This is a genomic window from Schleiferilactobacillus harbinensis DSM 16991, from assembly GCF_000425885.1.
GTDB classification, from domain to species: Bacteria; Bacillota; Bacilli; order Lactobacillales; family Lactobacillaceae; genus Schleiferilactobacillus; species Schleiferilactobacillus harbinensis.
Genome location: NZ_AUEH01000022.1, coordinates 1 through 45,254 on the forward strand (window position 1 = coordinate 1; position 45,254 = coordinate 45,254).

At 53.9% G+C, this 45,254-nt stretch carries 34 protein-coding genes and 2 pseudogenes; 11 read left to right on the forward strand and 25 right to left on the reverse strand.

Annotated elements, in window-relative coordinates; translation table 11 throughout:
- Positions 1 to 98: 98 nt before the first annotated feature.
- From H627_RS0108035 to H627_RS0108045, 3 genes are all read right to left on the reverse strand, one after another.
- A complete protein-coding gene (locus H627_RS0108035) occupies positions 99 to 476 on the reverse strand; it encodes a hypothetical protein (RefSeq protein ID WP_027828542.1) in 378 nt (125 codons plus the stop codon).
- Position 477: 1 nt separating this feature from the next.
- The gene (locus H627_RS17530; RefSeq protein WP_152319348.1) at positions 478 to 939 is read right to left on the reverse strand and encodes a hypothetical protein; all 462 of its coding nucleotides are present in this window, start codon (positions 937 to 939) and stop codon (positions 478 to 480) included.
- Between the two features lie 235 nt (positions 940 to 1,174).
- Positions 1,175 to 3,112, reverse strand: coding sequence for a M13 family metallopeptidase (locus tag H627_RS0108045; RefSeq protein ID WP_027828543.1), 1,938 nt, complete (start codon positions 3,110 to 3,112; stop codon positions 1,175 to 1,177).
- Between the two features lie 419 nt (positions 3,113 to 3,531).
- Between H627_RS0108045 and H627_RS17535 the strand changes: the two are divergent.
- Positions 3,532 to 4,785 (forward strand): annotated as a pseudogene (locus tag H627_RS17535) (PTS sugar transporter subunit IIC); the annotation flags it as partial.
- A gap of 300 nt (positions 4,786 to 5,085) precedes the next feature.
- On the opposite strand, the gene H627_RS0108055 reads toward H627_RS17535, so the two are convergent.
- The 17 genes from H627_RS0108055 to H627_RS0108135 all read right to left on the reverse strand — a co-directional run bounded on the left by H627_RS0108055 (position 5,086) and on the right by H627_RS0108135 (position 29,614).
- Complete coding sequence (locus H627_RS0108055) at positions 5,086 to 9,639, reverse strand: MucBP domain-containing protein (protein ID WP_027828544.1); 4,554 nt, start codon at positions 9,637 to 9,639, stop codon at positions 5,086 to 5,088.
- 165 nt (positions 9,640 to 9,804) lie between these two features.
- Entirely contained in the window at positions 9,805 to 10,866 is a 1,062-nt protein-coding gene (locus H627_RS0108060) for an SLAP domain-containing protein (protein WP_027828545.1), read from the reverse strand.
- A gap of 111 nt (positions 10,867 to 10,977) precedes the next feature.
- Positions 10,978 to 12,054 (reverse strand): hypothetical protein, encoded by a 1,077-nt coding sequence (locus H627_RS0108065; RefSeq protein ID WP_027828546.1) that lies wholly within the window; start codon positions 12,052 to 12,054, stop codon positions 10,978 to 10,980.
- Positions 12,055 to 12,150: 96 nt separating this feature from the next.
- Complete coding sequence (locus H627_RS17540; protein WP_051225289.1) at positions 12,151 to 12,678, reverse strand: universal stress protein; 528 nt, start codon at positions 12,676 to 12,678, stop codon at positions 12,151 to 12,153.
- Between the two features lie 164 nt (positions 12,679 to 12,842).
- A complete protein-coding gene (locus tag H627_RS0108075) occupies positions 12,843 to 14,105 on the reverse strand; it encodes a carboxylate--amine ligase (RefSeq protein WP_027828547.1) in 1,263 nt (420 codons plus the stop codon).
- Positions 14,106 to 14,281: 176 nt separating this feature from the next.
- Positions 14,282 to 14,980 (reverse strand): glycosyltransferase family 32 protein, encoded by a 699-nt coding sequence (locus H627_RS0108080; protein WP_027828548.1) that lies wholly within the window; start codon positions 14,978 to 14,980, stop codon positions 14,282 to 14,284.
- The gene (locus tag H627_RS0108085; protein ID WP_027828549.1) at positions 14,977 to 16,152 is read right to left on the reverse strand and encodes a glycosyltransferase family 2 protein; all 1,176 of its coding nucleotides are present in this window, start codon (positions 16,150 to 16,152) and stop codon (positions 14,977 to 14,979) included. The genes H627_RS0108080 and H627_RS0108085 overlap by 4 nt, the downstream gene beginning before the upstream one ends.
- Positions 16,145 to 17,248 carry a glycosyltransferase family 4 protein gene (locus tag H627_RS0108090; protein ID WP_027828550.1) on the reverse strand — a complete coding sequence of 368 codons (1,104 nt, stop codon included), beginning with the start codon at positions 17,246 to 17,248 and terminating at the stop codon, positions 16,145 to 16,147. Before H627_RS0108090 ends, H627_RS0108085 begins: the two co-directional genes overlap by 8 nt.
- Positions 17,245 to 17,970, reverse strand: coding sequence for a WecB/TagA/CpsF family glycosyltransferase (locus tag H627_RS0108095; protein ID WP_027828551.1), 726 nt, complete (start codon positions 17,968 to 17,970; stop codon positions 17,245 to 17,247). Before H627_RS0108095 ends, H627_RS0108090 begins: the two co-directional genes overlap by 4 nt.
- A complete protein-coding gene (locus H627_RS0108100; protein WP_027828552.1) occupies positions 17,967 to 19,406 on the reverse strand; it encodes an oligosaccharide flippase family protein in 1,440 nt (479 codons plus the stop codon). Before H627_RS0108100 ends, H627_RS0108095 begins: the two co-directional genes overlap by 4 nt.
- Complete coding sequence (locus tag H627_RS17545; RefSeq protein WP_051225290.1) at positions 19,406 to 20,578, reverse strand: CDP-glycerol glycerophosphotransferase family protein; 1,173 nt, start codon at positions 20,576 to 20,578, stop codon at positions 19,406 to 19,408. The genes H627_RS0108100 and H627_RS17545 overlap by 1 nt, the downstream gene beginning before the upstream one ends.
- Before the next feature lie 417 nt (positions 20,579 to 20,995).
- Complete coding sequence (locus H627_RS0108110) at positions 20,996 to 22,549, reverse strand: O-antigen ligase family protein (RefSeq protein ID WP_027828553.1); 1,554 nt, start codon at positions 22,547 to 22,549, stop codon at positions 20,996 to 20,998.
- 15 nt (positions 22,550 to 22,564) lie between these two features.
- Complete coding sequence (locus H627_RS0108115; RefSeq protein WP_027828554.1) at positions 22,565 to 23,539, reverse strand: hypothetical protein; 975 nt, start codon at positions 23,537 to 23,539, stop codon at positions 22,565 to 22,567.
- Between the two features lie 218 nt (positions 23,540 to 23,757).
- A complete protein-coding gene (gene asnB / locus H627_RS0108120) occupies positions 23,758 to 25,683 on the reverse strand; it encodes an asparagine synthase (glutamine-hydrolyzing) (RefSeq protein ID WP_027828555.1) in 1,926 nt (641 codons plus the stop codon).
- A 112-nt stretch (positions 25,684 to 25,795) separates the two neighbouring features.
- Positions 25,796 to 26,956, reverse strand: coding sequence for a metallophosphoesterase family protein (locus H627_RS17550; protein ID WP_051225291.1), 1,161 nt, complete (start codon positions 26,954 to 26,956; stop codon positions 25,796 to 25,798).
- 93 nt (positions 26,957 to 27,049) lie between these two features.
- Entirely contained in the window at positions 27,050 to 28,198 is a 1,149-nt protein-coding gene (locus tag H627_RS17555; protein WP_035440376.1) for a baeRF6 domain-containing protein, read from the reverse strand.
- A 117-nt stretch (positions 28,199 to 28,315) separates the two neighbouring features.
- Positions 28,316 to 29,614: a pyrimidine-nucleoside phosphorylase gene (locus H627_RS0108135; RefSeq protein WP_027828556.1), complete on the reverse strand. Its 1,299-nt coding sequence runs from the start codon at positions 29,612 to 29,614 to the stop codon at positions 28,316 to 28,318.
- A 238-nt stretch (positions 29,615 to 29,852) separates the two neighbouring features.
- Here H627_RS0108135 and H627_RS0108140 point away from each other — a divergent pair, with 238 nt between their 5' ends.
- Together H627_RS0108140 and add are read left to right on the forward strand one after the other, a co-directional pair.
- Positions 29,853 to 33,521, forward strand: a complete 3,669-nt coding sequence (locus H627_RS0108140) for a lectin-like domain-containing protein (protein ID WP_027828557.1) — start codon at positions 29,853 to 29,855, stop codon at positions 33,519 to 33,521.
- 61 nt (positions 33,522 to 33,582) lie between these two features.
- Positions 33,583 to 34,623, forward strand: a complete 1,041-nt coding sequence (add, locus tag H627_RS0108145; protein WP_027828558.1) for an adenosine deaminase — start codon at positions 33,583 to 33,585, stop codon at positions 34,621 to 34,623.
- Positions 34,624 to 34,700: 77 nt separating this feature from the next.
- On the opposite strand, the gene H627_RS0108150 is transcribed toward add, so the two are convergent.
- Positions 34,701 to 35,204, reverse strand: a complete 504-nt coding sequence (locus H627_RS0108150) for a hypothetical protein (protein WP_027828559.1) — start codon at positions 35,202 to 35,204, stop codon at positions 34,701 to 34,703.
- A gap of 309 nt (positions 35,205 to 35,513) precedes the next feature.
- Here H627_RS0108150 and H627_RS20420 point away from each other — a divergent pair, with 309 nt between their 5' ends.
- On the forward strand, positions 35,514 to 35,687 hold the full coding sequence (locus tag H627_RS20420; protein WP_169449871.1) for a hypothetical protein: 174 nt from the start codon (positions 35,514 to 35,516) through the stop codon (positions 35,685 to 35,687).
- A 68-nt stretch (positions 35,688 to 35,755) separates the two neighbouring features.
- Here the strand turns inward: H627_RS20420 and H627_RS17560 are convergent, their stop codons facing one another.
- From H627_RS17560 to H627_RS0108170, 3 genes are all read right to left on the reverse strand, one after another.
- The gene (locus H627_RS17560) at positions 35,756 to 36,748 is read right to left on the reverse strand and encodes an EamA family transporter (RefSeq protein WP_051225292.1); all 993 of its coding nucleotides are present in this window, start codon (positions 36,746 to 36,748) and stop codon (positions 35,756 to 35,758) included.
- A gap of 12 nt (positions 36,749 to 36,760) precedes the next feature.
- A complete protein-coding gene (locus H627_RS0108165) occupies positions 36,761 to 37,270 on the reverse strand; it encodes a universal stress protein (protein ID WP_027828560.1) in 510 nt (169 codons plus the stop codon).
- 63 nt (positions 37,271 to 37,333) lie between these two features.
- Positions 37,334 to 38,479: a glycerate kinase gene (locus H627_RS0108170; RefSeq protein WP_027828561.1), complete on the reverse strand. Its 1,146-nt coding sequence runs from the start codon at positions 38,477 to 38,479 to the stop codon at positions 37,334 to 37,336.
- Positions 38,480 to 38,620: 141 nt separating this feature from the next.
- Here H627_RS0108170 and H627_RS0108175 point away from each other — a divergent pair, with 141 nt between their 5' ends.
- From H627_RS0108175 to H627_RS0108185, 3 genes are read left to right on the forward strand one after another with little or no spacing between them, the layout of a single operon-like run.
- Positions 38,621 to 39,397 carry a tyrosine-protein phosphatase gene (locus tag H627_RS0108175; RefSeq protein ID WP_226999179.1) on the forward strand — a complete coding sequence of 259 codons (777 nt, stop codon included), beginning with the start codon at positions 38,621 to 38,623 and terminating at the stop codon, positions 39,395 to 39,397.
- Between the two features lie 21 nt (positions 39,398 to 39,418).
- On the forward strand, positions 39,419 to 40,573 hold the full coding sequence (gene queG, locus H627_RS0108180) for a tRNA epoxyqueuosine(34) reductase QueG (RefSeq protein WP_027828563.1): 1,155 nt from the start codon (positions 39,419 to 39,421) through the stop codon (positions 40,571 to 40,573).
- Between the two features lie 29 nt (positions 40,574 to 40,602).
- Complete coding sequence (locus tag H627_RS0108185) at positions 40,603 to 40,968, forward strand: hypothetical protein (protein WP_027828564.1); 366 nt, start codon at positions 40,603 to 40,605, stop codon at positions 40,966 to 40,968.
- Positions 40,969 to 41,030: 62 nt separating this feature from the next.
- On the opposite strand, the gene H627_RS0108190 is transcribed toward H627_RS0108185, so the two are convergent.
- Positions 41,031 to 42,221, reverse strand: coding sequence for an MFS transporter (locus tag H627_RS0108190; RefSeq protein WP_027828565.1), 1,191 nt, complete (start codon positions 42,219 to 42,221; stop codon positions 41,031 to 41,033).
- 144 nt (positions 42,222 to 42,365) lie between these two features.
- Between H627_RS0108190 and H627_RS0108195 the strand changes: the two genes are divergently transcribed.
- The 4 genes and pseudogenes from H627_RS0108195 to H627_RS0108210 all read left to right on the forward strand — a co-directional run.
- Positions 42,366 to 43,367, forward strand: coding sequence for a glycosyltransferase family 2 protein (locus H627_RS0108195; protein WP_258457338.1), 1,002 nt, complete (start codon positions 42,366 to 42,368; stop codon positions 43,365 to 43,367).
- 13 nt (positions 43,368 to 43,380) lie between these two features.
- On the forward strand, positions 43,381 to 44,496 hold the full coding sequence (gene glf / locus H627_RS0108200) for a UDP-galactopyranose mutase (protein WP_027828567.1): 1,116 nt from the start codon (positions 43,381 to 43,383) through the stop codon (positions 44,494 to 44,496).
- 229 nt (positions 44,497 to 44,725) lie between these two features.
- Entirely contained in the window at positions 44,726 to 44,926 is a 201-nt protein-coding gene (locus H627_RS0108205; RefSeq protein WP_027828568.1) for a hypothetical protein, read from the forward strand.
- Positions 44,927 to 45,050: 124 nt separating this feature from the next.
- Positions 45,051 to 45,254 (forward strand): annotated as a pseudogene (locus H627_RS0108210) (IS21 family transposase); the annotation flags it as partial.

A 45,254-nucleotide genomic window follows, 5' to 3' on the forward strand; every position in this document is an offset into this window, starting at 1 on the left:
CTTCAAGGATAGGTCTTCATGGCCTATTTTGTTAAATCAACCCGGTCGATTGGTCTAACTCAATCGGTGTTGCACTTCAATTTTAAATCCGGCAAAAGTTAAAACTCAGTTTCCCACGTATCCTGCAGCCCGTGCTTGGACAACAGGTACAAGACATTGTCTTCCGCGGAAATGATCACGTAGTCGCCTTGGGCGTCGTGGTCAATGAGCTCAAAGGGATAGTAGGAACCGAATACTGAAATCGACTTGGCATGGGCATCCGCGACGTGGACACTCTTACCAATCAAATCATCCCGGACCGCATTGTTGTTGCCGGACACGGTCCCGGCGGTCAGCAGCAGGATCGCCCGCTGCAACCCATCCGGCAGCTGGGTCAGTTCGGCTTTCTCGTTGTCTGGTAAAGAGAACAGCGTGAAGAGCGGATTCTGCTCAGTGGCTTGAATCTTATTGATGATGCGCTGCAATGACTCTTCCATTCTAGAGTGCCTCCTCGTCAAGACCGCCATCGGTCCGGAAAGTCAGGATCTGACCAGTGACGGTGGTGTCGTCTAAGGCGATCGTCAAGGCTAGATGCTCACCCACCAGTTCCAGGTTGCCCCGCAACTGGCGCCAGATGAATGCCTGATGAAAGGCATCCTGGGCTTGGGCCGCTAACTGTACCGTCAACCGTTCCGTTAACGGCTCTTCAGCGTGCTGCTGCAATGCCCGCCAGAACTTCTGGAAGGCCGCCGCCAGCTCGTCGTCCATGGTCTCCCCCAGCTGCAATTGCCGCTGGGTGGCCAGGAAGATCAGTTCCAAGGTATCCGCATAGTTTGCGTTATTCCGTAAGAACGAGCGGGCGCTGGAACGCAATGATACATACTGATTCAGGTTCGGGTTGCGCTGACGATAACGCGCCATCGCTTCCCGCCGTTTGGCCCGCAATTCTGCATCGTCCACGACGTTCACCATTTCCTTTCTATCACTCGTTGACGCTTTCATATTACCATGGTAAGGGTAGAAAGCAAGCAAAACGATACGGAAAGTAAAAAATCGGTCTCAGGACTGACCGCGGGTCCTGCCTCTATTCTACAGCTGTTGGTGGGAATTATCAGGGATGTGACAACCTTGTCACTTGATGAGAAAAAGGGCCTGACCGGGAATTGGCGCCCGGTCAGGCCCTTTGAGTTCAAAATTACCAGATGTGGACGCGCTGCTTGGGATCCATGTACATCCCGTCGCCTGGCTTGACGTCAAACGCATCGTAAAACTCTTGGAAGTTCCGGGGCTGCATGTTGGCCCGCAGGACATTGGGGGCATGGGGATCGGTCGCTAACCGCGCGGTCATATTGGCTTGGGTGTACTTGCCCCGCCATACCCGCGCCCAGTTAATGAAGAAAGCCCGCAGGTCGACACCCTTGGATTGCTTCGCGGCTTCCAATGCCGCGGACATCCCGCCGAGGTCGGCGACATTTTCACCCAAGATGAGCTTGCCGTTCACTTTGCCGCCGGCATACGGCAGGCCGTCGAATTCGGCGACCATGGCCTCTGTGCGCTTCATGAAGTTGGCCAAGTCTTCCTTAGTCCACCAATCCTTCAAGTTGCCGTAAGCATCGAACTTCGCCCCGTTGTTATCGAAGGCATGGGAAATTTCATGAGCAATCACGGCGCCGATACCGCCATAGTTCCGGGACGCGCTGTGCTTCAAGCTGTAAAACGGCGATTGCAGGATCGCAGCCGGGAAGGTGATATCGTTTCTGGATGGATCATATTGGGCATTGACCAGACTGCCCGGCATGCCCCACTCCGTCCGGTCCACCGGCTTCGCCAGTTTGGCGAACATATCCCGCAGAATCAGGGTATCAAATTCTTGGACATTATCAAACAGACTCGCTTGGCGATCCACTTTGAACTCGCTGTACAGCGGCCGCAGCTTGTCGGGATAGCCGACCTTGACGACAATTTTCTCCAGCTTGTCGATGGCGCTCTTACGGGTGGCTTCACTCAGCCAATCGTTATGAGCCAACCGATCTTCGTAAACCTTGATCATCGTGTCTATCATTTTGCGAACATCTTGGCGGGCGTCATCGCCGAAGTATTTCTCACCATAATATTGACCGATGACTTCATCGAAGTAATCATTGGTCGCATAGTAAGCACTCTTCGTCTTGTTCGGCGACTTCTGACTGCCAGTGATCGCCCGATGGAACGTATCGCCCACCTTGCGCAGATCATTGCTTAAGTACTTGGACGCATGGATCAAGAAACGGATGATCATCCAATCGTGGAGCAGCCGGAAGGTGCGGGCATTAACGACTTCGTTGAAGTGTTCAAAGAAGCGAGGCTCTGTGACGATGATCTGACCCGGCTCTTCCGGCAGCAGATCATCCAGAAACTTGCGGAAATTGAGCATTTCAGAATGGGTCAGAAACTTGTCCAGCGGCTCCGGATTGTACATCGCCGGATAATCTGCCCATTCTTCCCCGGACTTCGAAAACGGCACGAGGCTGCGGTCAAATTTCAACGCGCCATCGGCCATCCGCTCAGCATCTTTCTCGGAAAACTTAGCGGCTACTAGCAATTTCACTGCCATCTCCCGCCAGGTGGCCAACAACGTGTCCCGATTGGGATTATCGTCGGCGTAATAGGTCGTATCCGGCAGGATCAAGCCCGGGCCATAGGCGTACACCGCGTTGTGGGCCGTGTCCTTCATATCTGGTTCCACTGAGAATTGGAACGGCACCGGGAAGGTTTCATACCAGGAACCCGCTTGGGCGTTCAAATCAGCGAAATCTTTCAATTCAATGGTCCGCTTCAAAAGCGGCATCACCGGTGCCATCTTTTGCTTTTTCCGCCGGCCAAAATCCAATGCCAACTGGAAGAAGCGGACCGCCTCTTGCAGCTCCGGCTTATCCGTCGTCGATTCCAGCTCGCCCATCTTGTTCAAGTCGCTAATCAGCTTATTCTCAACGTCGATGCTTAAATCATTGAATCCACCGACGCCAGCTCGGTCAGCAGGAATCTTAGCCTTCTTCTCCCACTTGCCGTTGACTGCTTCGTATAGATCGTCTTTGTACGCAACGCCGCTTGAACCGTAGACACCTTTATCAGCAGCGTAGAATCGTTGTAACATTCGATCACTCCTCTTAGGAAGGTTGCCCACACTGGGCGTGGGTACACAGGTACATTATACATCGCTGGGTGCGCTTGAACACACAAGGAAGCATCCAAAATGGCAAGGTCATTTATCTGACCATAAAAATAAGTGATTCTGAATATTGTTGAGCACCCTCGTCAGCCGCGTCACATCAAGGTTTACCAGCCATATGACAAAACGCGAATAAATACCAACAAAATAAAATTTTCCACAGAAATCTGATATATCCCGGATGGTCTAGACCACATAAGCCAGTGCTACCAGACCTATAAGCTTTTCATTTTTTGTTCGGTCTGGTGTGCTTCGTTAGATTGATCTAGACCAATGAATGGTGGTATAACAAGAAAGTAAGCGAATACAGAAACTTGAAGATACATGGAGAGGAGAAATTTGTCATGCAATCATTCATCAAATGGATGGAGAAGCATTTCCTGCCGGTCGCGACCGTCATTGGCAATCAACGCCACTTAGTCGCTATCCGGGATGCCTTCGTCTACACGATGCCCCTGATGATTCTCGGGGCCTTCGCCGTTTTGCTCAACAACTTGCCGATTCCGGGATTCCAAGACTTTATGAACAAGATCTTCTCGGAACAAGTCGACAAAGCGTTCATTTGGACAAAACTCGGAGGTAACATCTGGAACGGGACCTTCGCGGTGCTGTCCGTCTTCATCGCCTTCCTGGTCGCCTATAACCTGGCCACCAGCTATAACTTATCCGGTCTGGCAGCCGGGGTCGTATCCGTCGGTTCGTTCTTCACCGTCGGCGGGATGGCCGGCATGGATTCCAGCGGTTTGTTCATTGCCTTAATCGTTGGTCTGCTGTCGACTGAAATCTTCCGGATTTTGACCGGTAACAAGCACTTGATCGTCAAGATGCCCGACGGTGTGCCGCCGGCTGTTGCGAAATCCTTCGAGGCCTTGTTCCCGGCGATGATCACGATCATCTTCTGGGGCTTCGTGACCACCCTGTTCAACGCAGCCCACATCGCTAACGTGGTGACTTGGTTCTACAAGATGGCGCAACAACCGTTCATGGGGATGGCTTCGTCCTACCCGATGGCCCTGTTGTTAGCCTTCATCACCCCGCTGCTGTGGTTCTTCGGACTGCATGGTGCGAACATGATCGAACCGCTGATGCAGACGATCAACGCCCCGTCCATCACCGCCAACTTGAAAGCCTTCAAGGCTGGTAAAGAACTGCCTTACATCGTTAACAAGCCCTTCTTCGATTCCTTTGTCAACATGGGCGGTACCGGTGTCACCATCGGCCTGCTCATCGCGATCCTGTTAGTGGGTCGGAAGAACAAGCAGTACATGACCGTCGGCGCCTTAGCCGGCGCGCCTGGGATCTTCAACATTAACGAGCCACTGACCTTCGGCTTGCCGATCGTCTTGAACCCGATTCTGTTCATCCCGTATATCTTAACCCCGATGATCTGTGTCACCACGGCCTACTTCGCCACTGCTGGCGGACTAGTGCCCGCAGCCATCGCGATGCCGCCTTGGGTAACGCCGCCGATTATCGGTGGGGTCATCGCCACCGCCAGCTGGCAAGGCGGCGTCCTCGCCGCAGTAAACATCGTCATCTCCGTGGCTATTTACTCCCCGTTCGTCTACATGGCTACGGTCATTGCTAACCGGGAAGAAAAAGAAAACCTGACCGATAGCAACAGCAAGACCATCGTTGACGGCAGCACCCCGGCCGGCGACACCGCTAAGGACAGCAGCGGTCACGCGACTGTCTAAGAATTAAGCAGCAAGAAACGTCCAGAACATTGTTTCCCACAATGTTTTACTGAAGCGAAACCAACCGCAGACACCCTCGACCACGTGGAAAATGGTCGGGGGTGTTTGTGTATGCGGCCTTTTTGAAATCAAAAACCCCGGTCGATCCTGAACGTGACCTTTCAGGGTTGACCGGGGTCTGTTTACTGAGTGGAAAAGTTGTTATCCCGCGAAGGAGAACGTCGTAAAGGTGGTTGAGATACTGCCGCCGGGGAGGCCAGCACCGTAGAAAGTGATCCGATATTGCTGCCTGTTGGCAAATACATATCCTGAAGCAGTCAATGTCGTCCTAGCAAATCCATATACAGGATTTTCCGTCCCTGTTCCGGCAAGAATTAATTGCTCACCAGTAATGTCTTGACTACTGTGCGCCGTCAGATTCTCAACCGTTACTTTGTTTACGGCAGTTAGGTCAATATTGCCGTATGATGCGGCTGAAATTGGCGTGCCCGACGGTAACAACTCAATCGGGAAGACGCTCGTACCAGGATAGAACATTACCCCATTGTCAGCTGTGTAAGTCGCTCCCGAAGAGGCTCCACTCCACATATCCAGCGTTAGATTCGGCGTGCCCTTTTGACCAGTTGCTGCAGCATTCGCGGAAAAACCTACACCAACGCCACTAGTAAGAAGACTTGGCCGTAGCATATTAAGCCGATGACCGGCATCATTCCCTTTAAGGTTATGATTATCTGCAAGGAACCCCATAATGAGCTCGTCTACTGTTGTTCCTGACCCATTTGCAGTTGCTAGATTGGAAGTCAGTCCTTTTTTAACCTTCGCCCAATCACTGTCGCTCATGTCGCTGGGCTTAGTATATACCGTGCCTCCATCAGATCCGTCAACAACGTGTTGCAACCCGGCCATGTAGCCGGCCATGAAACTGGACGCTACTTGATCAATGCCAGATACCGTCGGGTCAGCGGTCACCGCCGGCAATCCCCATAGGTTGCGGAAGAAATTGTATACCGCCATTGTCTGCTGCTGGAAACCAAGCGTCGTGCTACCCGCATCGAAGGGCTTATAGGATGGCAAAGCAGTGTAGACGTTATTATCCAATACCGGTTTCGCCAGTGCAGCGTAAGCATGCTGTAATTCAGTGATTCTAGCGAGTTCTTCAGGCGTGGGTTTGGCAACTGGGGCAGTATTTTTCTTGTATTGAAGAGTGAACGTGTAGGGTACATAACTAGCTGTGATACTGTCAGGAAGAATCCCCGTAAGAGTTCTTCCAGCGAAATCTGCACGTACCACGTCGTATTGGTTGCCTTGAGTATCGAATACCTGGGACGGAACAAGATAAGACAGGGTGTAACCTTTGTCACTGTGCAACATCGGTGCTAGGTCCTTTAGCACAGCAATTGTATTACCACTCTCGTCCACCGCAACGGCTTTTGCGGAAATCAGCCTGTATTTAATCGTCAACGACTGTTGTGTTGCGGGATCAACGCTCAGTTTTTGACCATCTAAAATGATATACAGGTTGCCGTCTTTTCCAGTCAATACCTTCTGAGCAGGATAATCCCCCTTTGCCGTGACGATTGCGGCGTCAGTAATTGCATTCCCCGATGCTTCGTCAACAAACTGAACGGTGGTCTGCACAACTTTCTTCGTGTAAGTGAAGGTCAGTGCAGTTGTATTCGCCTGCAGCACTTGTTTGGCTGTCGGCGCAGTGTACCCGGGAACATCCGGGGCGGTAATCTCGTCGCCCACTTTACCGGTGACGTCAGTCTGAGGATTTTGAATCTTTAGGCCACCCTGATCGATAAAGTTGATGGTGTACGTGATGGTGGCGGGTGCGTTCTGCGTGTATGTGAACTTGATGGCTGTCGTATCGGCCTTCAACTTCTGCGTGGCAGTCGCTTTATCGGCCGTGTAGCCGTCAATATCGGGTGCCGTAACGTCAGCGTTCACATTGCCAACGACGCCGGTCTGAGGATCTTTAATCTTTGCACCCAACTGATCAACATAGCTGATGCTGTACGTAACGGTTGTCGGAGCATTCTTGGTGTACGTGAACTTAATGGTTGTCGTATCAGCTTGCAACGTCTGCTTCGCCGAAGAAGGATCGGCGGTATAGCCGGGAATGTTTGGTGCGGTGACTGAGTCGCCGTCCTTACCTTCACCGCTAGTCGGTTCAGTGGTGGTAATGGCGTTTCCGCCTTCCAAATATTGAATCGTGTAATTCATAGTCGCGGGTGCGTCTTTCGAGTAAACGAAAGTCAGCTCTGTCGTATCAGCTTTCAATGTTTGCGCAGCGGTTGATGCTGTATAACCGGTAATGGTCGGCGCTGGGATGGTGTCACCCACTTTACCAATGACGCCAGTCTGAGGGTCTTGGACTTTTCCGTTTGATTGATCGACGAAGTTGATGGTGTACGTGACGGTGGCAGGTGCATTCTTCGTGTAAATGAACGTAATCTTCGCAGTATCCGCGGCCAGTGTTTGTTTGGCCGTTGCGGCGGTGACCGTGTACCCGTCAATGCTTGGCGCAGTAACAGAATCCCCGACCTTACCTTCACCACTAGCCGGTTCGCTCGTGGTAATGGCCCCACTAGCTTGGTCCAAGTACTCGATCGTGTACTTAACAGTAGCCGCCGGGTTCTTCGTGTAGATATACGTAATCTTTGTCGTCTCGGTCGCTAACGTTTGCTTGGCCGTCTCCGCAGTTGCGGTATAGCCATCAATATCGGGTGCAGAAATTGGATCGCCGACTGGGCCTGAGCCACTGGTCGGCTTGTTCGTGGTGATAGTGTTGCCATCTTTATCCACATAAGCAATTGTATAGTTCACAGTTGCTGGCGTAACTGCATCTTTCTTGTACACAAAAGTCACTGCGGTCGTGTCCGACTTCAGCGTTTGTGTTTCAGTGGGGGCAGTATAGCCCGGAATCGGCAGGGCAGAAATTGGATCACCGACTTTGCCTTCGCCACTGGCCGGATTAGTCGTGGTGATGGGCTGCTTGTCCTCATCGACATAGGCAATAGTGTACTTAACGGTCGTCACTGCCGGAGCATCTTGGGTATAAGTGAACGTGACCACCCCGCCGGCGGCCGGTACTGTGGCAGTAGTCGGGGTTTTGATTGTATACCCGGTGACCGGCGGCACAGGGATGGGCGTGCCGGGTGCACCTTGGCCAGTTTGGTCGGGGTATCCCGTGATGGGGTTGCCCTGCTCATCCACGATTTTAATCGTGTAACTTACGGGAGCTGGCGCATTCTTGGTATATTTGAACGTGATGGGGCCGCCGGTGGCTGGAATCTGGGCGGTGCTGCTGCCTTGAATCGTGTAGCCGGGAATCGTCGGGGCCGTGATGCTATCGCCGGGCTTGCCGGAGGTATCTTGGGCCGTATAAGCCGTGATCGGCTGCTCTTGCTCATCCACCGCTTTAATTTGATAAGTCACCGTCGCCGGTGTCGTCGGGGTATTTTTCGTATACTTAAAGGTAATCGGACCCCCGGCTATCGGAATCGGTGCAGTGCTGGCGCCGGTGGCGGTATACCCGGTAATCGAGGGCGCACTGATCGTCGCCCCCGGTTGGCCAGACTTGGTGTCAGAAGTGAAGCTAGCAATTGCGACGCCCTGGTCATCCACTGCCTTGATCGTATAGCTGACATCTTTTACGGCGTCTTTGGTATAAATAAACTTAACGTCACCGCCGTTGACGCCCACATTAATCGTCCGAGCACCACTGACAGTGTAGCCGGGAATGGTCGGGGCATTAATAGCTGCGCGCGGCAAACTGCTGCCCGTCGTCGGGATATACCCCTGGATTGGCTGACCTTGATCATCCACCGCCAGGATGCGGTAGTTAACATACTGCTGCGTCACTGCCGGCGGGACATAGCTGCCTTGATTTGGATTGCTCGGCGTATTGCGGGTGTACGTGAAATCAATATCGTTCTGCCCGCTGTCCGCACTCAGGCGAATTGTTTTGGTGCTGCCGTCGTTGAGGGTGTAGCCGTCAATCCCGGCGGCGCCGATGGTGATCGTATCGCCGATATGGCCTTCATAGATCCGGGTAGAAACGATCGTCCCATATTGATCCCGGGTGACGACGCGATAGCTCACTTTCTGGACAATCGGCGTGCTCGGCGCCGGTTTCGTCGGTTCGGTCGGCTTAATCACGGTGGGACCGCCGCTTTGATAGGTCTTCGGCCCGCGATATTGCTGAGCGGTCAACTTAGCAAAGCCGCCGTCGATCCACTGATTGCCGCCGAGGTTGTACCAGGTACGGCCGTTGACCACGGCGCGGCGATAAACTTGCCACTGTGTCCCGTGACGCAGCACCGCCCGCCGCACAATTTGGCGGTCGCCGCTGGCGCTATTCCATACGGCAATGCCATAGCCCGGGACATACTGAATCGTGACGACACCACGCAGCTCCTGACTGGAATTTTCACCCGCTAAATCGGCGTAATTGCTGTCGATCCACTGGTCGCCGCCCACGTTCAAGTAGAAACCGTTATCCCCTTGCTGGACTGCACCATAACTCGCCCACCGAGTGCCGGTGGGTAATTTCTTACTGGTGGCCTGCACGCCATTGGCACGCTGCCAAACGGCAACACTGTATCCGGAAACATAGTTGATACTGACGGTATCGGCCGCCTTGGCGGTGGTCAGCGTGGTGGTCAGACCTAGCGCCAGTGCCGTGATTCCCACTACCAGCCACCGTTTGTGCACCTTATGGAGCACGTGATGTACCTTATTCCCAAACATATTTTATCCTCCCGCAGATCCCTTGTGCAAAGCAAAACAACGTATCTTGAGCGTTATTATATGCCGGATTGGGTTGAAGACGGTAACAATATGCCTTGGCGGTATGAAAAAAGATGCCCTACCAAAATTGGTCGAGCATCTTTTGCAAATTGTGGTTTGACTGGATTATTTAGCTGTATGGGTGCCGTAATCCGTACGTACCCATTGGTCGCCGCCAATATTGTAGAAGCTTTGCGTGCGGCCATTCACTAGCCGTTCGATTTGACCGAACGTCCGCCAGCGGGAACCGGCAGGAATGGTCTTGGTCACTTTCAGCTGACCGTTATAGACCGCGATCCCCCAACTTGGAGCGGCCGGATAACGGACAGTGAACGTACCACTGGCAAATAAAATCATACTGGTGTCGGCATTATTAACATATTGATTGCCCCCCAGGCTGAAGCCAGTGATGGTGCCCGTTTTATCGTTGATAGTGGCGTACGCTTGCCAGCGAGAACCCACCGGCAGTGTCCGGCCGGTGGGATTGCTTTGCGCCATATCACTGTACAGCTTAACTCCCTTAGAATTCGTTACGATGATCGTGCCGCGGACCGGGTTTACCGTGAAATCAGCCGCGTCGGTATCCACACTGAAGTTAGCGCCGACCCATTGATTACCGCCCAAGTTGTAAGACAACGTACCGGCCACGCCAGTCTGGCCATTGATTGTGACCATGGCATTGTACCGGGAGAAATACTGCCAACGGCTGTTCACTGGCAGCGTCTTACCTGTCGGTTTCGTTAAACCAGGATCAGAGTATACGACCGCGGGACTCTTGGCATCCGCTTGCCCCACGCCGGACCATTGCTCCACCTGGTATACCGTAGGGTCTTTGACTGAGAAGTCCTTTGCCGACGCCCAGCCGTCCGCAAAATGGTAGGCCGTGATCGTTCCGGCAGCATCCGTGGCAATTTGGTCATAGGCATACTGGAACACCCACGCATATCCGTTCACATTGAAGCCTTGAACTGTCTTCCCGTTGCTCTTGGTCAGTTCGGCATCATCGAAAGCTGCAATCTTAGTGGTATCGGCAGTCCGATACACTTCACCTTGCTTGTTGGTGACAGTCGCCTTGGTGACGGCCGCAATCGGCACGATGTCCGCAGCCTGCACGACTGCAGGTGCTGCCAGAGTCAAGCCGATACCCAGTAAGGCCGTGCTGAACAGCAAGCCTGTTGATTTCTTCATGGCGTTTCCCCATTTCTTGTTTCGTATGTCACTATTCCAATATAGCAGAGCGGTTAGAAAAAAGCACCCGATCAGGATGCTTTCAAACCGTAGAAAATTGATGCGATGGGATTACTTAGGCGCCACAGTCCCATAGTCCGACCGTACCCATTGGTCGCCGCCAATGTTGTAATATTCCTGCGTTGTATTGGTCCCGTTTACTCGGCGCTGCAACTGTTTGAATACCCGCCAGCGGGAATTGGCCGGAATGGTTTTGGTCACTTGCAGTTTGCTGTTGTATACGGCGATGCCCCAAGTCGGGTGAGCTTTGTAGCGGACCGTGAAGACGGCATCAAAGCGGTAGACGGGACTGACATCAGTCTTGTTGACGTACTGCAATCCGCCTAAGCCCCAGCCAACCGTACCATCTGTATTGCTCATGATGGAATCGGGTGCCTGCCACCGTGAACCGAACGACAAGGTGCGGCCAGTAAACTTAGTCCGGGCTAAGTCGCTGTATAGTTTGGCGCCGTTAGGGTTAGTAACCAAGACTTCGCCAATATTGGTCGTTGGATAAAACTCAGCACTGGCATCCGCAAGAAAGTCTTGCTTGCTGATCCATTGGTTGCCGCCGAGATTATAAGCCACCCGGTCTGCGACCCCCCACTCACCATTTATTTGTACCAGTGCTTCATTGGTACTGTAATAACGCCAGCGACTGCCAACAGGCAAAGTTTTCCCGGTCGCTTTAGTTAACTGCGCGTCGGCATAAACTATCGAAGCCTTGGCCGAGCTTACAACCCCATTACCTGTCTGGTCGGTATCGACTTTGTACCGAGTGGGATCTGTCGTATCCAATCCCGCCGCTGCGACCCAACCCTCTGCAAAATGATATGCGGTCACGGTGCCTTGCGCGTTGGTCGCCACTTGGTCATACTCATTTTGCCAAACCCAATCACGGCCATTAACCACGGTTGATGCCAATACTTTATCAGTCTTCTTTGTCAAGGCCGCATCTTCGTATGCCGCCAGTGAGGAGGCCTCTCCTGAGGCGAACCGATACGTTGTCCCCTTCTTATCGATCACGGTTACCTTGGCGGCTGCCGCAGTCGGTGTCGCGTCCGCCGCATGCACGGCTGTCGGGGCAATGGTTGCCAAGCCGACGCCGAACACCGCTGCGCTGAACAGTAAACCAATTGTTTTCTTCACGTTTCTCCCTCATCTCTTGTATTTTATATCACAATCCCAATATAGCAGAAGAGCAAGCAAAAAGCACCCCAGTTTGGGATGCCCTTTACTCAACAATTACTTCTTCTTGTTCTCGCTGGGTTCATCGGTCGGCTTCGGGCCCGCAGCGGGGTCCCGCACCACGATGACGGTGCACGGCGCGTATCGGGTAACGAAGGCGGCGACGGAGCCGATGGTCTGGTGGCGAGCGCCCTTGTGGGTTTCACTGCCAACCACGATCAGGTCCGGCTTGAACTGCGGCACCATTTCGTCCACGATGACCTTGCCCGGCTTGCCTTCCCCAATCAGCGGCACGACGTCGAGGATGCCGAACTGCTTGGCTTTCTCGACGTAGGCATTCAAATCATTGGCCACGGCTTCGCGGTGCTCGGCCAGGGTTTCTGGATCCAGGGATTGGAAGACATTCAAATCGCCCGTCTCCATCACAGAGGCAATGGCCAGGGGCACGGAATAGATTTTGGCTACCGTACAGGCATAGTCAAAGGCAAACCGAGACGAAATAAAATCGTCATCATCGATGGCGATCATGATGCGATTAAAGTGGCGGGTACTGACTTTGAAGTCCTCAATTTCTTTTTGAGCCATAAACGCATTACTCCCTTTCTTTCAATTCCAGTATACGGCGAAACGATGGAAAATACCTGTCATCACTTGGTCTGATTTTTATTTTGAAAAAGAATTTGCGGGTTTGTGAAATTCCGCGGCGCCAATGCCAGCAAAAAAAAGGACCACGATCGGCCCGTTTCCCTTTACCGCCCAATATCGCGGCCTTTATTTTCTTCAAAATACTTCTTATAGCGCGGAATGTAATTATGGAACATGTACTTCATCAGCACCCACCGCCGGATATTCATGTCCTTCTTGTAAAACACAGTGGTGCCGTAACGGCCGGAATCGATCAGCTGGAGGGCTTGCTGCTTGAACTCATTGTCCACCGCGTAATCCTTGAACAGCTTGACCGGCACGCCCATCCACAGCACGTGCTGGGATTGGATCTTATTGGCGTAAACCGTCGGGGCGTCAGCCAGGGTACCGGTGACATAGTCGTCCACGACGAACCGGGCCAGATTGTAGCCGGTCAGGGTGACGAAGAAACTGGAGCGGCCCTGACGCAGGTTGATTTCGAAGAACTTGAAGGTATTGTCCCGGGGATCGAACTTCATATCGAAGTTGCAGTAGCCGGTAAAGTTCAGTTCTTCTAAGAATTTCTGCACCACATCGTACACGTCCTGGTTGTATTCCGGCAGGATCGTGACGTAGTTGCCGATGGCGGCCGGGGTCGGGTCTTCCAACAGCGGGTGGCCCAAGCACAGCAGCTTCACCTGATGGTCCTGACTGACGTAGGCGTTCAGCGTGCGCATGTTGGAGTCATCGCCGGGGATGAACTCCTGGAGGATCATATCGCTGGTATAGCCGTTGTCGTAGATTTTGCCTAAAATATCTAAGTATTCCGTTTCGGAGTGGATCACGAAGGCTTTCTTCCGACCTTCAAATTGGATATCCAGCCATTCCACGGAATTCGCCGGTTTGAAGGCGACCGGATAGGTAAAAGGCACGTCCAGATTTTCTTTCTTTTCGTACATGGCCTTGGTGATGATCTTGGTCTTGGGATACGGCAGGCCGTGTTCCTCGGCGATCTGGTAAAAGCTCTCTTTGTTGTTCAGCTTCCGCAGCAGCGCGTAGTCCACCACCGGCACGACGAAGGTCTTTTGCAGAAATTCCTTGTGCTTGGCCAGCAGTTCTGCATAGGCATCGCCCATGGCAATCAAAATCACTGGCTCCTGATGGTCGGCGTAACGCTTGGCCACTTCGTGCATGGTATCGATGAAGACCGGATCTTCTTCGAAGCCGTGGTGAAATTCCAGCGTCAAGATATTGGAATAGCGGGTGGGCGCCAGCGGGTCGGAAGCAATACAGTGCACCTTGATGCCGTATTCTTCATGGAAGGCCCGGGCCATCCCGTATGCGTTCATGTCACTCCCCAGAATAATGGGGGTAAATTCTGGTGTCATCTAGACAACCCCTTAATCTTAATTACGATTTGTTCCAGCAGCGGGCGCCATCAACCGGCTAGAAATGCGCCCGCACTGCCTTTCATTAACCGTGGCAAGTCGGTTTCTGAAAGTTTCTGGCTGGATACAATACACGAATTAGATTATACCACATTTCGTTATGTGAATGATTTCGATTATCGGAAAATACGTTGGTACAACGCCGCCCGTCGCGGCGTCGTCAGGCGCAGTTTGAACCACTTGTTGACCCGGCGCTTCAGAGGCTTTTGGCCCTCCATCCAGGTACCGGTAAACACGTGGATCGTGTGCGATTGACCGCTGGGATTGCACAGCACCGTGTCAGGATACACGTGGATACCGGTCGTCAGCAGTTGTTCCTGATTGTTGGCAGCGCAATGGAAATCTTTGATCAGAATATCCGACACCGACTTGGTGTTCACACCGGCCATTTGGTTGTTTTTATCAAAAGAAAAGTGTGCGTCGTCATACTCCGCCAGCATCTTTTGCGCCAGCGGATGGTGGGCTTCGGCACCAAAGGCAGCAGTGAAGGGATACTGGGCGTTTTCAAAACCGACAAAGGCCCGGTCACCCAGCAGACTGGTCAAGTCATCCAGGACTAGCACATCGGTGTCCAGATAGATCCCGCCGTATTGTTCGATCACTGAGGCCCGGATATAGTCACTGACGAAGGCCCATTTCTTAGCAGCATAGGCTTCTCGCACAAACTGATTCTGGGTCAGATCGAAATTTTTTTCGTTCCATTCAATGATCTCGTACCCGCTCAGATGCTGGCGCCAGGTGGCCATGCAGCGCTGGATATCAGCGGGCTTGTCATGGCCGCCGACCCAAACGTAATGAATTTTTTTAGGAATCAAACTTGTTCCTCCTTCACGGTGACATAAGGCCAGATATTCAGAAAATGCAGAACGTCCTGCATCATCAGGCCTTGGCCCGCCGGCACGATCATGGTGGTGAAGCCGTGAATCATCTGGGTGAATAATTCGCCGTAGGTGTCCGGCAGCTCGTCGCTTTGCATGGCCGTGTTGAACACGCGCATGTCCTTACCGTACCACACGGTGAAATCAGACGGCAGGCTGAAATGGATCGTGCGCTCGCCGCGGGCGGCGTAGAAGCCGATCAAGGCCGGGGTGTAAGGATTAGTCGGCAGCTGGGGATATTTGCTCAAGGCCAACCGGATGATCCCGGCCACCTCGTTGCGCGGTGTCTGCTCCGGTTTGATTCGCGGCCGGTAGTAGTTCAGCAGATGCAGCTTATTGGCTAACCGGAAGCGGCGGTACTGCTGGGCATAGTTGGGAGCCCGATAGCTGGCCAGCAAGGACACCAAGGTCCGCAGTTCGCCGTTGATCACGTTCAGTATGCCGATGGGGTTGTCGATGTAGTGGCCGTCCCCCACCCGGTAACGGATGAAGGGCTGGGGAGCATTAGCGATGCGCAGCTGACGCGGCGGGGTCACCCGGCAATCCAGCCAGGCGACGGTATTCCAGGTCAGGTAATTGGCCTGGACGCTGTCGCAGAATACCCGCGTCCGCCAAATCGCAAAGTCGACAAAGAGATTGCGGCCCAGCCAGAGTGTCTGCTGACCGACGATATAGGGCGCCACAGCGTACTTCTGCACAGTCTGGCGGCCCACTTCCCGGCCGTCGTGATCAATGGTCAAGAGGTCGGCCATCGCCCCGTCCAGGTCCGGATCCTGCATGCTGGCGTTCATTCGGGCCAAGGCCCCATCATCGGCCAAGAGATCGTCCCCATGGATGATATAAACCAAGTCGCCGCGGATCAGATTGATACCGGCGATGATCGCGTTGAGCTGATCGGCATTTTCTTGATTAATGATCGTAATCGGCGCGGTGGGGTGATCAGCGATAAACTTGCCGAGTAGCTGGGGCGTGCGGTCGGTGGAGCCGTCGTTGATCACGATCAGCTCCCACTGCCGGTAGTCCTGGGTAATAATCGACCGCAGGGTGGCCAGCACGGTGTCTTCATCGTTGTAGACGGGCATTATCAAGGAAATCAATTGGTCAGCCATGGTTAAGTTCCTTTCTCAATAGGACGGCATAACTATCCCAGATCGTGTCCTGCAGCTGCTGCAGGGAGAAATGCGCGGCGGCATACGTCCGCAGGGCATCGCCCTTGGCCGCCAGCGTGCCCAACTCCCAGTCATGGTAAGCGGCCCGAAGCTGGCGGACCAAATCGGCCTGGTCCCCGGACTGGAACAGGAAACCCAAGTCGGGGTGCGCAACGAGTTTGGTCACGTCCCCCACCCGGCTGCTGAGGACCGGTACGGCAGCGTTGGCCGCTTCCAGCAAGACTAAGGGGAAGCTTTCAGAAATGGAGGTCAGCAGGGCCAGGTCCATCCGCGGGTAAAGCGTTTGAATTTGAGTGGGCGTTTGAAAGCCGGTGAAAGTCACGGTGGCCGTCAGCTTTAAATCAGCGACCTGCTGCTGGAGCTTTGCCTTTTCTGGCCCATCCCCCACCAGGAGCAAGCGGGCTTGGGGCAATTTGGCCTGAGCCAGCGCATTGAGCAGCAGCGCGTGGTCCTTCACCGGGTGCAGGCGCGCCACGTAGATCATGTTGAAGGTCTGGTGCGGTTCCTTGACCGGCGCCTGGGGGCTGAAGGTGATCCCATTGAGGATCAGGGTCAGCTTGTCCGCGGGAATATTGAACGCCCGCAGCCGGTCATAAAACGGCGTGGACACCGGGTACAGGTGGTCCATCAAGCGTAAGGAACTGATATACAGCTTGGTGAACGCCTCACCGATGAGTCCCCGGCCCATGAAGTCCAGGGTCGGGTCGCTGTGCACCGTGGCCACTTTCAGGCAATGGATACGGCGGCGAATCAAGCGCAGAAACAGCACCGCTCGGGCTCCGTGGGCATGGACGATATCGTACTGGCCGGCATTGATGAAGTCGGCCAGTGCTTTGAGAATACCGAGATTATACCGGCTGTTAAAATGCAGGACGTGGGTATCGACTCCCGCCGCCCGGGCCGCTGCCGCCACTGGGCCTTCAGCGAAGACCAGCAGACTGACATCGTGGTGATCCCAATTACTGAGCAATGCCACAATGTGGGTCAAGCCGCCGCCGTTTTCTAACCCGGCATTGATGTGCAGGACCTTCGTCATCGCTTCTTCGCCTCCCGCCGGACAACGCCCAAATAACGGGGCAGGATCAGCATCCGTTTGAATCGGGTCGGCTCCTTGAGCAGACGGTAGAACCATTCCAAATGGGCCCGCTGCATCCAGCCCGGCGCCCGTTTCACGGTGCCGGAAAGTACGTCAAAACTGCCGCCCACGCCCATGAAGAGCGCGTCCGGCAAATGCCGCCGCATGCCGGCGATGAACTCTTCTTGACGGGGATAGCCCATGGCCGCAAAGACCAGGGCCGGCTTGGCCGCGATCATCTGCTGGGTCACACCCGCATCCCCCAGCGGGAAATAGCCGTCATGGGTGCCGACAATGTCCAGCCCGGCAAAACGTTGGCGGGCTTTGGCAGCGGCTTGATCGGCGATGCCCGGCTTGGCCCCGATGAAATACACTGGATAGTGCTCAGTGGCCGCCAGCGCCAGTAATTTCTCCATCAAGTCATAGCCGGTGACCCGTTCTTTCAGGGGCGTGCCCAGCATGGCGGCCCCTTTCACCACGCCAATGCCATCGGCAGTAACGAAGTCCGCTTCATCCACCAGTTTTTGGTACTCCGGATGTTCCCGGGCGTACATCACGATCTCCGGATTGGCGGTGACAATGAAAGTGCCCTCCTGCTTGGCCAGGCGCCGGCCCAAGCGGTCGACAAACTCGGCCATGGTGTAGTTATCGAAGGTCATACCCAATACATTGACTCGGCTCATGACAATTTTCTCCTTAACATACGGGTCGCGACCCGCTTAATATCGCCGAACAGCTCGAACCGGCCCAGGGCGAACATGGCTGCGTACAGAATAAACATCACAATAGATTTGTAGGCCATGTTGAAGAATGTGGACGGAATCAAGTCCGGCAGCAGGAAGCCGACGCCCACCGTGATCGCCCCCATGACCAGATATTTCGGCGTGTCATGGAAGACGTCCTTGGCGTCGTAGTCCATATGCACGATCCACACCCGCAGCACCATAACGGTGAATTCGACGATCAAAATATCCATCGTCGCCCCGTGGGCCCCGAGGATCGGGTCGAAGGTGAAATTCAGAATCAGCGACAGCACGGCGCCGACGACCACCGGGATGGCAAACTGTTTATCCCGATTGATGGCCAGGGCAAACTGGTTGGCAAACACCCCGCCGACGGGAATGAAGATGATGCTCAAGGAGATCCATTCCATCAGTGGAATCATCGGCTTATAGCTTTCAGCGAAGAACCACGGGACGAACTGGCGGGTGTTGGCCATGATGATACTCATGAAAAACAGCCCGACGACCAACGTGGTCTCATAGGATTTCTTCAAATAGCGCTGCTGGTCGTCCGATCGAGACGCCGCCATATACGGCATCATCACGACGGTAATGGAGGTGATCACCGACAGGACCAAGTTAGCAATCCGCTGCGAGGAATCGTAGAAGTTGACCTGGGCGGCGGGCTGGAACAGGCTGAGGATCGTCTTATCCAGTGAGGTGTAGACCTGAGTGGCCAGCTGGGGAATCATCAGAATCCCGATGGTGATCAGGCTCTGACGCAGGTGGTAGAAACCGCCGCGGCTGGGCCGGCCGGCGAATTTTTGAATCGTGAACCAGAACACCGAACTGCCCAGCAGATTGCCCAGGGACAGGATCAGCATGTACTTCCACAGGTCATCGGGGCTCTTGACCAGTAAGAAAATAAAGGCAACAGACACCAGCTTGACGATGGTATTCCGCAGCACGACCCGGCCGAAGTCGGCGATTCCCTGGAAGAACCAGGAAATATCGAACATCGTGCCTAAGAGGAATGGCAGCTGAAGCAGGAAATAGGTCCAATACGGCGGCTTGATCACCAGCATGATGAACAGAAAAATACTGATGGTGATCGCGCTCAGGACGAACTGGATATACCACAAGCCCCAAAAGGCGGCGCGAAGTTCCTCGTGGTCCTTTTTGCCCCACGCTTTAGCAATCGTTCGCGTACCAATCTGGCCCATAGCGGCAGCGCCGAAGACCATCACGAACTGGATCGTGAAGTTGACCGTACTGTTAATACCCAATTTAGCCGGGCCGACCACATTGGACAGGTACGGCGTGGTGATGACTGGCACCAGCAGCAGAAAGAGCTGGTAGACGGCGTTATAAAAGAAATTTCGGAATAGTTTTCGCACTACAGCCACCCCTTGATCTGGTCATACACTTGCGGACAAGCCGGATTCAAGCCTTGGGGATACATCTGACCGCGTAATTTAGCCCGGAGCGGCGCATCGGCCTGGCTATCCCGGGTCAACGCCTGGACCAGTTCCGCCGTGGTGGTCGTTTTCGGACCCGGAGTGTAATCATCATAGGGCGCCAGCAAAAAGCCGCGGGTCTGCTCATAATGAGCCAGATCCGGGACGTTGAAAACGATGGGCCGATCCAGCAACAGGTAATCCAAATAAACGCTGGAGTAATCGGTGATCAGTCCGTCGGTGGCCGCAAGGAATTGATACAGCTCGGTATGCTGATCAATGAACCAGTCGTTGGTCAGTACTTTCAACCGGTGGGCGGTGGCGAATTTGGCCGGATCGACCTGGCGCTCCTCCACCGGATGCAGCTTGGCCAGGATGACGATATTATTGTCGGCCAGCTGCTGTTCAAACGCGGCCATAGCAAAGTCGCTCAAGCCGAAAATGTTGCCGGTTTTGAGCTGGACTGACAGTTCGGTCGCGCCGTCCTCCATGCGGAAGGTGGGCAGATAGAAAAAAATCTTGGTTTGGTCGGTGACCACTCCATCCGCGAACAGCCCCGCCAGGGTTGCCCGCCGCTCTTTGAGGGTGGCTTTCGGCAGCTGAAATTCATCGTTTCGAGGAAACCCGGTGTGCAGAAACTGGTGGGCCGCTAAGCCCTGGCAGGCACTCATTAGTGTATCGTACAGCGGGCCGGAACTTGCTAAATAGTCGACATTCCGCCACCAATAGCGGTGGCTTTTTTCCTGCGCCGCCGGGTCTTCATTCAGGGCCAAGTACCCCATCCGCTTCAAGGGAATACCATGCCACAGCTGGACGAAGCGCTGGCCGCGGTGGATCTTGAAGGGCCAGTGGGTGCCCACTAGGACCTTGGCTTGGGCAATCTGGCGCCAGGTGCTGAAGGCCAAATGGGCGCTGGGAAAGCCGCTGATCAAATTGACGGTGAGTTCGGGGTGTTCTGTTTTTAAATACTGGTAGAAGCTCATGGCGTTGGAGCCGGAGAGACCGGCGCCGTTCAGAATCGTGACGGTGTTGGGTTTGGTGGGAATGAGTTTGCACCCCCACTTCATGACACCGAGGTAGAATGCGAATAATTTCTGTTTGAATGCGGCCATGATTTTCTCCTTCGTTAAGACAATCTGCCAACATTATACCAAAGGGGCGCGGGGGCAACCAAGGGCTTTAGGGTTTCTTTAGGGAGAGGGCGAAGGCGACCGGTCAGAAGCGTAGGGATAAGGACGGCAAGGCACAAACCCCGGTTTTGGGTTTTTGTCTTGCCGTCCTTATCCCCTAGCTTCTGGTTGCCTGAGCCCGTTTACGCGGGAGCTGAGCTGATAAGTTGTACGTTGTACGCCTCCGCAAACTGCGGCAAAATTGGGCCGGCGAGGCGTAGCCAGCTGTGACGGCGCTTGCTACGCATTGGCACTACACTCACTAAAATTCAGACGCTTTGCTCTGTCCGCACCTTACCCAAGCAAAAATACCAGAGCAGCTACCTCTTCGGTAATTGCTCTGGCAATCAATTCTCAATTTCAATTAATTTGACGCGGGATCGTATTCTGCTGCTCTGGCACGGCTTGGCTCCAGGCCACTGCCCGCAAGCGCTGGCCGAGGAAGAAAGCGGCAAGGCTGGCGGCGGTGAGTGAGTCGATGACATTGCCGGTCATGAAGGCACTGGCGAAAAATAGCGCCATGCCCAACAGGTAGCTGAAGTTCAGGAAGTTGAACTGACCGGGCGTACGGAAGAAGCGCCAGGCCAGCCACAGGCAGGCGATGATGAACGGCAGTTGGAAGATCAGCAGTCCGAGAATGCCTAGGGTATAGAACTGGTTCAGGAAGTCCCGTTCATAATTGAAGATGAAGTAAGTCATCCGGGTATAGGAGATCCCAAAGAGCAGCCGAATCGGCTTGGACATTTCCCGGGCAATAATGTTCACGTTGAATTTCTCTACTTGCCGGTAGTTGATCTGTTGGCCGCCGGGCCAATTCATTAGTTGGAACCAGTCTGCTGGGTAATGTTCCCAGGGGTTGGTGGCGGAGACGACATTGCCATACGTGGTCACGATGTTCAGCTGAGTGGCGACGAAATTGTGCTGCAAGCGCTGGGCGTCCTGCGGGTCATCTTTTATCGCCCGCTTGATCTGGTTCATCACCGGATTCTGGGACTTGCGCTGGGTAGTCGTCCGGGTCTCAGCGGCGGTGTTGGACCCGCCACGGGCCACGGCCGGCGAATAGGGGTAGAGGAAGCCGAAGACCAACATGCTGATGGTCACAAAGGACAGCAGCCCGGCATCCTGCCTACGGAAGTGCAGCTTATCGAAGAACAAGGCGGCGCCGGTCACCAAGATCAGAGAAGCAAGAAAACCGATAATTGCTGTCCGGGTCCCAATCATCAACGACGCCAGCAACTGCACAGCCACAAAACAGTATTTCCACCAGCGGGGCTGATTAATCAGATAGTAGATCATCAAGGCCGAAAACAGAGCCAGAATGGCCGAGGTGGTATTGGCAAACAGAAAGAACCCGTCCGAGGCCAGCCGGGTATAACCCAGCGGATTGACCGCGTTAAACCAATCGAAGATGTTGCCTTGGATCGACTCGGCCTTGTTGTAAGACGCGACGGCGATTTCCAGCAAATTGCTGAGAACAATGGTGCCGCTGAACAACAGGCCCACGACCCAGGTGATCCATTCCATAGTTTTCTCATAGACCGGCACCCGATAACTGATAATCAGGATCAAAATCGGGAAAAGGACCCGGATCACGTAGCCCAGTTCAGTGCTGATACTGTAATGGAATCCGTCGGTGACGCCAGCTAAAGCATGCCGCGTGAGGAACACGTGCAGGCCCAAATAACCCACGACCAGAACACCATAGGCAAAGAGCCCCCAGCCAAATTTATCCTTGCGCTCCATCCAAAGGAAGAGCAGCACCATCGCCAGTGTCCAAAGCACCCGCACAAATGTCGGAATCGTCACGGGGCCAAGGGTCGCCAAGCGGCCCTGATAGAAATAGATAATTTCCATGAAGGGTTGGATCAGAATATAGGCGATGAGCGCCCAATGGAGAATTTTACGTACGTTCACAATGCGCCCGCCTTTCTAATACCCATACTGAGAGAAGCTATCGCCAGGATAATACCGGCTCAGGGCCAAATCGCCGTGAATCTGGAACTGGCCGGTGACCGGGGCGCCAGTGATAGCCGCCACGGCCGTCAGGGTCACCGTATAGCGGCGCAAGCCCGTGAGGTTTGTACTCTCCGGGGCCAGGGTGTATTGCACCTTGCTGCTGATGTCCTGACCGTCCTGGGTGAGTTTCAATTCGGCCAAAGTTGGTTCGGCCTGATAGGCCAACACATGGAAGCTCAAAATTCGCTCGCCCGCCCGGTAATTTGGCTTTTTCCAGTTCAAAGAATCCGCCGCTTCAGCTCGAATCGTGGCCGACTGCATCCCCGGAGTCGGCTGAGACCGTTCTGTGCTAATGGTAACAGGAACGGTCGTCCCTGCGGCCGGCTTCAGCTGGGTAAAATCATTGCGTTTGGTTTTCTTCTTATTCGGTTTGTAGGCATAATCCACCATGATACCGATTTCTTTCGACGTCCGACTGTCGCCGATGATGCCGAAATTATTGCCGGTATAGCGGACATCGGTCTGCGCAGTATGCAGGGTGATCTTCGTGGAACCGCCCAGCATCCGGGCCGGGAACGGCAGCTGGATTTTGATCAGATCGCCGCTGCGCAGGTTGGCTGGAATATGCACTTCGCTGGTGAACAAAATCGGATTGACGGTCGCCGCAAAGATGCGGTAGCCCACCGCCGGATGCTTCTTGTTCTTCACTTTTTTAAAACTCAGATCCGGTTTCAGCAAAGCATTGCCGTCACTGGTCAGCACCGTGAGATTGCCGGTGGGGAAACGATAGGCATTCTTCTGCTTCAAGGTCGTATAAATGTGATTGCGGGCACTGTTGCTATTGTGGGTGGCCGCCAACCGGCCGGCTTTGAGCATGACTAAGAAGCCTACGCCCAACACCGCCATGGCCGCAACGGCGATACCCAACCGTTTCATGAATAATTTCACTACGATTCTCCTCGGCTAATTTTGCTTTTTTCGGCATATCTTGATGAGGGTATGCCCTCTTAATAGCATACCCTCATGATAGTATACCCTCTTAATAGCATGACATTATGATTCTATCAACGCCACCGGCCTGGCGCAAGTTAAGCGGTATTCCCACGCGTAGCAAAAACAGCCCCGAACCGGTTGGTTCAGAGCTGTCCTTTAAGATTTCTTAACGCTTAGTCTGCCGCAGCAGCGACCGGAGCGGCCTGTTGATTCTTGGCCGGATCTGGAATGAACTGGGGAATCGTGTCATCGATGAAGAAGACCTTATACCATACCAGGAAGGTATAGATGACCCATACCTTGCGGCGGCCGTCGATCTTGCCTTGGTAGTTGTCATCGATCAGCTGCAAGATGGCGTCTTGATCAAAGAATTCCTTGACCCAATCCTGAGCAAAGAGATTGCGGACTTCCTTGTAGAACTTCTCGGTCCGCAGCCAAGCGGCAACGGGTACCGGGAAACCGAGCTTGGGCCGGCTGGCCCATTCATTGGGTAAGTGGCGGTTAGCGGCTTCGCGCATGGCATACTTGGAGTCCTTGCTGTTCAGCAGGTACTTCGTGGGAATGCCGGCAGCCACCTTAGCCACTTCTTTATCCAGGAACGGCACCCGCAGCTCCATCGAGTTGGCCATGCTCAGCTTATCGGCCTTAAGTAAAATGTCGCCGGCCATGAATTGGTGCAGGTCCAAATACTGCATCTTCTTCACGTCATCGGTGTAAGAACGCACCCGTTTGTACTTATCCATGACCACATCATGCACTGGTTCGCTCTGCCGGAACGCCGGCTGCAGCAGCTTGTCGGACTCGTTTTCGTTGAAGATCCGAGCTTGGCCGATGAAGAATTCTTCAGCCGGAGCAGTCGCTGTGTACAATTGCAGGCGGCCGTGGAAGTTCGGCATTTTCTTTAAGCTGTGGGCCAGCTTGGTCTTCACACCCTTGGGCAGGCGGCGCAAACCGTCGGAGAAGGCCCGGATGATGTGGGACTTGGAATGGAACCCGTAGTCAGCATAGCCGGCAAACAACTCGTCAGCGCCTTCCCCGGACAAAATGACAGTGACGTCCTTGGACGCCAGCTTTGTCAGGAAGTACAGCGGCACGCAGGACGGATTGCCATCGGGCTCATCCAGATGATATTGGATTAGCGGGAAGTTGTTGAATGCCTCCTGGGCAGTCACCACGTCAGAGGTATTCTCCAAACCCAGCTTGTCTGCCAATTCCTTGGCAGCCGTCCCTTCATGGTATTTCTTGTCGTCGAAGCCGATGGAATACGTGTGCTCCGGCCGTAACAAGCTCGTGATGTAACTGGAATCGACCCCGCTGGACAGCAGTGAACCAACCGGTACATCGGAAATCCGATGGGCTTCCACGGATTCTTGGATGGACTTGTCAATGGCATCAATGGTGTCATTCAGGCTCAGGCTGTTCGCCTTGAATTCCATATCCCAATATTTCTTGATGTTCAAGTCGCCATCATGGTATGTGAAATAATGGCCTTCCGGGATGCGGTAAACATTTTTGAAGAACGTTTCATCCAAGCCGGAATACTGGAACGTCAGATACGGCTTGAGGGCTTTCTTATTTAATTCCTTCTTGAAATTCGGGTGCTTCAAAAACGCCTTGATTTCGCTGCCGACCATGAAGGTATCGCCGTCTTTATAATAGTACATGGGTTTGATGCCGAAGAAATCCCGGGCCCCGTAAAGGGTCTTGTTGTTGTCGTCCCAAATCAGGAAAGCAAACATCCCCCGGATTTTCTTCAATAACCCTTCCATGCCATATTCTTCATACCCATGGAGCAGGACTTCAGTATCGGAATGGGTGGTAAAAATATGGCCAGCCGCGATCAGGTCCTTGCGGATGCTGGCGTAGTTATATATTTCACCATTGAAGATGATCACCCGGCTGCGATCTTCGTTATAGATCGGCTGGGTGCCCCCCTTTAAGTCAATGATACTCAGGCGGCGGAAGCCGAGCGCCATCTGGTCGTTGATGTATTCCCCAGAGGAGTTTGGCCCCCGGTGTTTGATCATTTCCATCATGTCCTCGATGACCGGTTTCTTATCAAGGACGGTTTTATCGACAAAGCCGACGATTCCGCACATTTGGCAAAACTCCTTAATATATTCTTAAACTATCCCAATAACAATTTTTCGACTACCTACAAATTATAAGGACACTTGGTCTGATGTCAATCAGGAACCCTCTCAGCCCACTTTAAGCCTCAGGAAACCACATGGCAAATTGGCGCAAGGGGGTAGCCGCGCCATAGCCCAACACGGACAGCTGGCGGTTGGCCGGGTCGGCGACCAGCGTGTAGCCGGCATATTCACTGGGCTGGCCGTACTGCCGGTCCCAGCGGGCATTATACCCAGTGGTCAACTGGTGGCCGCGACCGCTGATGGCCGCACAATTCAGCAGCAAATAGCGAATATCGTGGTCCAAGAAAGTCTGTTCAATATGCCGGTGGCCGCAAACATAGGCGGTGATCCGGGCGTTGCGGATATGGGTGAAGTCAAAGGGCAGCGTAATTTGAAAATCCGGATTCTTGGCGTGATTGTCGATGTGCCCCTGGGCATGGAGATTGAACGCCCGAAACAGTTCGTGGACGGTCGGCCCGTTGTAATGCAGGCCATTTTGGTGGTTAGCTTTCAGGAGATTGCCGTGCCCGCAAACAATGATCGCCCGATCGTCAGACATTTGCAGAATCTGAATGATCTCGGCCAGTTGCGCTTCACGCACCGCCAGATTGAGTTTCACATCATATTGTTTAATGCCAAAACGATTCAAGCGGTAAGGAATGTCGCTGGTATTGATGAACAAAAAACGCACCGGCCCCACGTCCAGCCAGGCGACTCCATGGCGCTGACTGAAGCGCTGGAGTTGGGGTTGCCGGTAATCGGCGCGAAAAACAACGTCCGCAAAAGTAGTCTGCTGAAAACTCGCCCGGCGCGCGACTTGGTGCTCGTCGAACTTATCGTTATCGTCGTGGTTGCCTTTGGCGATGTAGAACGGCTTGCCCAAGTTCTGGTCCATGGCGGCGACAATGTCTTGCAGGTGCTGACGGGACATGTCCGGAGCTTCGCTGCCGTCGATCAAATCACCGAGATGGGCATAGGCGTCTACCCCCGGCTGGCTGGCCACGTCCGCGACGAATTCCTTGGTGTGCTGCAAACCGTTAACCCCATACAGAGTGGCGCTGAAGCCGGCTTTGTAGTGGGTGTCGGTAATCACGGCCAAGCTTGCTGTCTCTCCTGGCCGAGTAAGCTGGCTCAACTGGTTTTGGAATGGAACCAGTGCCTTAGCCACCCACGCACGCGGGGTCGTATCCAAATTAGGGGCTGGCACCTGCTGCTTTTTGTTCAAGAATGCCATCATGACGCTCCTTCCTCGTTTTCTTAATTCTATCACGGTCAACCAAAAAAGCCCTGGCCTCTGCCAGAGCTTTCTGAAAAAAGATAGATTTAAATGTTACCCAATCCGCCCCCGCAAAATAGCATGGGCGACTTCCTTGTCCTTGAAGCCATCATCGCCTTGGACGAAGACGTGGCCGCCATAACCCAGAACAACCACGGCAATGTCGTTCAGCAGGTTATTGGCGCGGGCTTCTTCGCTCTCGCGATCAACCGTGTGATCAAAGCCGATGGCACCGTGGGCCGATGCGCCGCGCTTAACCACCAGCGTGTCGATCCGGCCTTCGACTGCCGCCCGGGCGATGTCCGGCGTGGCAGAGCTGTAACGGTTGCCGGAACGGGCGTCGTCCAGAGCCTTTTGCAACTGGCCCTTGGCCATGGTCCGCAACTCCTGTTCCAAGTCGACGGCAATGTCATGCAGCACATCCTTGGTCAGCTTAGGCGGCATCTTCGCCACCCGCGGCTGATCCATCAGGACCCCGCTCTTGGAAATCTTGCGGTATTCGCCTTGGACTTCATCAACGGCCATTAAGATAACCCGGGCATGGGTCGGTACCGAAATGTTGGCCCGAACCCAGTCGTCAACCATCTTGAAGTAGCGTTCCTCATCGGCCCGATCGGCTTCTTCCTTAGGATCCCGGCCATGGAAGACGGAACTGCCTTTGGTGCCGCTGGACCGCTGCAAGTCGCTGCCGTTCTTCAATTCAGTTCCAATAGCGGCAGACCGTTTGGTCGGTGCCTTGTCTGGCAGATCCACTTCAGTGACATCGTGGCCATGAACGGAGAATACCCGGAAACTTTCTTTCTCCAAAGCCAACAGGTCGTAATTAATATTGTATTGATCATTCTCAATGATTGGTAAAACGTACAGGTTCTCAGTGATCTTCACTTCCGGATTCAACGGCAGGCGCATGAAGTATTGATACACGCGATCCGGTCCGGCAATGATGGCCATACTCGTATTAGTCCCACTAATGAGCTGGCGCTCAGCCAGGATCAAGGCAAACTTCTCACCATACGGACGCCATTCGGCATCTGGGAAGCGCTCGCCGAACTCGGTCTGGGCTTGGGAGACCAAGCTCTTGAACTGGGCCCGATCCTTCTCCATGGTGACATCTTCTGGATGCACCGGCATGAACAGTGAAACAAATGGGCCATGCACGCCTACATCTTGCACAAGTGCTTGCAGATCATCACGTAAACTCATAAAACCGCCCCTATCTATCACTTTTTTTGGGGAGCATCTGGTACTGCTTCCAATACCAGCATAACAGGTTTCACGCCGAGTGGCGAACGTTTTGACTGGGAAAATGGAGATTTCTGATCATTCAATCACTTGGTGGATCAACTCTGGCGCACTGGCTGCATCCCCGATGTGGATTGCGCCGGTAACCATATCCACAACATCCTGCCGCTGGGGTTCTTCAGCATAAATCGTGGCCAATAATTCACCATTCGCCACCGAGTCGCCGATTTTTTTGTGGAGCATCAAGCCGACCGCCGGATCCACGACATCGCCCTTCTTTTGCCGACCGCCGCCCAGGATCATGCTGGCGATCCCCAGCTGGTCGGTATCCATCCCGGTGACCACCCCGGCCTGGCCGCTCAGCACCTGAATCGCGTGCTTGGCCTGGGGCAGCTTAGTGGGATCGTCCACCACGCCGGCGTCGCCGTGCTGGGCGATGATCATTTCCTTAAATTTGGCGAGTGCGCTGCCGTCAGCCAATCTGGCTTCCAGGATATGCCAGGCGCCGCTCAAATCATCGGCCAATTCTGCCTGCATGAGCATATAACTGCCCAAGGTCAGGGTCAGTTCCCGGACATCCGCCGGCCCTTGATTGTTCAAAATATCGATGGATTCAGCGATTTCCAGCGCATTGCCAATGGCGTAACCCAGCGGCTGAGACATATCCGTGATCAGCGCAATGATCTTGATGCCGGCCAAATGACCAATACGCACCAAGGCCTGGGCCAGGGCCGCCGCCCGCGCTTCCGTCTTCATGAACGCCCCGTTGCCGGTCTTCACGTCGAGGACCAGGCCGTCGGTGCCGGACGCCAATTTCTTACTCATGATGGAACTGCTGATCAGCGGAATGGCCTCCACCGTCGCGGTCACGTCCCGCAGTGCATAAATCTTCTTATCCGCCGGCGCCAGGTTGCCCGTGGCACTGGTGATGGCCGTACCGATCTGGGTGACTTCGTTGATGAAGTCGGCCTCACTCAGGTCCACGTCAAATCCCGGAATGGCTTCCAGCTTGTCCAGTGTACCGCCGGTGTGGCCCAGGCCGCGGCCGGAAATCATCGGATTCTTTGCGCCGGCCGCCGCCACTAAAGGCGCCAACGGAATAGAAATCTTATCCCCCACGCCGCCGGTAGAGTGCTTATCGACCTTGATTCCCGGAATCGTGCTGAGATCCAGCACGTCCCCGGAATGCAGCATTGCGTCCGTTAAATAGCCAATCTCCACGGCCCTCATATCTTTGAAGTAAATCGCCATGAGCAGCGCGCTCATTTGGTAGTCCGGAATGTCCCCCCGGGTGTAGCCGGTGATCACAAAATCGATTTGCTCCTTCGTTAATGCCAAGCCATCCCGTTTGGCCTGGATAATGTCCACCATACGCATGATTTTTCCCCTTTTCTCTATCGAACTCTGCTGACTTCAGTATATCATCTCTCCGCAGTGGGAAAAGATTACGTCTTGCACAAAAAAGTACGTTCTTGAAAACGGGTCGGCAACGGCATTTACTCTTTAATTAGTATTTTTTGAGTGTTATATAAATATAGTTATAATAATTTCATCACTATGAATGCCCTTTCTGTGCTATACTAAAGGCACAAAAAATCAGGGGAGGAAGATAGAAATGTTAGGAGGACATATTTCCCACCATAATTCCCACTATATTTCCCATTTATTAAGTTCGGTCTTACTAGCTTTTTCACTATTATCGGGTTGGCTAAGCGTCTATAAAAGTCCGATAGTATTCGCTGCGGATGCCAGCCCAATTGTCGCTGATCCCGCCCACACGCAGGACTTTTTTTCGGCCTTTGGTGATGCTTCCGTACAACGGGCTGCTGATGGCAGCTGGTCGCAAGTGGTCTTAACGCCGGCCCAAGTCAACCAAGCTGGGGCCGTGACTTTGAACAACCGGCTAGATTTCAGCAAAAGCTTCAATTTAAAGTACTCCATGCTGCTGGGTAACAATGCCGGCCAAGGTGATGGTATCTCCTTTGCCCTATATCCGGGTCAACTCGGTGCAGTTGGTATGTTTGGCGGTAACATGGGGGTTGCCGGGCTGCCTAATGCATTGGGGTTTAAGTTTGATAATTACACCAACCAGGCTGATAACATGGTTACTAATGGGACCAATGTCGATACAGAGTTTGGCTTCGGAAAATGGGCCACTCAAGTCTCTAAACCAGGAACGCCTTCCTATGTTGCCGGTCAGATCAACCCTTACACTGATACGGTCAAATACGCTGAGCACCTGCGCCAAAATAACAGCAGCGGTGCGGTCTGGGGGACCGTGGACCAAAATCTGAACATATTCGCACCATATGGCTCATTTATTGAAACAAATGAGGCGGGTTACCTGAAAATCATGGATCATGATTCCAACCACCTTTTCCTCAGAAACAACGTAAAAGACACGCTCCCAAGTGTTCCAATAAACACGTTAGGAATCCCGGGCAAGGTGATCGATGGTCCTGCTCGGCTCACCACTGATCTAGCCGACGGTAAATGGCACAATGTGCAAATCGATTATCAAGTTGCTAACGGCATCGGCACATTCACTGTAAGTCTCTACCGCGATACCACTTATACCAATCTCAACAAATCTTGGACGGCATGGATCGATATTGCGGAAATGAAGAAGAAAACCAACAACAAGCCCTATTTTGCCCTCAATATTGCCGGTTCTAATGGATCCTCAACGGCTAATCAGGCTATCAGGAATCTCTATGCAGAATATACACCTGAACCAGGGGCCTTTACGACGCGGTTCGTGGACGAAAACGGGACGACAATCAAAGATGCCATTAACCAAGGAGGCTCCGATGATTTAGTGACGAGCGGCACCCAATTTACTGTTGACATTCCCGGAAAATATACACGTACCAAAGATGCATTAAAGGGTAATTACAAATTTGATTACGCTACTCTGGAGACCTATGACGGCTCTCCGACCATTCAGAAAGTGAAAGTTGACCCAACCATAAAAGGTGATAATTATACGTTCACGGATACTTACAAAGCCCCGTATCGGCGGCTCAACGTGTATTATAAAAAAATCGACTCATATCCTACGGTGGCGGCGAGTATCGCGGCTGGGCAGAAAAGCATTGCGAACGATACGGACACATTGGTCGTCGACCAGCCGAACACGCCGATTACGTATGAGTATACACTGGCTCTGCCGAAGTCTGCTCCGGATTCTTGGAACAAGGTCACCGTCCAGACCATGCTGCCGGCTGGTTTACTGCCAACTACGACCACTGCAATTGATCAAAACGGTAGCGTGATTCCGATCACTACCAGCCAAGAAAATGACGGCCACACTAAGGTGACGCTTGGGCCAATTGATCTGTTCGGTACCGCAGCGTTTTCCCAGCCCAACACAGTCAAAATTAAACTAACGCTTAACCCCATCATTCCACTGACCGGAGCGATTGAAACAACGGCTCAGGATACGTACAAGCAGGATATATCAACAACCCCGCAACCGCCGACCAGCTACTGGGAAAACCAGCCCCCAAAAACAATCAGACACATAGAAGTTAGCGGTACTCAGACAATTGCTCAAGAGCCCATTGAGATGAATGGCCGCAAAGAGAATCGTGTTGTCTTTAAAAATAGCCAGCTTCATCTGCCGGCCGGGGTAACTCAGGTGGACACCGCTGAACGGATTCAGTTACCCGACGGACTGCTGTCTAACGACATCACCATCACCAGAACAACTGTCGCCAATATGCTGCCGACAGTAGCGGCTGAGCTCACTGCCAGCGGCCAAAAGAAACTGACCGGCAGCGATTCAGTGCATGTGGGCGTGCTGTATTCTGGAAAAGATGCTAAGGGGATTACCTACTGGTGGGTGGTCGATTACGTTCTGTACGAGCCGCTTAACGTTTGGATGCCAAGCCAAGAATTGGCCCAGTCAGTGGCTAAGCAACTTAAAATCACCAGTGATACAGTGCTTCAAAAATCAATGATGAAGAATCTTCAGTCGTTTACCGATACTGCCTCAAAGTGGACGATCGCCCAGGATCCCACCGGCCTGGAATACGCAACCAGCTTGCAAACTTTCGATGCTCCTGGCACAAACGCTGCCGCCGAGCAGGTCAAGGACAGCTTCCGCCGCCTGCTCACGACATTTGCCACTGATCGCGGCCAGGCTGGTACACCGGCCGCAACGTTGACCACCCTGACCCTGTCCAACTATCCCAAGGAAGTGTTCATGCCCACCGCGCCGGCAACCAATCAGCTACCGGAGTTGCCGGCGCTGACAACCTTTACGGCTACCCAGGATGGACTGGAATCGGCACAACTGACTAGTCTTAATTCAAAGGACAGCGATCTCGCCGCTTTTCTAAGCCAGCCCGCCGCACCCAAGTTACAAAAGTTCGACATTTCCAACAACGAACCAGCAGTCGGGAATGCTAATCCAACTCGAATCCCTACCCGAATCATTGGTCCGGCGGCCATCGCTAAAATTGACCAGACCAACATGATCGTACCCGGCATCGCGCTGTCTGTTGCAGTAGACAAGGACGACCCGAATAAGATCACGATCACGTCCCCGAAAGACGGTAACGGAAACGCCATTGACTTGCGTACTAAACTAAGCACACTGGCCCTAGACTCCGGCGCAACCGTCCCGTTCACCGCCGCTGATGCAGCCAAAACAACCGTTGAGTTCTTTGACCAAGGCACCAGCAAGCCTTCGGACACCAACGCCGACTTGACCAAATTCATTGACAAACAGCACCCAGGCCAGTTGAATATCAGGTACCAGGACTATGCCGCTAATACCAAGAGCACAACCGGCACTGGTTACCTGCGCTTCAGTTACCCGAAGGACAATGCCACCTATTCTCTGTGGATGCCCACCACGATCACAGGGCAAACCGCCATCGCCGTCTCCGGCAGCCTCGACTTTGGCACACGTCGGCTCGCCGCTGGCGACTACCCGAATGATGGTCACGATGACATCGCCGGGACAAAACCTGCAGAGCCCGCAGTACCCATCAAGATTACGACCGTGTACAATCCAAAGTCCCAAGTCACTGTGCAAGTGACTCCGTTTGCAGCGGGATCCTCGACCGTCAACACGTTCATCCTCCGGTTAGGCAGCCACGACATCCCTGCGATTGGCGAAGGTGGCAGTACTGTCCTCCCTGAGTTGACCAACGACACAGGCTTGGCAGACACCCAGAACTACACCGCCGTACTTCATGTCCCTAATACCGCGGGCATCCTGACCGGCCAAAAGTATTCGGCGGACGTAACTTATACTCTTACTGACGGTCTATAAACGTGAAATATCCCCCGCCGCGTGTTATAGTTGTGCACAAACATGCAAGGGGGTCCCAACTGTGTCTGGCTTCAATGAAACCATTGCCCATCAGTTACCAAAAGTTGAATTACACTGTCATCTCGACGGATCGATTTCGATTCCAACGATTCGGGAAATTGCGGACATGCAGCATATTCCAATCCCGGCCACGGACGCGGAACTGGCGGAGAAAGTCATTGCGCCGGCTAATGTCCAATCCCTGGGCGAGTATTTGGAACGGTTCGATTTCATCGGCCCGTTGCTCCAAGTGCCCGAGGCGCTGACTTTGGCGGCCTTCGATGTGGCTGCCCAAGCAGCCCGGGAAAATGTCCGTTACTTGGAGGTCCGTTTTGCCCCGACCCTGTCCACCGACAAGAGCATGACCGAGGCGGATACGATCATCGCCGTAGCCAAAGGGCTGGAACGAGCGAAAACCGAACTGGGCATCACCACCCGGATTCTGGTCTGCGGCATGCGTCAGCAGCCGATTGACCGGGCCATTGCGGCTTTCACCGCGGCCAACAGCTTGCGGGACCGGGGCGTGGTCGGGGTGGACTTTGCCGGCGACGAAGCCCATTTTCCGCCGCGGACGATGCAGCCGGCCGTTGACTACGCCGCTGCCCATCAGATTCCATTGACGTTCCATGCCGGCGAATGCGGCTGTGTGGAGAATGTCGTGGAGGCCATCAAGCTGGGGGCGAAGCGGATTGGCCACGGCACGGCAATCCATGGTCACGCCGATGCACTGGCCCTGGCGCACGCGCAAAATACCCTGTTCGAGATCTGTCTGACGTCGAACCTGCAAACCAAAGCGGCAGTGGACATCACCCATTTCCATTACCGGGATCTGGTGGCAGCGAATGTACCCTTCAACATCAGTACCGACAACCGCACGGTGTCCCACACCAACCTGACCCGGGAATACATGCTGTTCCATCAAGAGTTTGGCCTGGAAGCTGCTGATTTCCAACGCAGCAATCTGATTTCCATGGCCCATGCTTTCGCGGACCAAGCCACGATCGATGCAGTGACCAAAGAATTGAAAGCAGACTATGCCCAGCTGGCATTGCCCGCACGTTAACCGGATGGACCTATGCTAAAAGACCGCCGAGAAAATCCAATGTTGGACTTTCTCGGCGGCCTTTCTTATTTCTATAATTAAACCGTGGCGGTCTGCTGCTGCCAATCGGCCAGCGTTTTGGCCGACAGCGCAATGGAAACAACGGCGTCGCTCTTGACGTTGTCCGCGAACAAATCAAAGCCATGGACCCCGGCGACGGCACCCAGCACTTCCAGTGCATACATCAGGATCTGACAATCCCGGCGCGGCGCGTAACCATCCTGGTAAACGTCCTCGTGGTTGTAGGTGAAGCGGATCTGATTCTCCGGCAGGGTGCCGTCTACGTGGTTCACCATCAGCCGATCGTGTACTTCACCGACTAAGGCTTTGCCGCCATCCAGATCCAGGTCATGGCTGGAGCCGTCCTCGTAATACTTTTCCTGGGTCATCTCCAAATAAGTCGCCACCGGCCGCGGCAGGACCTTCAGGGCATCTAATAACGCGTAAATTTTGTCTGTATCTAGCGCCGTGTTCTTACCCACGATATCGTCCACATGGTCTTCCAGCCAGTCAGCCATTTCACTGATTGCAGTTGCTTCCATTCGTTATCCACTCCTCGTTACACTTTCTTAAAAACCATTATACCGCAACCGACTCCTTGCTGCCCCCGGGATAAAAGTGTAAGCAAACTTTACATCCCGTTCTTGAAAACTAGCGTTATTTTACATTCTGGTTACATCCGGGTAGCTTTTTCATCCGGCCCACGCTACGCCCACGGGCCACAGCATAATTCCGTCATATTTTACAACTGTATTTTGCAATCTTTCTTCTTGCTTCCATCACTGGTAACTTATAAAATATAAGTGGATAGAGAAATGACGAGGCATGTTACCGGAAAGGAAGCGGTCCCTATGCCAACTGTGAATAATAGACTATTGCCCATCGTGGATTATCGCGGCCGTCCTCTCAATTTGCAGCCCTACGTCACCTACACGATGCACTTAAAGAATGGGTACATCGTTGCCCTGACCGCCGACCAGCGGGTCGAGCGGGTTCCGAATCTGCTGAACGGTACCACTTACTAAGCCAAGTATAAAACAGCGTTGGTTCTGATTTTCATCAGAGACCAGCGCTGTTATTTTCTGTATTCAGATCATGGTTTCGCCATCCGCCGTTCCCGGTGCAGCGGTGCTGCCGCCGGCTGCAGATTCGGCGGGACTGGCGCGGTACGCGCAGCGGCTTGAGCCATTTGCACATTGCGCTGGGGCAGAAACGACATGCCCACCACCGTCATGATGATCAGTAAAATGCCCAACAATTCGGCAATGCTGAAGTGCCGGTTAAACATCACCACGGAAAGGATTGCCGCGCCGAGGGGTTCGAAGGAATCCAGGACACTGACCACCGTGGCATTGGTAAAACGCAGACTGCCCAAGTACATCGCATAGGCAATCACTGTCCCAAAAATCAGGATAAAGAGATAGGCCAGCAAGCCCGGCGTGCTGAGATGCGGGATCCATTCCTGAGCCGGCACGGTCGGGGCCATGGCGATGCCGCCAATGAGCATGGACCAGCCCACCGTGGAAATCGCGCCGAACTCGCGGATCAAGTTCCGCGGTCCCAGGGTATACACCGCTGCCGCAAAGGCGGCGGCAATCCCCCAGAACAAGCCCACGGGCGTCACAGCCAAATGGCCGATGTGTCCCCGCGTGACGATCAAGTAGGTCCCCAGAATCGCCAGGACCACAGCACTCATGTCAATACGAGACGGCAATTTGTGTTCGGCAAAAGCCAAATACACGACTACCAGAATAGGCGACATGAACTGGAGAATCGTCGCGGTGGCCGCGTCAGACACGGCAATGGCCTGGTAGTAAATAAACTGCATGGACACCATGCCGACAGCGGTGAAAGCCAGCAAAGCGAGAATCGTGTGCCAGCTGCGCCAAATGCCGAGCATCTTGTCTTTCTGGGTCAAAAAGCCCCCAGCGACTACGATGATGCCAGCCAGAATCATCTTCGACGCAATGAGCCAGTGCACAGACACATGGTCCGTGGCAAACAATAACTGCGACATCGGGCCGGAAACACCCCACATCATGGCGGCGGCTCCGGCTAATAAAATCCCATATTGACTTTTCTTCATGATTTTCCCTGATTACTTCGGCGTTCTCGCCGCTTCTTTCTTCGCTGCGCGGGCTTCATCCTGGGCCTTGGCGTAGCCGGACTTGACGACCAGGACGTCGCATAACGCATGACGATTGACATATTCCGTGACGGAACCGACCAGCAGCCGTTCGACGGCGTTCAAACCGGTGGCGCCAATCATGATCAGGTCATTGTGGTGATCCTCCAAGAAGTCCTTGGCAATGACCGTCTTGGGGTTGCCGAACCGCACGTGGATCGCGACGTCGGTGAACCCGTCCTCTTCTTTCAGCTTATCCGCAATATTCTGTAAGTAATTTTGCGCATCCTCGGACAATTGATAGATCGTATCTTCGGTGATCATACCGCCGTAGCTGCCAACGAATTGCTTCGTATCCAGTACGTGCAGGAGATCGACATGGGCATGGTTCAGCTGGGCAACGGCCACGGCTTTATTGAGCGCCCGCTCGGACTCTGCAGAACCGTCCAAGGGGACTAAAATGTTGTGATATTCTTGTGCCATTTTTCTCCCATCCTTTCCAACTTCACTTTAGCATAGAACACCGGTAAAAGGGGCGCAAGCAGTTTATTTTTCTGCCATTTGGCGGCGCTGCTCAAAGCGGGTCACGAGTTCACTGCCGGCAACCTTCAATCCGCGCCGCCAGACCCCGCTGCGCTCACTGCCCATCAAGCCGGTGACCCGGGTCAAATAGATATCGGCAAACAGCTCGCTGAGGCCGGGATCCGGCGTGTGGTCGGGCTGCAGGGCCAGCACGATCGGCACCTGATGGGCCTGGGCAACCCGGGCCAGCGGCACCACGCCGCTCATCAAGCCCATCACCGGCGTTAAGACCGGCGCCGCGGTGATCACCAAATCTGCTTGGGCCAGCACCGGCATAAAGCCGACCTGTTCCCCCAGCCAGGGGGCAAAATCCACCGGCTGACGGGCACCGACGGCCAGCAGGGCGCCGCCGATCCCGCCGCCTGCACCGCTTCCCGGTACATCCCGAATGGGGATATGACAAGTATCAGCCAACAACTGCTGAGCCGCCGCCAATTGCCGATTCAGTTCCCTTTGCTGGGCCGCGGTGAAATGATGATGCGCCGCCAATAACCCGACAAAGCCCTGCTTTCCGGTATACGTAAAGTAATTGTCGGTCATGATCGTGAGATCCACTTTGCGCAGCAAAAGCGCTGGCCGGCTGGCGTCGATGCCCTGCATCACCAATAACGGATTGCGGCCGCTGCCCACGTCTTGGCCCTGATCATCACCGATCACGGCCCCCAGCGCCTGCAGCATGCCGATCCCGCCGTCGCAAATCATGCGCTTGCCGATAATTAAGACAATATGCGGCATGCCAGCAATCATCAAATGCAGCAGCGCCTCGCCCAAGCCAAAACTGGTGGCATTATATACTTCGTCGGCCGTCCCCTCATTGAGCCCCGGAAATAACCAATCCGTCTCCACATAGGCCGTCCGCTGACTGCCTTCCCCCACTACTAAATAGGTTAAGCGGGTGGGCTGCCAAAACGCATCCACCACCGGGGTCTCCTGAAATTCACCGCCCAGGGCCCGCTGCAGTGCATGCAATGTCCGCCCTGCCGGCGGGAACGCCCAAACATCCACTTCCGCTAATGGTGCTGCCGTTTGCACCCCATCCGCCAGCAATTGACTCGTCATCACCCCGTCAATCGTCTTGGCAAACGCATCCGCTGCCACAATAATTCGCACTGCCGTCACATCCCCCTATTCCACCCACTCAGAAATAACTATCCCTATTGTACCTTGTCGCGAAAACGACTGCTATCCATGCTAAACTGGAGATATAACAAAACGTTAGAAAGTGGGTCAGCAGACATGGAGAAACGCGTCTTGCCAATTACAAGTGGGTTCAATTATCGGGAGTTGGGGGGCTACCCCGCCGTTGATGGAAAAACGGTGAAATTCAATAAATTAGTCCGCTCAGCTGGGCTGGATACGCTCAGTCCTGACGATCAGCAATTTCTCTACGATTACGGTGTCCGGTTGGACATGGATTTTCGCTCAACGGAGGAAAGAAAAAATCAGCCGGATAAAGTACCCGCCGGGGTACGCTACGATTTCAACCCCGTCTTGGCGGAAGATGAAACCCAGAACTCAAAAACGGCCGCCCAGTTGCAGGCGATGATGCGTGAGGATCCGGGAAACGGCTACCAGCACATGCTCCAGGTTTACCGGGACATGGTCCAAACCACCCACGCCCAGGACGCGTACAAGCATTTCTTCGATGCCCTGCTGGATAACGAAAAAGACGGTGAAGCCGTCCTGTTCCACTGTGCGGCCGGCAAGGACCGTACTGGCATGGGCGCTTTCTTTTTCCTCAGCGCCCTGGGCGTCCCTGATGACATCATCACCCAGGACTACTTATTGACTAACGAGACCAGCAAGAACCGCGTTGCTGAAGTACTGGCCGAGGTACGCAAGAATGGCGGGAATGAAACGATGGTCACGAACATTAAGGCGCTCTTCACCGTCAGCACCGACTATCTCGCCACCGCCCGCCACGCCATCAAGAATATGAGCGGCGACGTGCAGCATTACCTGCGGGATGTCTTGACCCTAGGTGACGACGACATCCGCGACTTGCAGCGGATATACCTGACGAAGTAAGGCAGGAAGGAGGCGCAGGCCATGCACGCCGACTTAAAACAGCAAATCATTGCCGCCAGTCAAACGATTGGTATCGATAAAATTGGTTTCACCACCGCCGCGCCCTTCACCGACCTGAAGCCCAGTCTGGTAGCCCAACGGGAAAAGGGCTATAACAGCGGCTTTGAACACCAAAATATCGACGAACGGGTCTATCCGGACAAGATCTTCAACCAGCCCCGCTCGATCATTGCCATCGCCCTGGCCTATCCCACTCGGATGCACCAGCGTGCGCCCCGCAGCGAGTATAAACGCGGCTATTTTGCCCGCGCCTCGTGGGGCACTGATTACCACACGATCCTGCGCGCGAAGATGACCCAGCTAATTGAGAAAATTCGGCAGTTGGCCGGCGATGATGCCAGCATTGCCTTCAAACCGATGGTGGACACCGGCGAGTTAGTCGATGTGGCCGTGGCCCAGCGGGCTGGCTTGGGTTTCATTGGCAAAAACGGTCTGCTGATCACCAAAGAATTCGGCTCCTGGGTCTATCTGGGCGAGATCATCACCAACATCGATTTCCCGCCGGATACGCCGATTCCTTGCCAATGCGGGGAGTGCACTCGTTGTATTGACTTCTGCCCGCCCTCAGCGCTGCTGGGCGATGGCCATCTCAACGCCCAGCGCTGCCTATCCTTTCAGACCCAAACCAAGGGGATGATGCCGGCCGAGTTCCGGCCGATGATCCGTAACGTGATCTACGGCTGCGATATCTGCCAACTGGTCTGTCCGTTCAATAAGGGTAAAGACACCCATTTCCACCCGGACATGGAACCCGATCCTGAGGCGGTCAGTCCGGAACTTGTGCCGCTGCTGGACATTTCGAACAAGCAATTCAAAGAGAAATTCGGTGCGCTGGCGGGCGCGTGGCGGGGCAAGAAACCGCTGCAGCGCAACGCCATCATTGCTTTGGCCAATATGCACGATCGCAGCGCGGTGCCGAAGCTGCTGGAAGTGATCGACAAGGATCCGCGCCCCGTGATCCGGGGCACGGCGGCTTGGGCGGTGGGTCACTTATTGAAAAATCAGAACGCTGAAATCAGCGCATTTCTCACCACTGCCTTAGCCAAAGAAACTGACGCGGATGCTCAGGCCGAATTCCAGCAGGCGCTGCGCGCCATCGCGGCATTGCCCGCTTAATACTGTATTTGGGGAAGGAAATTTTTACTATGAAACTCTATCAAGCATTGACCCAGGTCACCGTGGATGACGCGATGATCGATGACGTCACCAATTTCAAGATCACCACGGAATTACAGACGCCGCTGCATTTCACGCCGCGCCAGATTTATCACTACATCGACTCGGTGCTGAAACCCGGCGCGCACCATGATGAGAATAACCTGCGTTTCGTCACCGATGCATCCTTTATCGCGGCAAATTATGACTATCAGAAAAACGACTTCACGGCCAACGCCAAAGCGTTTGACGATAAAGTCGCGTTTGCCCAGCGGATCACGCTGGATCTGAACCGGCACTGCAGTGTGAATGTGTATCCGGAGAAGAAAGAATTTCAGATCATTTTTGTGGATTAATGGCTAAATCAGCAAGGCCGTACCAGCATCCCCACGAGGGATGCTGGTGCGGCCTTTTTTCTTCAATAATTAAACACCGTCAATCGCTGGTGTACCAGCAGCCACAGCGTCGCCAATGCCAACAGCACGACCCCCACAGCAGCGGTGGCGACGATAAACAGTGTTGTGTACGACGTGGCGTCGATCACCGCCCCGCCAAACAACGGCCCCAATGCCCGGCCGGCAGAGGCCCAGGCATTCACCATGCCTTGATAGCGTCCTTTCAAATCCAATGGTGTCAGATCGTTGACCAGAGCGGGAATCGCCGGGAAAGCAGTGGCCTCGCCCATGGTCAGGACCGTCATCGCCAGGACGAACCAGGCATAGCTCTTGGCAAAAATCAAGACAACAAAGGATAAAGCGACCATCGTGATGCCGAAGAAAACTTGATAGATCAAATACTTGCCACTGTGCGACAACGTATTCAGCAGAATCTGAATACCCACGATCAAGCCGGCATTCAGCGTCCACAACATACTGTAGCGGCTCAGCGGAATGCCGAGATCGGTCATGTAAACGGAAAGGTTAGATACCCATTGCTGATACATGGTCCAAATGATCAATAACGCCGCAAAGAAGGCGATCAGGACAATGCGATTCCATTTGGGCAGCCGAAGCGGCTGCGGGTCTCCTGCACTCTCTGCCCGGCGAACCCGGACGGCCCGGTGACCCACTGGCCGATAAGTGAAAAATACCAGGGCGAAAAAGAAGGCAAACAAGGCAGCAGCAATGGCGAACAGCAGCGTTACACTGATGTGGTAAACATAACCGACAATGGCTGTGCCGGCGACCACACCCAAGTTTTGGGCAAAATACAGCATGTTGAACACATACCGGCCGTCATACCGGCGAATTCCGGTGCCGATGGCGTTGACCAGGGTCAGGTTCCAGCCGGAGGTGATGCCCAGAACAAACAGCAAGACGGCAAACATCGGCCAGCCGTGATGCAAGGCCAGCACGACCAGGGTGACAAAGGCTGTCCCCACGCCGCTCAACAGCAGCCAGTAAGGATTAGCTTTATCATAGGCCATTCCCGCCACGTAACTGCCGGCCACACTGGCCAAGGAATTCAGCAGGAGCACGACGCCCACAGTGGTCAGCGAAATGCCCAACCGATTATGCAAATAAATGCTAGTCAACGGCCAAATAAAACTCATTCCGATGCTGCTCAGCAGCGATCCCGTCAGCAGCCAGCGGAGTTTCAATTCTTGCATGGGTCCACCCCTTCAGAAATATTGCGATACTGCTATTTTTACCAGAAAGGAAACGGGAATACAATGTCCGCGGCCAGTTTCTGGTAGAATGAAAGTACATTTAGCACTGATTAACCGGGGCACGGCCCCGCTGAGGAGTTTAAAATCGTGACCTTATTAAGTGCCGTTGTACCTTGCTATAATTCGGAAGACTACATGGATCGCTGTATTGACGCTTTGTTAACAGGCGGACCGCAGGTGGAGATCATCATCGTGGATGACGGGTCCACCGATCGGACCGGAGCAATCGCTGATGATTATGCGGCCCGCTTCCCGGAAAGTATTCGCGTCATTCACCAGCCCAATGGCGGCCACGGGGCGGCAATCAATGCGGGCGTGCGAGCCGCTCAGGGTAAGTATTTCAAAGTGGTCGACAGCGACGATTGGCTGGACCCGGCGGCCCTGCAAAAAGTCTTGGCCGAGTTAGCTGCGAACACGTTCGACATGCTGATTTTCAATTATGTCTATGACAAAGTCGGCAAAAAGCACAAGCGGGTGATGCAGTTCCGCCGGGCACTGCCCCAGAACCGGCAATTTACCTGGCAGGACGTTAAGCTGCAGCCGGGCAAATATATCCTGATGCACTCCGTTATTTTCCGCACCGCCATTCTTCAAGACATGCATCTAACCTTGCCCCGGCATACGTTCTACGTGGATAACCTGTTTGTTTTTGAACCCCTGCCCCATGTCCGGACCATGCGCTATCTAGACGTTGATTTATATCATTACTTCATTGGCCGGGCGGATCAGTCGGTGAATGAAAAGGTGATGGTCAAACGGATCGAACAGCAGCTGCGAGTCAATCGCGCCATGATCACCTATTATGCTGACTTGCACCTGACCGATCCCCACCTGGCCCGCTACATGCAGTCCTACGTCGGCATTGTGACGGGAATTTCGTCCATTGTTTTGCTGAACGAGGGCTCCATGGCCAGTCTGACTCAGCGTCATGCCCTGTGGCAGTTCATGGCCCGGGCGGATCCGGCCTTATATCGCAAGGTCCGGCACAGCTTGGTGGGCTGGGGTGTGACCCTGCCCGGCCGGGTCGGTCGGCGGATGTCGTTGGCGGTCTACCATATGCTGCAACGTTTCTACAGCTTTAATTAGGGAGCAGAAAGTCATGAAATTATTGGTTGTGGGGAGCGGTCTGTTCGGGGCCGTCGTGGCCCGGGAACGGGCCCTGGCGGGGGATCAGGTCACGGTGATCGAAAAGCGGGACCACATCGCCGGCAATATTTATACAGAAGACATGGCGGGGATTCAAGTCCATCGCTATGGCGCCCATATTTTTCATACTAACTCAGAGCGCGTGTGGCAGTATGTCCAGCAATTTGCCACCTTCAATCGATTCACGAATCAGGTCATCGCCAACTATCATGACCGGTTATTCAACTTGCCGTTTAACATGAATACCTTCCATCAAATGTGGGGCGTGACGACCCCGATTGAGGCCCAGGCGAAGATTGCCGAGCAGCAGCAAGCTGGTGCCACCCGCCGGCCGCACAATCTGGAGGAACAGGCCATCGCCCTGGTGGGCACAGACATCTACGAGACGCTGATCAAGGAATACACGGCCAAACAATGGGGCCGGGCACCCATTGATCTGCCCGCGTTTATCATCCGCCGTCTGCCAGTCCGCTTTACCTATGACAACAACTACTTTAGTGACATCCATCAAGGGATCCCCGTGGGCGGCTACACGCAGATCGTGGCCAAGATGCTGAAACTGCCCACGATCAGCGTTCAGCTCAACACGGATTTTCTGACCAAGAAAGCGGCTTATCTGGCGGACTATGACCGGATCGTTTATTCTGGAATGATCGATGCCTTTTTCGATTATCAATTCGGCGCGTTGGGTTACCGCAGTCTCCGCTTTGCGACGGAGCTGCTGGATACGCCGAACTTCCAGGGCAACGCGGTAATCAATTATACTGACGCGGAGACGCCTTACACCCGAATTATCGAGCATAAGCATTTCGAATTTGGTGCCGGCAACCGCCAGCAAACGGTGATCACCCGGGAATATCCAGCAATCTGGACGCCGGGGGCGGAGCCCTACTATCCGATCAATGATCCCGAGAACGATGCGTTGTTCCAGCAGTACCGCCAGTATGCAGCCACGGCGGCCCCCAAGGTGATTTTTGGCGGCCGGCTGGGAGCGTATCGATATTACAACATGGACCAGGTGATCGCGGCGGCGTTGCAAGTGGCGCGGAATGAGCAGCTTTTCAAGTAACCGCTAAGCAAAAAAGTTGACGTAAGTAACCGCTTTCTGCTATTCTGCGACTAGTGCCCGGATCAAATCCCTGTATACGCGCAGTGCTCCCCCTCTTGGGCCGCCTCAAGCGCAAGGCCCCCAAGCAATGGACAGGATCGTATCCTTTCAGTAGGAACGACCCTGTTTTTGTTCAAAAATAAGAAAGCGGTAGACTACTGGCAAACAGTCTCGCCAAGGAGTCCTGCCGATGCCTCATAAACAAAGAAACCATTGGTTGTCAGTGATCCTAGTCAACGTGATCATTTTGATCCTGATGCACTTATTCTGGCCGGTCCGCATTCTGGTCACGATCATGTCAGTGATCGTGGTGCTGATCGTACTTTATGTGGTCGTGCAATTCATCATCGCCATGGTCACCTATCATCCGAAGAAAGAACCGAAGCAATAAGTAAAAGGCGTGTCCCCGTTGTTAACGCCGGCGGTAAAATGTAGGAAATTGCCGATTAAGAAATGTCGGATTTCCTGCATTTTTTAGTACACTTAAACGCATACTGAATTTGGAGGAATCCCATATGCGTTTAGATGTTGAGCACTGCGTCCACCAGCACCTGATGAATAAAATTAAACCTAACTTTGCCGAGATTGCCCGGCGATTCGATACCGACCCACGAACGGTCAAACGATACTACGAACAAAGCCTCAACCCAGCTGCCAAGCCACCAGAAAAACTGAAACGGCCCAGTAAATTAGATCCGTTCAAAGGGCTCATCCGAGAG

Excerpts from the sequence above, each read along its gene's own strand:
- H627_RS0108035 (WP_027828542.1), bottom strand. The coding sequence starts at position 476 with ATGGAAGAGTCATTGCAGCGCATCATCAATAAGATTCAAGCCACTGAG.
- H627_RS0108045 (WP_027828543.1), bottom strand. The coding sequence starts at position 3,112 with ATGTTACAACGATTCTACGCTGCTGATAAAGGTGTCTACGGTTCAAGC.
- H627_RS0108055 (WP_027828544.1), bottom strand. The coding sequence starts at position 9,639 with ATGTTTGGGAATAAGGTACATCACGTGCTCCATAAGGTGCACAAACGG.
- H627_RS0108060 (WP_027828545.1), bottom strand. The coding sequence starts at position 10,866 with ATGAAGAAATCAACAGGCTTGCTGTTCAGCACGGCCTTACTGGGTATC.
- H627_RS17540 (WP_051225289.1), bottom strand. The coding sequence starts at position 12,678 with ATGGCTCAAAAAGAAATTGAGGACTTCAAAGTCAGTACCCGCCACTTT.
- H627_RS0108075 (WP_027828547.1), bottom strand. The coding sequence starts at position 14,105 with ATGACACCAGAATTTACCCCCATTATTCTGGGGAGTGACATGAACGCA.
- H627_RS0108085 (WP_027828549.1), bottom strand. The coding sequence starts at position 16,152 with ATGGCTGACCAATTGATTTCCTTGATAATGCCCGTCTACAACGATGAA.
- H627_RS0108090 (WP_027828550.1), bottom strand. The coding sequence starts at position 17,248 with ATGACGAAGGTCCTGCACATCAATGCCGGGTTAGAAAACGGCGGCGGC.
- H627_RS0108095 (WP_027828551.1), bottom strand. The coding sequence starts at position 17,970 with ATGAGCCGAGTCAATGTATTGGGTATGACCTTCGATAACTACACCATG.
- H627_RS17545 (WP_051225290.1), bottom strand. The coding sequence starts at position 20,578 with ATGGCCGCATTCAAACAGAAATTATTCGCATTCTACCTCGGTGTCATG.
- asnB (WP_027828555.1), bottom strand. The coding sequence starts at position 25,683 with ATGTGCGGAATCGTCGGCTTTGTCGATAAAACCGTCCTTGATAAGAAA.
- H627_RS17550 (WP_051225291.1), bottom strand. The coding sequence starts at position 26,956 with ATGATGGCATTCTTGAACAAAAAGCAGCAGGTGCCAGCCCCTAATTTG.
- H627_RS17555 (WP_035440376.1), bottom strand. The coding sequence starts at position 28,198 with ATGAGTTTACGTGATGATCTGCAAGCACTTGTGCAAGATGTAGGCGTG.
- H627_RS0108135 (WP_027828556.1), bottom strand. The coding sequence starts at position 29,614 with ATGCGTATGGTGGACATTATCCAGGCCAAACGGGATGGCTTGGCATTA.
- H627_RS0108140 (WP_027828557.1), top strand. The coding sequence starts at position 29,853 with ATGTTAGGAGGACATATTTCCCACCATAATTCCCACTATATTTCCCAT.
- H627_RS0108150 (WP_027828559.1), bottom strand. The coding sequence starts at position 35,204 with ATGGAAGCAACTGCAATCAGTGAAATGGCTGACTGGCTGGAAGACCAT.
- H627_RS20420 (WP_169449871.1), top strand. The coding sequence starts at position 35,514 with ATGCCAACTGTGAATAATAGACTATTGCCCATCGTGGATTATCGCGGC.
- H627_RS17560 (WP_051225292.1), bottom strand. The coding sequence starts at position 36,748 with ATGAAGAAAAGTCAATATGGGATTTTATTAGCCGGAGCCGCCGCCATG.
- H627_RS0108165 (WP_027828560.1), bottom strand. The coding sequence starts at position 37,270 with ATGGCACAAGAATATCACAACATTTTAGTCCCCTTGGACGGTTCTGCA.
- queG (WP_027828563.1), top strand. The coding sequence starts at position 39,419 with ATGCACGCCGACTTAAAACAGCAAATCATTGCCGCCAGTCAAACGATT.
- H627_RS0108185 (WP_027828564.1), top strand. The coding sequence starts at position 40,603 with ATGAAACTCTATCAAGCATTGACCCAGGTCACCGTGGATGACGCGATG.
- H627_RS0108190 (WP_027828565.1), bottom strand. The coding sequence starts at position 42,221 with ATGCAAGAATTGAAACTCCGCTGGCTGCTGACGGGATCGCTGCTGAGC.
- glf (WP_027828567.1), top strand. The coding sequence starts at position 43,381 with ATGAAATTATTGGTTGTGGGGAGCGGTCTGTTCGGGGCCGTCGTGGCC.
- H627_RS0108205 (WP_027828568.1), top strand. The coding sequence starts at position 44,726 with ATGCCTCATAAACAAAGAAACCATTGGTTGTCAGTGATCCTAGTCAAC.